The organism is Paenibacillus sp. 4624, assembly GCF_050435065.1.
Classification (GTDB): Bacteria; Bacillota; Bacilli; order Paenibacillales; family Paenibacillaceae; genus Paenibacillus; species Paenibacillus amylolyticus_D.
Window position 1 is genome coordinate 288,356 of sequence record NZ_JBNDJR010000007.1, and the last position, 57,671, is coordinate 346,026.

General features: G+C 43.6%; 46 protein-coding genes and 1 riboswitch (2 of these 47 running past the window's edge). Of the genes, 40 read left to right on the forward strand and 6 right to left on the reverse strand.

Annotated elements, in window-relative coordinates; genetic code table 11:
• From ABIE27_RS17780 to ABIE27_RS17795, 4 genes are all read left to right on the forward strand, one after another.
• Positions 1-4,396, forward strand: the 3' portion of a protein-coding gene (locus ABIE27_RS17780; protein WP_429351108.1) for a fibronectin type III domain-containing protein. Its footprint begins 809 nt before the window's first position; the window shows 4,396 of its 5,205 coding nt (coding positions 810-5,205); its start codon lies off the left edge, out of view; the stop codon is at positions 4,394-4,396.
• A 330-nt stretch (positions 4,397-4,726) separates the two neighbouring features.
• A complete protein-coding gene (locus tag ABIE27_RS17785; RefSeq protein WP_123063806.1) occupies positions 4,727-6,553 on the forward strand; it encodes an assimilatory sulfite reductase (NADPH) flavoprotein subunit in 1,827 nt (608 codons plus the stop codon).
• 53 nt (positions 6,554-6,606) lie between these two features.
• Entirely contained in the window at positions 6,607-8,328 is a 1,722-nt protein-coding gene (gene cysI / locus ABIE27_RS17790) for an assimilatory sulfite reductase (NADPH) hemoprotein subunit (protein ID WP_123063683.1), read from the forward strand.
• A 152-nt stretch (positions 8,329-8,480) separates the two neighbouring features.
• Complete coding sequence (locus ABIE27_RS17795; protein ID WP_429351109.1) at positions 8,481-9,197, forward strand: YebC/PmpR family DNA-binding transcriptional regulator; 717 nt, start codon at positions 8,481-8,483, stop codon at positions 9,195-9,197.
• A gap of 179 nt (positions 9,198-9,376) precedes the next feature.
• Here ABIE27_RS17795 and ABIE27_RS17800 read toward each other — a convergent pair whose 3' ends face one another.
• The 4 genes from ABIE27_RS17800 to ABIE27_RS17815 all read right to left on the reverse strand — a co-directional run bounded on the left by ABIE27_RS17800 (position 9,377) and on the right by ABIE27_RS17815 (position 12,149).
• Positions 9,377-9,871, reverse strand: a complete 495-nt coding sequence (locus ABIE27_RS17800; protein ID WP_123063805.1) for a DMT family transporter — start codon at positions 9,869-9,871, stop codon at positions 9,377-9,379.
• Between the two features lie 18 nt (positions 9,872-9,889).
• Positions 9,890-10,588 carry a Crp/Fnr family transcriptional regulator gene (locus ABIE27_RS17805; RefSeq protein ID WP_429351152.1) on the reverse strand — a complete coding sequence of 233 codons (699 nt, stop codon included), beginning with the start codon at positions 10,586-10,588 and terminating at the stop codon, positions 9,890-9,892.
• 31 nt (positions 10,589-10,619) lie between these two features.
• Positions 10,620-11,045 carry a DMT family transporter gene (locus ABIE27_RS17810; RefSeq protein WP_123063681.1) on the reverse strand — a complete coding sequence of 142 codons (426 nt, stop codon included), beginning with the start codon at positions 11,043-11,045 and terminating at the stop codon, positions 10,620-10,622.
• A 279-nt stretch (positions 11,046-11,324) separates the two neighbouring features.
• Positions 11,325-12,149 (reverse strand): Nif3-like dinuclear metal center hexameric protein, encoded by an 825-nt coding sequence (locus ABIE27_RS17815; RefSeq protein ID WP_240036715.1) that lies wholly within the window; start codon positions 12,147-12,149, stop codon positions 11,325-11,327.
• Between the two features lie 370 nt (positions 12,150-12,519).
• Here ABIE27_RS17815 and ABIE27_RS17820 point away from each other — a divergent pair, with 370 nt between their 5' ends.
• The 34 genes from ABIE27_RS17820 to ABIE27_RS17985 all read left to right on the forward strand — a co-directional run bounded on the left by ABIE27_RS17820 (position 12,520) and on the right by ABIE27_RS17985 (position 53,476).
• Complete coding sequence (locus ABIE27_RS17820) at positions 12,520-13,116, forward strand: biliverdin-producing heme oxygenase (protein ID WP_429351110.1); 597 nt, start codon at positions 12,520-12,522, stop codon at positions 13,114-13,116.
• A gap of 87 nt (positions 13,117-13,203) precedes the next feature.
• On the forward strand, positions 13,204-15,744 hold the full coding sequence (locus ABIE27_RS17825) for a diguanylate cyclase domain-containing protein (RefSeq protein WP_429351111.1): 2,541 nt from the start codon (positions 13,204-13,206) through the stop codon (positions 15,742-15,744).
• A 425-nt stretch (positions 15,745-16,169) separates the two neighbouring features.
• Positions 16,170-16,961, forward strand: a complete 792-nt coding sequence (locus ABIE27_RS17830) for an aminoglycoside phosphotransferase family protein (protein WP_123063678.1) — start codon at positions 16,170-16,172, stop codon at positions 16,959-16,961.
• Positions 16,942-18,114 carry a DegT/DnrJ/EryC1/StrS family aminotransferase gene (locus ABIE27_RS17835; RefSeq protein WP_123063677.1) on the forward strand — a complete coding sequence of 391 codons (1,173 nt, stop codon included), beginning with the start codon at positions 16,942-16,944 and terminating at the stop codon, positions 18,112-18,114. Before ABIE27_RS17830 ends, ABIE27_RS17835 begins: the two co-directional genes overlap by 20 nt.
• Entirely contained in the window at positions 18,115-18,807 is a 693-nt protein-coding gene (locus ABIE27_RS17840; RefSeq protein WP_123063676.1) for a PIG-L deacetylase family protein, read from the forward strand.
• On the forward strand, positions 18,800-19,579 hold the full coding sequence (locus ABIE27_RS17845; protein WP_123063675.1) for a hypothetical protein: 780 nt from the start codon (positions 18,800-18,802) through the stop codon (positions 19,577-19,579). The genes ABIE27_RS17840 and ABIE27_RS17845 overlap by 8 nt, the downstream gene beginning before the upstream one ends.
• A 14-nt stretch (positions 19,580-19,593) precedes the next feature.
• Positions 19,594-20,175 carry a hypothetical protein gene (locus ABIE27_RS17850; protein ID WP_429351112.1) on the forward strand — a complete coding sequence of 194 codons (582 nt, stop codon included), beginning with the start codon at positions 19,594-19,596 and terminating at the stop codon, positions 20,173-20,175.
• Positions 20,172-21,173 (forward strand): hypothetical protein, encoded by a 1,002-nt coding sequence (locus ABIE27_RS17855; RefSeq protein ID WP_123063673.1) that lies wholly within the window; start codon positions 20,172-20,174, stop codon positions 21,171-21,173. Before ABIE27_RS17850 ends, ABIE27_RS17855 begins: the two co-directional genes overlap by 4 nt.
• A 12-nt stretch (positions 21,174-21,185) precedes the next feature.
• Complete coding sequence (locus ABIE27_RS17860) at positions 21,186-21,800, forward strand: histidine phosphatase family protein (protein WP_123063672.1); 615 nt, start codon at positions 21,186-21,188, stop codon at positions 21,798-21,800.
• A gap of 16 nt (positions 21,801-21,816) precedes the next feature.
• Positions 21,817-22,377: a D-glycero-alpha-D-manno-heptose-1,7-bisphosphate 7-phosphatase gene (locus tag ABIE27_RS17865; protein WP_429351113.1), complete on the forward strand. Its 561-nt coding sequence runs from the start codon at positions 21,817-21,819 to the stop codon at positions 22,375-22,377.
• Between the two features lie 16 nt (positions 22,378-22,393).
• Positions 22,394-22,972, forward strand: a complete 579-nt coding sequence (locus ABIE27_RS17870; protein ID WP_161556884.1) for an SIS domain-containing protein — start codon at positions 22,394-22,396, stop codon at positions 22,970-22,972.
• A gap of 19 nt (positions 22,973-22,991) precedes the next feature.
• Complete coding sequence (locus tag ABIE27_RS17875; protein WP_123063669.1) at positions 22,992-24,488, forward strand: asparagine synthetase B family protein; 1,497 nt, start codon at positions 22,992-22,994, stop codon at positions 24,486-24,488.
• A gap of 2 nt (positions 24,489-24,490) precedes the next feature.
• Positions 24,491-25,780, forward strand: coding sequence for a hypothetical protein (locus ABIE27_RS17880; protein WP_429351114.1), 1,290 nt, complete (start codon positions 24,491-24,493; stop codon positions 25,778-25,780).
• Positions 25,781-25,784: 4 nt separating this feature from the next.
• Positions 25,785-26,744, forward strand: a complete 960-nt coding sequence (locus tag ABIE27_RS17885) for a GDP-mannose 4,6-dehydratase (RefSeq protein ID WP_429351115.1) — start codon at positions 25,785-25,787, stop codon at positions 26,742-26,744.
• Positions 26,728-27,414 (forward strand): HAD family hydrolase, encoded by a 687-nt coding sequence (locus ABIE27_RS17890; protein ID WP_161556883.1) that lies wholly within the window; start codon positions 26,728-26,730, stop codon positions 27,412-27,414. The genes ABIE27_RS17885 and ABIE27_RS17890 overlap by 17 nt, the downstream gene beginning before the upstream one ends.
• Before the next feature lie 36 nt (positions 27,415-27,450).
• Complete coding sequence (locus ABIE27_RS17895) at positions 27,451-28,395, forward strand: hypothetical protein (protein ID WP_429351116.1); 945 nt, start codon at positions 27,451-27,453, stop codon at positions 28,393-28,395.
• A 2-nt stretch (positions 28,396-28,397) separates the two neighbouring features.
• Entirely contained in the window at positions 28,398-29,177 is a 780-nt protein-coding gene (locus ABIE27_RS17900) for a sugar phosphate nucleotidyltransferase (RefSeq protein ID WP_429351117.1), read from the forward strand.
• Positions 29,174-30,328 carry a glycosyltransferase family 4 protein gene (locus tag ABIE27_RS17905; RefSeq protein ID WP_123063663.1) on the forward strand — a complete coding sequence of 385 codons (1,155 nt, stop codon included), beginning with the start codon at positions 29,174-29,176 and terminating at the stop codon, positions 30,326-30,328. Before ABIE27_RS17900 ends, ABIE27_RS17905 begins: the two co-directional genes overlap by 4 nt.
• Positions 30,309-31,475 carry a galactosyltransferase-related protein gene (locus tag ABIE27_RS17910; protein ID WP_429351118.1) on the forward strand — a complete coding sequence of 389 codons (1,167 nt, stop codon included), beginning with the start codon at positions 30,309-30,311 and terminating at the stop codon, positions 31,473-31,475. The genes ABIE27_RS17905 and ABIE27_RS17910 overlap by 20 nt, the downstream gene beginning before the upstream one ends.
• A 23-nt stretch (positions 31,476-31,498) precedes the next feature.
• Positions 31,499-32,878, forward strand: a complete 1,380-nt coding sequence (locus ABIE27_RS17915; protein ID WP_429351119.1) for an MATE family efflux transporter — start codon at positions 31,499-31,501, stop codon at positions 32,876-32,878.
• Positions 32,879-33,174: 296 nt separating this feature from the next.
• The gene (locus ABIE27_RS17920) at positions 33,175-34,755 is read left to right on the forward strand and encodes a TerB N-terminal domain-containing protein (protein WP_429351120.1); all 1,581 of its coding nucleotides are present in this window, start codon (positions 33,175-33,177) and stop codon (positions 34,753-34,755) included.
• A gap of 5 nt (positions 34,756-34,760) precedes the next feature.
• Complete coding sequence (locus tag ABIE27_RS17925) at positions 34,761-36,137, forward strand: ATP-binding protein (protein ID WP_123063659.1); 1,377 nt, start codon at positions 34,761-34,763, stop codon at positions 36,135-36,137.
• Positions 36,134-38,341, forward strand: coding sequence for a DEAD/DEAH box helicase (locus ABIE27_RS17930; RefSeq protein ID WP_429351121.1), 2,208 nt, complete (start codon positions 36,134-36,136; stop codon positions 38,339-38,341). Before ABIE27_RS17925 ends, ABIE27_RS17930 begins: the two co-directional genes overlap by 4 nt.
• Before the next feature lie 142 nt (positions 38,342-38,483).
• Positions 38,484-38,594: riboswitch (purine riboswitch) on the forward strand.
• A 106-nt stretch (positions 38,595-38,700) separates the two neighbouring features.
• On the forward strand, positions 38,701-39,669 hold the full coding sequence (locus ABIE27_RS17935; RefSeq protein WP_429351122.1) for an EamA family transporter: 969 nt from the start codon (positions 38,701-38,703) through the stop codon (positions 39,667-39,669).
• 102 nt (positions 39,670-39,771) lie between these two features.
• Positions 39,772-40,197, forward strand: a complete 426-nt coding sequence (locus ABIE27_RS17940; protein WP_429351123.1) for a cupredoxin domain-containing protein — start codon at positions 39,772-39,774, stop codon at positions 40,195-40,197.
• 147 nt (positions 40,198-40,344) lie between these two features.
• Positions 40,345-41,367, forward strand: a complete 1,023-nt coding sequence (locus ABIE27_RS17945) for an SDR family oxidoreductase (RefSeq protein ID WP_123063655.1) — start codon at positions 40,345-40,347, stop codon at positions 41,365-41,367.
• A gap of 176 nt (positions 41,368-41,543) precedes the next feature.
• On the forward strand, positions 41,544-41,876 hold the full coding sequence (locus tag ABIE27_RS17950) for a hypothetical protein (protein WP_429351124.1): 333 nt from the start codon (positions 41,544-41,546) through the stop codon (positions 41,874-41,876).
• A 177-nt stretch (positions 41,877-42,053) separates the two neighbouring features.
• On the forward strand, positions 42,054-42,764 hold the full coding sequence (gene treR / locus ABIE27_RS17955; RefSeq protein ID WP_123063653.1) for a trehalose operon repressor: 711 nt from the start codon (positions 42,054-42,056) through the stop codon (positions 42,762-42,764).
• Between the two features lie 407 nt (positions 42,765-43,171).
• On the forward strand, positions 43,172-45,241 hold the full coding sequence (locus tag ABIE27_RS17960) for a bifunctional aldolase/short-chain dehydrogenase (RefSeq protein WP_429351125.1): 2,070 nt from the start codon (positions 43,172-43,174) through the stop codon (positions 45,239-45,241).
• A gap of 13 nt (positions 45,242-45,254) precedes the next feature.
• Positions 45,255-46,514 (forward strand): L-rhamnose isomerase, encoded by a 1,260-nt coding sequence (rhaA, locus tag ABIE27_RS17965; protein WP_123063651.1) that lies wholly within the window; start codon positions 45,255-45,257, stop codon positions 46,512-46,514.
• A 159-nt stretch (positions 46,515-46,673) separates the two neighbouring features.
• Positions 46,674-48,347: a ribonuclease J gene (locus ABIE27_RS17970; protein WP_429351126.1), complete on the forward strand. Its 1,674-nt coding sequence runs from the start codon at positions 46,674-46,676 to the stop codon at positions 48,345-48,347.
• A gap of 468 nt (positions 48,348-48,815) precedes the next feature.
• Complete coding sequence (locus tag ABIE27_RS17975; RefSeq protein ID WP_429351127.1) at positions 48,816-49,799, forward strand: LacI family DNA-binding transcriptional regulator; 984 nt, start codon at positions 48,816-48,818, stop codon at positions 49,797-49,799.
• 174 nt (positions 49,800-49,973) lie between these two features.
• The gene (locus ABIE27_RS17980) at positions 49,974-51,464 is read left to right on the forward strand and encodes a glycoside hydrolase family 32 protein (protein ID WP_429351128.1); all 1,491 of its coding nucleotides are present in this window, start codon (positions 49,974-49,976) and stop codon (positions 51,462-51,464) included.
• A 26-nt stretch (positions 51,465-51,490) separates the two neighbouring features.
• On the forward strand, positions 51,491-53,476 hold the full coding sequence (locus ABIE27_RS17985) for a sucrose-specific PTS transporter subunit IIBC (protein ID WP_123063647.1): 1,986 nt from the start codon (positions 51,491-51,493) through the stop codon (positions 53,474-53,476).
• 165 nt (positions 53,477-53,641) lie between these two features.
• On the opposite strand, the gene ABIE27_RS17990 is transcribed toward ABIE27_RS17985, so the two are convergent.
• Both ABIE27_RS17990 and ABIE27_RS17995 read right to left on the reverse strand, forming a co-directional pair.
• Entirely contained in the window at positions 53,642-54,541 is a 900-nt protein-coding gene (locus ABIE27_RS17990; RefSeq protein ID WP_090924024.1) for a manganese catalase family protein, read from the reverse strand.
• A gap of 58 nt (positions 54,542-54,599) precedes the next feature.
• Positions 54,600-56,327, reverse strand: a complete 1,728-nt coding sequence (locus tag ABIE27_RS17995; RefSeq protein WP_429351129.1) for a cellulase family glycosylhydrolase — start codon at positions 56,325-56,327, stop codon at positions 54,600-54,602.
• A 213-nt stretch (positions 56,328-56,540) separates the two neighbouring features.
• Between ABIE27_RS17995 and ABIE27_RS18000 the strand changes: the two genes are divergently transcribed.
• Entirely contained in the window at positions 56,541-57,368 is an 828-nt protein-coding gene (locus ABIE27_RS18000) for an amidohydrolase family protein (protein WP_429351130.1), read from the forward strand.
• 291 nt (positions 57,369-57,659) lie between these two features.
• A protein-coding gene (locus ABIE27_RS18005) for a 6-phospho-beta-glucosidase (protein WP_429351131.1) crosses the window boundary here: on the forward strand, positions 57,660-57,671 show its start. 1,431 nt of this gene lie beyond the right edge of the window; only the first 12 of its 1,443 coding nucleotides appear in the window; it begins with the start codon at positions 57,660-57,662; its stop codon lies off the right edge, out of view.

The window sequence follows — 57,671 nt, forward strand, 5'->3', positions numbered from 1 at the left end:
TTATGTGGATGAAGGACTAAGCTCGGATACAGCCTATTATTACAGACTTGCGTATGACTACGGGGCATTAACCGAGTCACAGTGGTCTGCTCCGCTTGAAGCCAAAACGGCTGCCGAGGCTCCGCAACCACCGGGTGATCTGAAGGCGACAGCAATGACAGCGACAAGTGTCAAATTGACCTGGAATGCAGTAAATAAGGCAAGTGGTTATCGTGTCGTTCGCGCCGAGCAAGGAACAGAAGTATATGAACAGGTATACGACGGCAACCATTTGTCGTTTACGGATCAGGCACTTGAGCCTGGAAAGAGCTACAGCTATCGGGTGACGGCGTACAATGCTGCGGGTGAATCGACATTTAGTACAGCGGAAGCGCAGACGTACACGGTAGATTCTCCTTCAGGATTTGGTGTTACTGCTACAACGGATACATCCATTTCTTTAGGGTGGGATGCACTGCCCGGAGCAGAAGTCTCCTACACGGTGTCGAAGGCGACAAGCGCTTCAGGGACGTATCAGCAAGTCTACTCAGGGAAGGCGACTTCGTTAGACGACACAGGTTTGACGATGGGCACGGGTTACTTTTATACGATTCAGGCCAAAGTGGACGGAATGGACACTCCTGTATCTGCACCGCTTGGAGTATCCACGGTGCGCACAAGTATTACGCCAGGACAATTGTGGCCGGATCAAAACGGCAAACCGATTGATGCTCATGGCGCAGGTTTCTTTTACGATGAAAAAACAGAAAAATATTACTGGTATGGCGAATATCATACGGGCGGTTGGCCTGCTGCAGGGGTGCGTGCCTATTCTTCCAAAGACCTGATGAACTGGACAGACGAAGGCATGGCACTGACGATGCTTCAGTCGATGGACGATTTTGACACAAACCCGTTAATTAAGGAACTCTATGCGGGTCGCGAGGATCGTGTGGACATCTGGGCAGATATTCGCAAAGGACGGATTATCGAACGGCCAAAAGTCATTTACAATGATAAAACGAAAAAATATGTCATGTGGGCCCACATGGATGGAGACAAGGACCCTTACAACAATAATGCCAATTATGGTAAAGCGAAGGCCGGTTATGCAATAAGTGACTCACCTGCTGGACCTTTTATATATCAGAAGAGCTACCGTATGGACATGGCTCCTGAGGGCGAGAAGGACTATTTCCCAAGTGACAGAGGTATGGCCCGTGACATGACACTATTTAAGGATGATGACGGCACGGGTTACCTAATTTACTCCAGCGAAGAAAATCTGACTTTATACATTTCAAAGCTCACCGAGGATTACAGTGACGTCACGGGCTGGCATAAGCAAGGTCTTAAGGATGATAAAGGCAATCCTGTTCGCGATAGCGTGTATCAGGCGGAATACGGCGTAGACTATGTTCGGGTATTCCCTGGTGGACAACGTGAAGCACCGGCTATGTTCAAGTATCAGGGCAAATATTATATTTTAACATCAGGTGCAACAGGCTGGGCTCCTAACGAGAACAAAGTTACGGTCGCGGATCATATCTTCGGACCTTGGTCGGCGATGACAAATCCGTTTGTTCGCACACTGCCAAGTGATCCAGATCCCGGGAAGGCGTTTGGCACACAGACAACTTCGGTCATCCCGGTTGATCCGGAAAAAGGCAAATTTATTTACGTGGGAGATACTTGGAATGGAGGCAATTTCGCCAATGATGCAGCCAAATACGTGTTTTTGCCGATTGAATTCGGTATAGGCTCAGACATTGCGATCAAGTGGTATAACAGCTGGACACCTGATCTGTTAAATTCCATGGGTAAGGTGGAAATTGCAGATAAACTGCCAGAAGTGGTGAAACTTGGGGAAGTTCCTGTCCTGCCTTCCACCGTAAAGGTGCGTGATGGAAATCATCTCGTGTCAACGCCAGCCGTCTGGACAATTGATCATCGCGCGATGACAGCGGAGGATTTTGCCAAGCCTGGCCCGCTCACGCTCCAGATCACAACACCTGAGTATAACAACAAAACACAGGCGGTTCGCGTGTTTGTTATTCCCGAAAATACACTATACTTTGTGAACAGCGGTGGTTATGATACGGCAGATTACAAGCTGATGAGTAGTTATATGAAAGATACCCTCATGCATCCGGGAATTGTGGATCAGATGTATGCTCCGGCTGAAGGTCAATCCTGGGGATATGTTAGTGCCGATGCGCTGCCTTCCGGATCAAGCGGCGGTGATATATTCTCAACCGTACGTTACCTGAATGGTGGCAATGTCAGCAATTCTCCGAAAGGCAAAGATTTGACGTATAGCTTTGAGGTAGCCAACGGTAAATATGATGTGTATGCAGGATTCAATGACCCGTGGACGAATACTTCACGCCGGGCGGATTTTATTGTTAACGGTACAAACACCGGGGCGGTTGCCTATATACCTGCAAGTGTTCGTGCTCACCAGGGCATTGAGGTATCTAATGGTAAACTGGATGTCACGATACGCAATACGGCATCCCAGGACCCGCTAATCAGCTGGATTATGATTGTAAAACCTGAACCAACGTCTCCTGTATATGGAACCGGGGGCCTGCATTCGGTTTCTGCCACGAATGCAAGTGTAACGCTTGAGTGGGATACATTATCCGGAGCGTCAACTTATAGGCTTTATCGTTCGAATCAAGATCAAGGAACTTACGAGAGAATCTATTCCGGCGCACTTCCAGAGTATACGGATTCTGGGCTGAACGAAGACACGGTTTACTATTATAAAGTCGAGGCATTGGACGATTCAGGCCAATCCCTCAAAGGATTGTCTGATCCTTATCAAGTCACAACAACCCGGCGGACGGCTGCCGACGTAGCTTCAGGTATTACAACGCTTGAACAGCCAACGACAGCTTCTACAAAAATGAAACTGCCTTTGCTGCCTCAAGGGTTTACAGCTTCTATTCACTCAAGTACAGCTCCGTCTATAATCAAGCTGGACGGAACAATTATTTTACCAGCCCGTGAAACGACGGTCTGGATTGAACTTGAAATCACACGCGCATCCGATGGGAGCAAAGCCACAACGTCCCCTTTGGTCGTTGACGTACCTGCACGTACAACGTCTCCAGGCGGTAATGATGGGAATACTTCGAATCCGGGCAGCAACGGTGGTCAGGTTGGCAATAACAATAACACCTCAGGCACAGGACAATCCCAGTCGTCAACTCTACCTGTTATAGAAAAGGAGCGTGCTGTTCTTGAATTACAGGCCTTATTGGCTCCAGAAGGAAATGCACATTCTAAAGTCGATGCTTCTGCAATTGAAGCTGCGCTCAAAGCCGCACCTCTTACAGGAGCAGGTCAACGACTGGTTGAATTTCGGTTGAAGTCTGTTCCAGAAGCGACGGCATATGAGCTGGCACTGCCAGTGTCATCCCTGTTGAAGCAGAAGCCATCCGATGTTTTCCGTATCGTGTCTGCGTTTGCAACGGTGGAGTTGCCTGCTAATTTGCTGGCTAAAGAGGGAACCAGAGAGGGTATGGCAACTATTCGATTGATCCGCACACCGCTTCCGCAAGGGATAACGGATCGTTTGGGAGCAGTGCATGGTGTAAAGCTCGAATTTAGCCTTAATCATCAGACCTTCATGCCTGATAGCGGGATTTCAATGGAGTTACCGTACACCTCATCAAAAGATACCGTGGCCGACAACGTTGTTGCAGTGCAAATCGGGTCAAGCGGAGTAATAACTCCGCTTCCACAGAGTTATTACGATCCGGGACGCGGTGAGCTTGTATTTTCTGCAAAATCTTTATCATTGACCGGTGCATATGCTGCCCTATCTATGGAAGAGAACTTTTCGGATCTAGCCGGAGCGCCATGGGCACAAAAAGCGATGGAGGCACTTGCTGTTCGGGGCGTGGTAGATGCAACAGGTAGTGAGGACAGCAGACAGCTACATCCCAAACAGGAGATGACACGCGGGCAATATGTACAGTGGCTGGTAGCTTCGCTTGGTCTAAACGGGAGTTCTACTGAACCATTCAAGGATGTGAATGAACAATCTTCTTATTATAAGGCTGTTAACATAGCGCGATCACTCGGTATTACGGATGGGGCTGGAGATGGACGTTTCATGCCAGAGTCCACAATTACTCGTCAGGAGATGATGACCTTAACAGTAAGGGCGCTCGCTGCGGGTGGACTCATTGATGATGGAGCACAGAATTCTTCCGCAGCTGATCTTGCTCGTTTCCGGGATGCAGGCAAAATCAACGCGTATGCAAGAGAGAGTGTAGCTTCGCTTGTGAACCTGGGCATCGTGGGTGGTTACAACGGTGAAATAAAACCTTCGGCTGAAGCCAACCGGGCCGAATCTGCTGCACTAATCTATGCAATGATGAGCAAGCTGGTTTGGAAAAAGTGATGAATCATTCCTCTGTCACTTTCATATGAAAGCGGTTTGTTCTTCCTCCATTCATTTTAGTTTCTGGTGTATCTTATAAAAGACATTAAAGCTTGTTTTAACCTGAAGTCGGGTTAAAGCAAGCTTTTTTGCCGTTCATTGTCGATTGTTGCTGACGAAGTGCAAACCGAAGATTCGCACGTTTTGTTCCTTTATCAGGGAAACTGATAAATGGTATAAAATCATTGAAATTGACCCTAATCCCCCGGTGTGTTAGGTTCTAGAGAGAAGAAATTAATATGATCATTTTAGTAGGAATTAAAATCGAAGTAATGCGTGAGGTGGCAGATGGTGGAACTTCAAGTGACAAATAGTCCTTTTAATCAAGAGCAGGTAGAATTGCTCAATCGACTTATTCCTACATTAACGGACGGACAACGACTCTGGCTTGGTGGGTATATTGCAGCGTTTCAAGCAGGTGTGGTAACACCACAGACAGATCTGATTGGGCAGTCTGCGGTAGCAGCGCCAGTCAGTGCTCCGGCCGTTTCCCGCGAAGTTACAGTGCTGTACGGTTCCCAGACAGGAAATTCAATCGGACTGTCGAAAAAACTCGGAAAGAAGTTGGAAGAGCAAGGACTGCAAGTGACCTTGTCATCCATGGGGGATTTCAAACCGAACGGATTGAAAAAAATTGAGAATCTTCTCATTGTGGTCAGCACACATGGGGAAGGCGAACCGCCGGATAATGCGATTCCGTTTCATGAGTTCTTGAATAGCAAACGTGCTCCAAAGCTGGATGGACTTCGTTATTCAGTGCTGGCGCTCGGCGATACCTCTTATGAGTTCTTCTGTCAAACTGGTAAGGATTTTGATAAACGACTACAGGAACTGGGCGCCACAGCTTTGGTTCCACGAGTAGACTGTGATGTTGATTTTGATGAGCCAGCTGCATCGTGGATGAATGATGTACTTGCTTCGCTTAGCAGTACAACAGCTACTGCGGGTGCGGTAACCACTGAAGCAATCACAGCCGCGGTAAGCGGTGGAGAATCGGAATATAATCGTACAAACCCGTTCAAGGCAGAGGTGCTGGAAAATCTCAACTTGAATGGTCGAGGATCAGATCGTGAGACACGTCATATTGAGCTGTCTTTGGAAGGTTCCAATCTGGACTATGAGCCGGGCGACAGCCTGGGTGTGTTCCCTGAGAATCATCCGCGCCTCGTGGATGAATTGATTGCAGCTATGGGGTGGAACGCGGACGAGCGTGTTACAGTGAACAAAAGCGGCGATCAGGTATCGGTATACGAAGCACTGCTGCGTCATTACGAAATTACAGCAGTAACCAAACCGGTGGCAGAACAACTCGCCAAGTTGAGTCCAGGAAACGAATTAACAGCATTGCTTGCCAACGATTCCGAATTCCGTAACGTTATGAACAGCTGCGATCTGCTTGATGTGGTTCAGGATTATGCATTGAAGGGCATTCCAGCCGCACAGTTTCTAGCCGTTCTCCGGAAAATTCCGGCACGTCTGTACTCCATTGCGAGTAGCTCCAAGTCTTTCCCGGAGGAGGTTCATCTGACGGTTCGGACTGTGCGTTATGAAGCGCGTGGCAGACAACGTTATGGTGTATGCTCGGTGCATCTCGCTGAACGAATCGAAGCTGGTGACACCTTGCCAGTATATATTCAGCATAATCCCAACTTCAAATTACCCGAAAATCCGGATACACCAATCATTATGGTTGGACCTGGAACAGGGGTAGCCCCATTCCGATCTTTCCTTGGCGAAAGAGAAGAAACGGGTGCAGAAGGAAAAACATGGCTCTTCTACGGGGACCAGCACTTTGCTACAGACTTCCTTTACCAAACGGAGTGGCAACGCTGGCTCAAAGATGGCGTTCTGACGAAGATGGATGTTGCTTTCTCTCGTGATACGGAACAAAAAGTATATGTACAGCATCGCATGCTGGAACATAGCAAGGAATTGTACCAATGGCTTCAGGAAGGGGCAAGCGTGTATATCTGCGGCGATGAGAAAAAAATGGCTCATGATGTGCATGCGGCGCTGATTACCATTCTACAGCAGGAGGGCGGCTTGTCGCCTGAGCAGGCTGCGGATTACATGACACGGTTGCAACAGGAGAAACGTTATCAGCGGGATGTGTATTAATCCAAGGCTAAGCCGGAAGGTTATATTCCGCAGAAACGAGAGGAGAAAGCGGCATGGCTTATAATAACTTACTTAATCCGCAGCGTACCAACAGCGATGTGGAAGATATAAAGATCAAGAGCAATTACTTGCGTGGAAGTCTCACGGAGACACTGGCCGATCGCATTACTGGCTCAATTCCCGAAGATGATAACCGTCTGATGAAACATCATGGCAGTTACATGCAGGATGACCGTGACCTGCGTAATGAGCGCAATAAATCCAAGCTGGAGCCTGCATATCAGTTCATGCTACGTGTGCGTGCTTCCGGGGGAATCGTAACGCCGGAGCAGTGGTTGATGATGGATCGTGTTGCCCATAAATATGCAAATCAGACGATCCGCCTGACAACCCGCCAATCGTTTCAGCTACACGGGGTGTTGAAATGGGATCTCAAAAATACGATTCGAGAGGTCAACGACTCTTTGCTCAGTACACTCGCTGCATGTGGAGACGTTAACCGTAACGTGATGTGCAACCCGAATCCGAATCAGTCTGAAATTCATGCTGAAGTGTATGAATGGGCTTGTCAGGTGAGTAATCATCTGGACCCGCGTACTCGCGCATATCATGAACTGTGGCTCGATGGGGAGAAAGTCATTGACTCCCAGGATTCGGACGAAGAGGTTGAACCGATTTACGGCAAGGTGTACTTGCCGCGTAAGTTCAAAATTGGTATCGCGGTACCGCCATCCAATGATGTGGATGTATTTTCACAAGATCTTGGTTTTATTGCCATTGTAGAGAACGGCAAGCTGCAAGGATTCAACGTATCTGTTGGTGGAGGAATGGGCATGTCTCACGGAGATCCGAAGACATATCCTCAAGTATCCAAAGTCATTGGTTTCTGTACACCAGAGCAGATGATTGATGTTGCAGAGAAAACGGTCATGATTCAGCGTGACTACGGGGATCGTGCGGTTCGTAAACATGCGCGTTTCAAATATACAATCGATGACCACGGTCTGGAGTGGTTTGTTGGTGAGTTAACGAGCCGTCTTGGCTGGAGTCTGGAAGCGGCACGTGCATACCATTTTGACCATAATGGAGATCGTTATGGCTGGGTGAAGGGCAGTAATGGCAAGTGGCATTACACGTTGTTCATTCAGAATGGACGGGTAAAAGATGTAGAAGGCTATCCGCTCATGACGGGTTTGCGTGAAATTGCCAAAATACACACCGGGGATTTCCGTCTGACGGCGAACCAAAACCTGATTATTGGCAACATCAGCAGCCAGAAAAAGAAAAAGATTGAAGCATTAATGCAACAATACAATCTGACCGATGGAGCTCACTATTCAGCACTTCGCAGAAGTTCTATGGCTTGTGTTGCACTCCCGACCTGTGGTCTTGCCATGGCTGAGTCGGAGCGTTATCTACCATCCTTGATTGACAAACTGGAGCCTGTACTGGATGAAGCGGGTTTGAGGGATGAAGAGATTGTCATTCGTATGACAGGTTGCCCGAATGGATGTGCTAGACCGATGCTGGCAGAGATTGCTTTTATCGGAAAGGCACCAGGCAAGTACAATTTCTATCTCGGTGGTAGCTTTACAGGTCATCGTCTGAACAAATTGTATCGCGAAAACATCGGTGAAAATGAGATTCTGGAGATACTGACACCGATGATTAATCAATATGCAAAAGAGCGCAACGAAGGTGAGCATTTCGGAGATTTCGTGATTCGTGCGGGGTATGTCCCTGAAGTGTTGGACGGAAGACAGTTCCACGCGTAACTTGCTGCTTATTCAAAAAGCATTCCTTACGGAGTGCTTTTTGTTTCTTAGATGCAGAATCGTTTGGTGAGATGAACTTGTTGAACCAAGCGCAACACGATATAATGACAAAGTAGAAAGCAGATTACATGTTGAAAGTGAGCGGAAACGATATGGGTCGTAAGTGGAATAATATTAAGGAAAAGAAAGCGTCAAAAGACGCAAACACAAGCCGGGTCTACGCGAAATTCGGCGTTGAAATCTATGTAGCGGCGAAGAAGGGCGAACCGGACCCAGAAGCGAACCGGGCACTGAAGGTCGTTCTGGAGCGTGCCAAAACGTATAATGTACCTAAAGCAATCATAGACCGTGCGATGGAAAAAGCAAAAGGTAGCGGCGATGAGAACTATGAAGAGTTGCGTTACGAAGGCTTCGGGCCAAACGGTGCGATGGTCATCGTGGATGCGCTCACGAATAACGTAAACCGTACAGCACCTGAAGTGCGTTCTGCGTTTAACAAAAATGGGGGCAACATGGGTGTGAGTGGTTCCGTTGCTTACATGTTTGATCCTACAGTAGTCATCGGCGTTGAAGGTAAAAATGCTGAGGAAGTGCTGGAAATCATGTTGGAAGCAGATGTAGATGTGCGTGATATCGTGGATGAAGATGAAGCGGTTATCGTATACGCTGAACCAGACCAATTCCACGCCGTACAAGAAGCATTCAAAGCTGCGGGTGTGAACGAGTTCACCGTAGCCGAGCTGACGATGCTTGCGCAAAACCACATTGAATTGCCTGCGGATGCCCAAGTTCAATTCGAGAAGCTGATTGATGCGCTTGAAGATTTGGAAGATGTTCAACAGGTGTATCACAATGTGGAGTTTGTGTAAGCGAGCAAGGGATTAACTCAGTCTGATAGTTTTTGATTTATTCATATCGGGATTTCCCAGAGCAATCTACTTAACTTACTTACGTATGATCAAAATTTAAGTATGTTCTAAAATGTACGAATTAAAAAAGAGTGTCTATCCAATCCATTCCGATTGGGAGACACTCTTTTTGGCTATGTCTAAGATTTACTCGGCAAAGTGTGGGCTTGCTTATCCGATGAATCGGATGTTTCTTTTTTCAGTCCGCCAAACTTGAATAGTATAATGCCACCTACAATGACGAGGACTCCGAGGAGTTGGTTCCATGAGAACGGAATTTGCTCCAGACCAAGCCAACCCATAGAATCAAATAGTAAAGCGAAGCTTAACTGAGAGGTTAATACGATGGAGATTGCATAAGTTGGGCCGAGCAGCTTCATGCCTTGAACGAGACAGAAAACGACACCTACACCAATCGCACCACTCAGCCAGTACCACGACTGCATATGCTGAAAGCTAAATGTATTTTTACCTTCAACGAGGAGGGAGATTACAAAAGAAGCGATAAATCCGGTAAATAACACCATCGTAGTTGTTGACCATGAACCGGTGCGTTCATTGACTTTACTGTTAAATATCGTTTGCAGGCTTACCAGTGAACCGGCCAGCAGCGCAAGTAAAATACCTGTAATGATCATGCGTGTCCTAACTCCTTATTCATAAATGTTGTGTCCCGCAATGTGCCGAAGGCCTGCACGATTTTTAATGCGGATTAATCCTTGATCCCGTTGAATGTAACCGTCAGCACATAGCTTCTGAATCACCCGATTCAAATGGCGATAGCTGGTGCCGATCAGGTTGGCAATGTCGGTCAGATTAAATGCGTCGAGTTCCTCATGCATTACGGTTCCGCCTTCATCCGTCGAGATGGATAACAGATAACTGGCTAAACGAACATCCACCGGATACATCAGATTAAAGTTCGAAAAGTTCGAATCAATGTAAAACTTGTGTGAGATGATTTTTAGTAGAAATTGCAGTAATGGTGCGTAATCACTGGCAAGCTCAGTGAGCCAGCGGTAATGAATACGTAGCATCACAACAGGGGACACCGCCTGAACGGTGTTCACGATGTTACTCTCACGCACATATTCGATGTCTCCCACCACTTCAAGCGGTGTTTTGAAACAGAGCACGAGTGTTTTGTCTTGTGGAGAGGTAGTGAAAATTTTAATTTTTCCTTCTACCAAGACATATAAGTATTCGGAAGCTTCGCCTTCGCGGCAGATCAGCTCACATTTTTCGAATTGACATAGGGTCATATGAGGACGCAGGTGTTCGTGAAAAACCGCCTCCAATTGATACTGTTTCAAATGGTCTATGATTTGCTGCGATTCATGAATCTCTTCCATGGTTCTCACCTCTGCGTTAATTGTGTTGAAACTACAGCTTCATAATGATGACACCGGCGATCATTAGAGCAATACCTAGGAATTGCGGCAGTTTCATTTTTTGTTTGAGCACGCCGAACCATCCATTGCTGTCGATCAAAAAGGTTAGAAACAATTGGGCAATCAACAAAGCCGAGATCGTAAAAGTCACGCCAATTTGCTGAATCGCAGAGACTTCACTGAAAATAATAACTGCACCAAATGCGCCTCCGGCAAGATACATCGGTTTAACTTGTTTAATCCCCTGAAGATTGGCGTCTCGCACAAACATCAGGATGATCGCCGCGAGTATAAATCCCGTTAACTGGGTGATCGTGGCGGCCTGCCATGTCCCCATATCGGTGCTGATTCTGGTGTTAGCAACCCCTTGCAGCGTAATACAGGCTCCGCCCAGCAGGGCAAAAATAATTCCTCTCATCTTTCTTCGTACACTCCTTCAATGCATGACTTCGACTTCTATTAAATGATAAATGCCTCCAAATAGCCAAGGACAAATGTCCTGAGTCTGGAATGAATAGCATCTAGCGTACACTAAAGCTTTAGGATATTCCAGAAAAGCAAGGAAAGAGGTAGCAAAAGAAGGAAGGAGTAAGGAAGTGGACTAACGATCAGCAAAAGCACTATTTCACCAAACGAGTTCAAAACGCTGGATACGCGGCAAAATCACGCAAATAGGGTCCTCCAACACAGCCTAACGTTAAAACACCTTAAATACAGGCTGTTCCTTCACAAAAGTAACTTTGATCTCTGGAAAACACTCATTCAGTCTGTCCGCTAAAAGTTTCATTCCTGGTGCCTCACTTTCGGCATGTCCAACCATGATGAGTGCTTTGGATTTACCTTGTTGCGCAGCATCACGAATATACTCAGGCGTTTCCCATTCAAATCCTTCCCCTGCGATAATCAGGTCAACCTGTTCATTCCGAAAAAGAGGTATCGTAACATGTCCATTTCCACGAAATCCAACCAGAACGGCAACGTGTCTGCAAACGATTTCAGAATTACCCGCAATGCGAACATAGTCAATACTTAGCCGTTCCTTTAATTGTCGAGCAACTTCCTGAACGGTCATTCCTTCTGGAAATGCAACGATATCTGACTCTGCCGTTCGCCCGCTCAGATATGTAGTCCAGCCGAGCTGCTGGATGAGTCCATCTGTAATACCATCTGGCTCGAAGCGGTGAATAACATCATGGCAACGAAAAAGAGCAATGCCTGCTTGGTTGATCAAGTTTCTTTTATCTGCATAAACGGAATCGTTCTCAAGCCAATCGGTCGCACTGTGATGATTATAAAATGGGGATTCATGGGCAATAATCAGATTAGCTCCGCCCTGAATAGCCTGTTCAATGACATGTTGTGTAGGCATAAAAGTAACCACGATTCCTGTTACAAACTGATCTAGTGAACCTGTGATCAACTGATCAACCGTATTCTCTGGAAGTGTAATCCCCTCCGTGAGGTGGAGTATAATCTCTTGTACCGTGAAATTTTTTTGTTCTGTCATATCTTTAATTTCCATTAGCTTCATTCCTCCAAAATAAGGATATAGTGTTTAGTGTATCATCTTTATAGTTAAAAACCAGCTATACATACGATACTTCATTGCCCTGAAAATAAATGGTTTCCAGAGAGAATTTACAGTACTCTAGTAATGCTCAATTCATACTTGACCAGTGCTGACAGCACATCATGTAACTCAAAAGTTATCCTAACAACGTTAGTGGAAAACCAGCGCGCAAGCCAAGTGAATTCATGTAGTTTTCTTATACGAGAGAACGTATACTTACATAGAGTCTTTTTTGAATTGGGTAAAATTTACTATATTCGCAATGGATTCTTACGCCATTCATAGCCTAGATTTACATCACTATACGAAAGGGGATAACGACATGACGGCAGTTAGCATTATGGAACGTCTGAAGAGTGAGACGGCACATTATCATAGACAAGTAGAACAGAACCCCTATGCGAAAGGAATTATGGATTCGACCATAACGATTGAACAATATAGAGCGTATTTGGAGAAATTCTACGGATTCCTGAAACCACTGGAGGATCAAGCGATTAAGCAGTCTTTTTGGGCAGAAACAGGACTGGATATCGATGTAAGAGGCAAGGCTGGTTTATTAGAGCAAGATCTAAGGGATCTTGGCTTAAACGAGGAGCAGATCAAGCAAATTCCACAATGTAACGACAATGATGTACCCGACATTTCTACACCTGCAAGACTGTTCGGATATCTCTATGTCATTGAAGGCTCCACCAACGGTGGCCAGATTATGACCAAACGTTTGTCACAATTTTTGCCTATAGAAGCGGACCGTGGACTGCAATATTTCAACGCATACGGCACGCAGACACGCACGAGATGGAGCGAGTTCATGCAGTTGTTACAGCAATCGATTCAGACATCCGAGGATGAAGATATCGTTGTGTATACAGCCTCGGAGACATTCCGGCTACTGGATCAGTGGGTTAACACGTAAGAACTACGCCCGAAACACCCCATTAGCTACCCGACGTAAGTTCTGTTTTAAAGAAACAACACATGCTGAGAGGGGATATTTAAGTTCATGGCTGAACCTAGGTCGAGGCAAGAAATGAGTCTGCTTAACCGCACCTTACTCCCGCAAGGGACTTATACCAAGGATCCGATCGACCTAAATAATTGCGATAAGGAGCCTATTCATATTCCCGGCTTTATCCAGCCACATGGTGTACTTCTGGCTATCGATTCCAGGGGTACAGCAACCATCGTGCAGTCTAGCCAAAATACACATGACCATCTGGGCATCCATTACTCGGATATTTTAGGCATGCCTTTAAGCGACTTGATCGCTGAAGAAGATGTAAACAAGCTCCTGAACAACCGCTCAAGCGCAGCTGTGACGTCAGACTTGCATTATATGGATTTGATAATAGATGTATCAGGGGAAGAGAAGGTTTTTTCATCGGTCCTGCATGAGAGCGAAGGTCTGTTGATTCTTGAACTCGAGCCTTATTATGAAAAAGAAAACATCGAATCGAACGATTTTGAATGGATATCCCGTTTCTTCGGAAGAATCAAAAGCACGGACAGCCGCGTGGAGGCGAGTCAGATTGCGGCTGAACAGCTCAAAGAAATGCTTGGATATGACAGAGTCATGATCTACGAATTTGACGAGCAATGGAATGGTAAAGTGATTGCGGAAGCAAGCGAACCGGAACTCGAACCTTTTCTAGGGCATCACTATCCAGCCTCAGACATTCCCAAGCAAGCAAGGGAGCTGTATCTTCGTAACTGGCTACGTACCATTGTCAATGTGAATTACACGCCTGTTGAAATCGTACCTACGTTGCAGCCCCTTACGGGAAAATCTTTGAACTTAAGTTTATCTGTTTTGCGGAGTGTATCTCCGCTTCATATTGAATATTTGCAAAACATGGGCGTGGGTGCTACCGTGACCATTTCACTCATCCATGATAATCAACTCTGGGGACTTATTACGTGTCATCATTATTCTGCAAGATACGTCCCGCATCGTGTTCGTACTCTGTGTAACTTCCTGGGAGCCTTTTTCTCCAATGAGTTGTTCCAGCGTCAGCAGCTGGATGATTATCAGGCAGAGATTAAGTCCCGTGAGGCTGCTACGAGGATCGTTAACATTTTTATCGGCAATACAAGCCCGGCGCGTGTGGTGGAAGAGCTGCAAGGAGAGCAGGAAACCATTCTTCGGTTAATGAATGCATCCGGTGCGGCAATATGTTACCAGGACAAGCTACTGTTATTTGGTGAGACTCCGACAATTGGGCAAATTCGTGAACTGGCAGGATGGCTGGCTGGACAGGCAGAGGATCACAGCTATAACACGTCGAAGCTGAGTCTGGAATACGAGACAGCCAAACGATATCAAGATGTAGCCTCAGGGGTTATTTATGTTGCCATCTCACCGGGTCACCATAACTATATGTTATGGTTCCGTCCCGAGGTGGTTCAGGTGGTAGAATGGGCTGGTGATCCGGCAAAAGCCGTGCTGAAGACGGATGATGGTGTACGTTTGTCTCCGCGTAAATCGTTTGAAAAATGGAGGGAAGTTGTGCAATCGACCTCGTATCCATGGACAACGAGAGAGCTGAGCATATTACCTTTGCTAAAGTCTATTGTACGTCGCCAGACGGAAAATCAGCTGGCTCAAGCCGAGGAGCACGCCTTTCAGAATGCGCGTATTCTGAAGCGAAACGAGCAACGTTACTTACAATTGATGGACTTCTCGCCCGTTGCCTTTTTCACACTTACCGAAGGGCGGATTATTTACTGTAACATGATGGCTGCCGAACTGTTTGGATATGAAAATGCAGGCAGTCTAATCGGGAAGAGTTTCAACGATTTTTTGCCCGATAATACACGGGATATATTACGGCAAGACTTTGAAAAATTACAGCTCGATATCACAAGTTTGATGAACAATCAGTTATATTTTACAACAGCTTCTGGTATGTCTTTGCTCTTTGAGATTACAATGGCCTCCGTCGTTCATGCTGGCAAACCTTCAGTCATGTTGTTGCTTCGCAGCAGAACATCACAACAGGAGCAGGATGATTATAGCGAAACAACAAACCGATTGCGCAATTACCTGACCACCGATCCGTTAACCGATATGCCGGTTCAAACGGTGTTCAAGCAGCAACTTGAAGGGGATTGGGATGATTGCTTGCAGGAAAACTGCAGTCTGGGGCTGTTGATCATTGATATTGATGATTTCCGCTCTTACAATACTGCGTATGGCTTGCAAGGCGGCGACCTGTGTCTACAGTGGATCGGCGAGGTGCTAACGGTGGTTAGTGAACAGCATAACGCTCTCATTTCTCGCCAGCGCGGAGGTACATTTATGCTGAAATTAAAAGACACAACGTCGGCATATTTATCTGAACTGGCTGAGGAGATCAGGCAACATGTGCTGGCTCTGCAAATCCAGCGAGAGCTCACGGGTCAGAGTGGTGTGGTTACGGTCAGCGTTGGCGGGGCGGTTCTGCTTCCTGATGAACACACTATGGCAAGCGATTTAATCGAGCTGGCTACTCAAGCTCTGTCCCAAGCCAAGGATGAAGGCAAAAATCGTACGCGAGTTGTGTGATGAAACAGAGATAGTGACCCAAGACAAGTCAGGGAGCTAGAAGTAAAGAAATGAGCAGTCTATCGAAACGATGGGGTGCTCTTTTTTTATTCGAACTGCAAAAGTTGGCAGAATCACGAATCTAATAAATTTTTTTGTCACTTGCTATGTAAAGTATGATCGTATATAATCTAGAAAATGACAATATAATCCATTAAAATCCAATTAAATGGATTATACTATCTATATATTACATTTGATGAACAATTACCCTCAAAGTGTATACCCAAGAAATTTATGATCTACTGCAGTGGTCGTAAGGAATCAGAATCTGTCACGGACTAGTATTATCTTGGGTTCAATTATTTATAAACGTTCTTATACATGTAGTATTTTCATGCTAATCGATTCGAAATACAAATATTAATAGAGAGGTGATCAAGAGAATGATGGAAAATAAAGATGAGCTTGTCGGTGGAAGAGTGGGAAAGATTCATAAAGTGGACGAGACGGTAGTTCGTCCAGCCAATGTATGGACTCCGAATGTGCATAATTTTTTGGAATTTCTTCATAGTGAGGGAGCAAATTTCGTTCCAAAACCATTGGGCATAAGTGAAACTAACGAAGAAATATTAACATTCATGCCAGGAGAAGTATATAACTATCCGTTACCCGATGAGTTGCTAAGCGACAATATGATTGTTTCAGTAGCTCAGTTATTACTCCGTTTTCACAAAGTAAGTGAAAAATATGTATCCCATCTGAAGAACACGGAGCAATGGATGTTACCTTCAATTTCTCCGGTTGAAGTCATGTGTCATGGAGATTTTGCTCCTTATAATGTCACTATACAAAATAACAAAGCAATCGGAATCATTGATTTTGACACACTGCATCCCGGGAGTAAAATGTGGGATATTTCTTATGGCATATATCGTTGGGTTCCATTCGGAAATCCAGACAGTCCTGATTCCAGTGGAACGTTAGAAGAGCAAATTCGGAAGAGTAAATTATTTCTGGATACTTATGGAGTAGAAGGGTCTTCAAGAGAATCATTTGTCGATGTGTTGATTAACCGGCTGCAAAGTTTGGTAGACTACATGCGAAGTGAAGCATCAAAAGGAAATGAAGATTTTCAGTCCCATATTGATGAGGGCCACCTTAATTTATATTTGGACGACATTAAATATCTAACTACTAATAAAGAGGAAATTATCAATGGTATCCAATCGATATGAATTTGATTTCCCTCAATGGCCCGTATATGGCGATGAAGAGATGCAGTATTTATCCGAAGTTATAACTTCTGGCTTCTGGGCAGGGAGTCGTGCCAAATATAGCAAGGAAGTATCTAAAAATTTTTTGAATCTGCACAGCGGAACGTTTGGGTTTCCAGTCACGAATGGCACCACTACATTAGAAACAGCATTAAAAGTTCTAGGTGTTAAAGCGGGGGATGAAGTTATTCTCCCAGCCTTAACATTTTTCTCTACCGTGTCTGCTGTGCTTCGAACGAATGCGAATCCAGTCATCGTAGATATAGATCGGGAAACATTTTGTATCTCCACACCGGAAGTTAACCATGCACTGTCTGAGAAAACGAAAGCCATTATTCCTGTACATTTATCTGGTGCGATGTGTGATATGGATGAATTAATGAAAATAGCAGCGTCAAACCGTTTGAACGTCATTGAGGATTGTGCTCACGCGCATGGGAGTGAGTGGAATAACGCTGGTGCTGGAACAATAGGTGATTTTGGAAGTTTTTCCTTCCAACATTCTAAATTAATTTCTTGTGGAGAAGGTGGTTTCTTAATAGCAAACTCACAGGAGAATATTGATAAAGCATGGAATTTCTCCAATTGCGGAAGAAGTTCTAAACATTCAGTTTATGAACATTCTGTTATAGGTACCAATAATCGAATGTCAGACTTTCAAGCCGCTGTGCTCAATGCGCAAATTTTACGTTATGAATCACAACTTAAGATTAGGGAGAGAAATGCTTCCTTTTTAAGAGCAGAGTTAAGTCGTATAGAAGGTGTTTCAACACAAATATATGATAATAGAATGACACGAAGGGCTTACTACAATTTTATCATAGTCATTGATCCTTTTAGATATGGAAAACATTGTTGCAGGAAGATGCTAGACATATTTACCCAGGCTGGTGTGCCCACATCTTTGCCATACCCTCCACTTAATGAACTGGAAATTTTCAGAAATAAAAACAATCATGAGCTCTTAGGATACAATGTAAGATTGTTTGAAACCCCTAACGCGAAGTACATCTCGGAAAACTCTATCTGGTTGCACCATAGATTGCTTCTTTCGGACAAAGAAACCATTACTAAGTTTATATATTTATTCTCTGAATCTTTGGGAGTGGGTTAATTGGCCGTTATAGTCATTTCACCTCATTTTGATGATGCCGTTTTATCTGCATGGACATATCTTCAGAGTAAAGAAGTTTCTATTTTAACCATCTGTGCTGGTGTACCAAGTGCGGAAGTATGCGTGTCATCGGCTGACCTCAATTGTGGTTTCACATCAGGCAGAGAGGCAGCATTAGAACGTATTCATGAGGATGTTCGTGTTTGTAATGGACTGGGTATTGTTCCAATCCATTTGGATGAGTTAGATTATCCGTATTCCGGGGATAAAGATAAAACTAAACTTGGTAAGAAATTAAGTCCACATATTTACCCAGACAACACCATATTTGTACCGCTAGGCATCGGTAGACATCCAGACCATGTTGCAACTCGTGATTCAGTAATACAAATGTATAAAAATAATAACTCATTCCAACTCTTCTTTTATGCAGATTTCCCCTATGCTTCAATGCCAAGATACAAACGTGATAAGTATAATTGGCTTGCTATTGAAAAGGAAATAAGGAGCCAAGGTATACAACTATGCAAATTTCAGAAAGTATCGTTAGAGCAAGAATGGATTGAAAAAAAAATTGAATATCTGAAAAAATATAAATCACAAATTCGTATGTTACAAGTTAACTACCCAGACCTACTAAACGTGCCCGGAATATTAAAAAATGAATACTTTTGGGGTGCTACGTATGATTAAATATTTATGCTTTAGACCGATGACTATAGACGGTGAAAGCGCAACGGATCTCACACCTTTGAACTTTCAGGCACTTAATAAGGCTGGTCTTAAGAGAAGATGGAAGCTATATCTTGAACATCAGCTGGTCAGGGAACAAGAATTGAATCATGTACTGGAACAACTATGTGAAATGGAGGCCTTAAGTATTGTTTCAGTTGGAATTCACGTAAGTTTAAAATCCTTGCTTAATAAACCAAGACCATATGAGAATGATAAAATTAGTGTCTTTTATATATTAGATCATTCTGAGATGGCAGAAATACAATGTCAACGCGGCAAAGATGAGCTTATGTCAGACATACTTGCTCATGATAACGTATTCATTCCCCATAGATTTCCGTCCTACTATGATGATTTACATGAATTGAAACCTCAATTGCACAATGCTAAAAACATTCTGTTGGAATCTTTCTATGATCGAAATCTGGATGATTTTCAATTCGGGCAGAACGTATATCTGGATTATCGCAGATTAAAGGATCATTCTGATCCAGAGATAGATCTACGTCGGTATTTTATATCAACAAGTTATTCAGATGCTATAAACGATGATTCACTTGAGAATAATAAAGGTTGGGACTCCTTCAGAGAATATGGTTTATTTGAAATGATAGCATTCTTACGAGAACAAGGATTAACAGAACAGGACATACTTGATTGTATCCATGACAAGTTTTTAGACCTTTTCAAAAATTCTCCTCGCCAAGGAAAAGTGTTATGGAATCTATGATATTGACCCATACCTTGAAGGGGAAAATATGGTTCATGTGTCCGATTACCTTGATCTCCAAAACTACTAATTACATTGCATTTAGGATTAGTGTTGGATCTCCTGTATATCGTGCTGTTGCTTCTAATGGAAAAAATGCTAGTCTTGATGCGACGCACTGGTATCTAAAAAAAGGAGATTGGAAAAATAACAATCTTACCTATCTAGTACCCTATGATGAATATGTTGGTTATGGTGTCATAACAGATCGTCATAACAATATAGGCTACTATTATTTGAATTTTCAAGATCTTATACAAGTTTCGGAAAATGTAGTCAATACCTTGGATTTCGAGCTGGATTTTGTCATAACTGATTACGAAAAACAAAAATATTTTTGGAAAGATGCAGATCAGTTTCATGATCTGCGATCCAAACATATTTTTAACAGTGCAGCGATGGAGAACATAAAATTAGATGAGAGGGAATTGTTGGAATCGTTCGAGAAATATAAAGCGGATCTAGATACCTTTGGGACTATAAATATCGAATCGCCTAGTATTGAGGAGTTTCAAAAACATATTCCATTCGATCTTTATAAGGAGTTTATTGAATGAATAATGTCGTAGTAACGAAAGCCCCTTTTAGAATATCTTTGGCTGGTGGCGGTACGGATATAACTTCATATTGCAGCAGATTTGGCGGACAAGTGATCGGCTTCTCCATTGATAGGTATGTGGTGACTACGCTATTACCGAGAAATTTCTACGATGAAAACCATGTTATTAGTGGTGACAACGAGCTTCTTCCCAACTTCTCAACAGAGGCGAAAGATTATGTGCTTCATGCTTTATCAGAGACCAATCTTAAACATAAGTTCAAAGCAAGTATTTTAACGGATGCTCCTCCCAATACCGGTTTAGGCGGGTCAGCGGCATTTCTAAATTCATTTATCAGCGCAAGTAAAAACATAGTGAACACAAACCTAACGAAAAGTGAATTGGCTGAATTATCAAGTCGTGTAGAGATTGAAAAATTAAAACGCCCTGTGGGAAAGCAGGACCATTATTTATCAGCTCTTGGAGGTATGAACTTATTAACATTCGACAAATCTCTTACTGTGACCGCAAGCAAAATAACAGTTAAGGAACAATGCAAAAATTATTTAAATTCTAGATTACTACTTTTTTACACAAATATAAAACGTTCAGCGGGGGATGTGCTGAGTGACCAATCGAATCAAATTAGTAGATCCAATCTGGAAACAACAAATTTGATGCACGACATCAAGTCATTAGTCATGCCCATGCTGAGCGCATTGGAAAATGACAAACCAGACGAGATAGGATGTCTATTAGCTGAACACTGGCATAGAAAAAAATCATTAACCAAAAATAACGAAAAAGATGAAATATCCCAACTCATTTCCTTATGTTATAAGAGTGGGGCAGATGGATGCAAAATACTAGGGGCTGGGGGAGGGGGATTTATCCTGGTTAGCGCCAAGGAAGGGATGCAACAAAAAATAAGAGATGAATTAGCGAAATATAACATTATAGAATTCAAATTCAATATTGAATTTGATGGGACTTCATCAACAAAAATTCCGATCTGAGGTGGTCAACGTATGCATAGAAAAGTTTATTTCATGAGACATGGAGAAACAGAAGATAATGTTATTTCTAGATTGTCGACTAAACCGCCAGGTCCGAGCTTGACATCTTTAGGCCGAAAGCAGGCAGAGGATTTAAGAGTGCAAATTGTAGACAAAGACATTTCATTAATTTATTCAAGTCCGCTAACAAGGGCAATTGAAACGGCAGAAATCATGAATCAAAATTATAACGTAAATATAATCCAAGATCATCGTATCTCAGAGTTACTTGTGGGCGACAACGAGGGGCGAAATGATCAAGCCGTATTTGATGAACTAGATACGGTCTGGAAAGAGTGGTCTTTAAAAAATAATCTAGGCATGTTAGCCGGTCCCAATGGTGAAACGGCCGAACAAGTATTAAGTAGATGTAGATCATTTATTGAAGATTTAATTGCTAAAGATGACTCTGAGAGTGTGTTGGTCGTTGCTCATAGTGGAGTACTACAGCTACTACTCGGCCATTTATGTACAAATCTTGAACCTATTTTTTGTTATGATAATTGGCTGAGAAATTGCCAACTAGTCGAAACTGAAATACGGGATAATCAATTATATTGTACGAAATGGGGAGACACTTTATGCTGAAGAGATTATCGAGAAGATGATCATTATTGAACGTACTTTTCATTATCAGGAGTATGAAAACATCATTTTTTTAGACAGAGATGGTGTAATTAATGTTAACCGTGAACATTATGTAAAATCTTTATCAGATATTGAAATTCATAATTCGGCTTACAAAGCGTTGTCGAACTTCAGAGATCACAATATTGGTATCATCATTATCAGTAATCAACAGGCAGTTGGCAAGAAAATCATCTCGATCGAAAAAGCGATTGAGATTCACAATAAGATCATTAATCAATTTGAAAATCCTCCAATCATCGCATCCTTTATATGTCCTCATCTTGTATCTGACAAATGTGATTGCAGAAAACCGGGAATCAGAATGATCAGAACAGCCTCAGAAATCTACAATGTACAACTTCAAGGAAACTATTTGGTAGGAGATTCATACACAGATTTGCTTGCTGCGGAGAATGCAGGGCTACAACCTATTCTAATCAAGAAAAGCCATGAGAAGATGAAGACAATAAATAAAGCGATAACATTTGAAAATTTGTATGAAACTTCAAAGTATATTTCCTCCAAAATCACTTAGGACTAGGGGCGATATGATGAAAAACGATGTGGTATCCAATTGTGATCTATATTTATCTGAACTCGTGGATGAGATAAACAAAGCGCCAATGAAAGATATCGAGAAGGCTTGTGAAGTTATCTTTGATGCATTCAAATGTGGCAAGACGTTGTATATTGCAGGCAATGGCGGAAGCGCGGCTTCGGCAAATCATTTTTATGCTGATCTATCGAATGAGTTGCTTATCCATAATATCAACTCCAACGCAAGAGTAAATTCACTGTGTGATTCGATTGTAAGATTGACTGCGATTGCGAATGATTACGGCTATGAAAATGTATTTTCACAGCAATTGAGTCACGGTCAAGAGGGAGATATCCTACTGTTATTAAGCGTCAGCGGTGAGTCTAAAAATCTTATAAAAGCGGCTGATCTGGCGCAGTCGCGATCCATGAAAATAGTATCTGTTACTTCAATGACATCCACCTTAACCCATATTTCTCATATATCAATTATATTCGGTGATTGTGATTATGGGTTATCTGAAGATTTTCAATCGATCTTTCTTCACATGTTAAAACGAATGATAAACAATAACATTCCACATAAATGTTAAGGAAGGGGATCGATAATTTATGTGCGGTATTGCTGGAGTTGTAGGTCGTACTGTAAGAGAAGATGTATTGCGACAAATTTTAAGTCAGATTGAACATCGAGGACGCTCCGAAACTTTGAGTGAGTGCAAACATTATATGGATTATGGAACTTGCCTTGGTACGAATAGATTGCCGATCGTAAGACCGAACAATAATACACAACCTGCACTGTCAAAGAATAGACAGACTGCTCTTGTTATGAATGCTCAGATTTTTAATTATAAAGAGCTGGCTCATGAACATCATTTAGAATGGATAAACGAATCTGAATATGGTGATACTCAATTTTTGGTAGAGTTCATTGAATTGTATGGGATTGATTTTGTTATAAAACAAATTAATTGGGAAGGTTCTTTTATTTACCTGGATATGGCAGCTAGAGAAGTTGTTTTTGTTCGGGATCACCTTGGAATTAAGCCTTTATATTACTTAAGAAACATGGACTTACTCATGTTCTCAAGCGAGATAAAAGGTTTAACTGGTTTGCCGGGTGATGAAATAGTGTGTGTTCAGCCAGGGTCAATTAATCGCTATTCATTAGAAAATAATAGTATTACCACAACGATTTGGTGGGAACCGTATGCTGCTTTTAGAGACTGCAATCTGTTAGAACTGCTAAGTGATTCGGTTGGATTGAGAGTGCCCGAAGGACAATATGCAATTTTGTTATCTGGTGGATTGGATAGCTCGATTATTGTATCTTTGGCCAAAAAGTTTAATAGAAATGTTACGGCGTACACCTTGTTTACTGATACTTCACCTGATCTTCCATATGCCCGCTCATTATGTAGTAATTTGAATATCCCTTTAGTTGAGGTGAAAGGGGAAAACAGTGAGGTTTTAAAAGATAAGTTGCCGGACATTGTTCATATCGTAGAGACATGGCAGTGGCAAGTGATAAACCATTCTGCACCGATGGATGCACTATTTAAACGAATTCGAGATGATGGTCATAAAGTTGTACTAACAGGAGAAGGAGCTGATGAACTGTTTTTTGGTTACGAAGACTTCCAAAGTCCAAATCTCGCTCTTAAAGAAGAAGAGAGAGTTACAAGGATAAAGGATTTACATAAAACCAATTGTCGACGTCTGGATCGGATGGCAATGGCCTATGGCCTGGAATGCCGAGTTCCATTTTTAGATCGACGATTGGTATCTGCTGCATTGAATTATTCTTATCCTCAATGTGTATCAGATACTATAAATAAAATTCCCTTAAGGAAAATGGGCGATAAGCTGCTGCCGAAAGGGTTCAGCAATCGTAAAAAGCTGTCATTGTCTAAAGGTGCCGGATATAAGTATGGAGAGAACTTGGACATGAAAAATGTTTTTGGAAAAAATAACGATTTTGAAAGCGAAATGAAAAATACGTTGTATGAATATATGGCAAGGTACCCCATTGAGAGGTACTTGATTGATTTAGCGGTAGACGAGGGGTATTTCAAAGCTAAATATTTGCAAAAGGCAGGCTTATAACCATGAAGTTAAAGAAATCTAGGGAATTAAAAACAGATACATTTTATCTGCCTGGAGGAAAACATTCGTTTGCTCATTCGATTGCTTGTGGAGCTTTAGCAGAAGAGTGTTTATTTGAAAATGTCCCTAATATAAGAGACTCCAAAGTGATCCTAGAAGTATTAAAAAATATATTTAAAACGGTAGAATTCAACGAGCATACAAAAATAGCACATCTTAAAGATCCTATTTACGCTGATGAAATGGTGATAACTAATGATCTTCTGAATCAATCAAGAAATATCTTTTGTATCATTCCAGCTTTGTTAAACCGTGTAGAGAAAGTGACGATCATCGGTGTCCCAACAGGCTGTAATATTGGTGAAAGACCCTCTGAATGGTATTACTCTATTTTAAAACAATTCGGCGTTGAATATAAAGAAGAACTTAATACAGTTACATTATCATGGAAAATTAAAAAATCAGCTCACATTCATTTTGAATATCCTACAATGACTGGAACTGTCATTGCCTTAGCTTGTGCCTGCCTAGTTCCGGGAAGAACTGAATTAAGTAACTGCTCCGTTGAGCCTTCTTGTTCTGATCAAATGGAGTGCATGCAGAAGTTGGGTGTGTCCATGGTTGGGGAATTGCCTGATTTACAAATACTTCACTCAATGACTGCAAAGAAGGTTCAATATGAATGCTCTTCAGACAGAGTTTATGCAGTGACCCTACTAACCGCCGCAATTTTAGCTGAAAAGAATTTTGTTATCCAATCAAAGTCAGAGATCAACATACCTGAATTTGTGAAATTTATGAGAGATCTTAATATTGAAGTTCATGATGCTGGAACCTCCATAAAAATTCAATTTGAAAATGATACATCGTTGAAGAGCACATTGATCGAAGCAGGCTCAGAACCTAAATTCAGTAGTGACTGGGGACCATTTGCTTTGCTTATTCTGGCAACTAAAAGCACAGGTAGAAGTACCATCACAGATGATGTATTTCTTAAAAGATTTCAATTTATTAACTTTTATAAGGATAAAAGAAACTTTGTCAATGTGAATTTAAGTGAGTCCTATAAAAATGATAGAAAAATAGCTGTTGCCGAAATCCAGGGAGAGAAAGGACCCATATACGGTGGCAGCGTAGAAAATTGTCCAGACATCAGAGGTTCTGCCGCAATAATCTTGTCAGCTATTGTATCCGAAGAACCGATTGAAATTTATGATCAATTTCAAATTTCAAGAGGATATGAAGATTTAGTTGGTAATCTAGAAAACATGGGTTTCATAGAAAGGTGTTGAAGATATGAAAGTACTGATAACCGGAGGGGCAGGTTTCATTGGTTCTCATGTCGTTTCCGAATTGTTGAAAGAGAACTATGATGTTTTTGTTTTGGACAACTTCTCAACAGGAAGAATCAAAAATCTTGAAGATCAAACGGAGATCAAGCGGTTAATCTGTGCAGACATTAATGACAGTTCAGTGGTGAGTATAATCCAAGAAATAAATCCTGACTACATGATCCACCTCGCAGCACAACCTAGTGTGGCTGTATCTCAACAAAATCCTTTATTGGATGTTGAAACGAATATGTATGGATTAGTTAATGTGTTAGAGGCAGCTAGAAGAACGGATTGTAGAAAATTTGTTTTTGCTACGAGTGGTGGGACTATTTATGGGAATGTAGAAAACGAACAATTACCGCTAGTTGAGGATCTACCTTTGAAGGCATGTTCTTTCTATGGCCTGACCAAATTAACGGCTATCCATTATCTGGATTTGTATAAAGAGCATTTTGGATTAGATTATTGTGCATTAGCTCTCGGTAATATATATGGTCCTAGACAAGATCCGTATGGCGAATCCGGTGTAATTGCTATATTCACCAATAAAATTATTAATAATGAGGATTGCACTATAAATGGAGATGGTTCGGTTACAAGAGATTATTTGTATGTTAAAGATGCGGCAGTAGCGTTTGTTAAATCGTTAGAACAAGGGTCGGGACTACTTAATTTGGGAACAGGCATCGAAACATCTGTACTTGAGGTGTTTAACGTAATCTCAAGTGTAAGTGGCAAGGAAACGAGAGTGAAGTATCGCGCTGCTTCTCCTGGCGAAGTTCAAAGAGTCTCTCTCTGTATAGATAAGATTCAGGACCAGATGAATTGGTCTCCGCAAGTTAGGTTCCCAGAAGGAATTCGATTAACCTATGAATGGTTTTTTACAGCGACCAAGGAGGTTCAACATGTTAGATCAAATTGACGCAGTATTCCTTGACGCAGGAGGGGTGTTATTAAAGCCAGATTTTAGAAAAATTCAAAATTTGTTTGATGATCTGTCTTTGGAAGAAGAGATGATTGACAAGGCTCTTTATCCTGTTGGATGTAATGTTGGTGCAGGATTGGGCCCAGGAGATGATGATAATAAATTCGTATATGATTTTGCAATTTCATCAGGAATACCAGCAGAAAGAATACGTGGTAACGAGGAAAGGTTGCAGGAGATCATATTGTTCAGTGAATGGGTACCAAGAAATAGGAGTGAAATCAAGAGAGCGATACAATTTCTAAAAAGAAAAAACAAAAAAATTGTAATTGTAACGAATACGGAAAATGGTCTAGCGTCCAATTTGTTAAAAAAACTTGAAATTTGTTCAGAAGATGAAGAGGCTGAAACAATAGAGAAAGTGGATAAAATCATTGATTCCTGGGTCATCGGAATCCATAAACCTAACCCGGAAATTTATAAATATTCAGCAGATCAAATCAACGTTGAAATAACTCGATGTTTGCACATAGGAGATTCTGTTCGAAACGATTATGATTGCGCAAGGGAAGCGGGAGCTCAAGCGTTGTTATTCAGACCATACGAGCCAAAGCAAAATAATTCCATACAATCGCTATTAGATCTTATAACGGATGACAACGATTAGTCCTGTACAGTTGTTGTTAGAAAGGAACATACTCTTATGTTTAATTACGTCCTTGTGCTAGGTTTCGGAAGAATTGCCGAGGTTCTGTATATTCCCTGGCTGATTCAATTAAAAAGCAAAATCATTATCTGTGAAAAAGATGTTGGACGACATACTTATATAAAAAAAATAGTACCTAATGTGGAAGTGAGTGATTACATCCCAGTTGCCCCACAATCTTATCATGGAATTGCTTTGAATCTTACCCCGGTCTTTGCTCATGAATCTACAAACCGAGAACTTCTAGAGAAGGGATGGAACGTATTTTCAGAAAAGCTGGCAGCAAACAGTTCAACAGCATGGGCTGAATTGCTATCCATTGCGAAACAGAATAATTGTACCATCGTATCAGCTCCAGTTTCGGCCAATCAAACAGAAGAAGACAGAATGTTATTGGATATTAGAAATGAAAGTTTAGGTGAAATTGTAGAGGTGCATTGCCAATTTATTGGTGGTGGTCCTGCCAGAAGAGGCTTTATACAGGTGCAAAGAGAATGGATGCTAAAAAATGAGGATGCGCTAAGGGTGGACTTAGCACCCTATCTACTTACTCCTGTAGTAAAAGCGTTTGGGGCAATCAAAGAGGTAATCTGGATGTCAAACAGGTACTACCCTGATGTTGTTGTCGAGAATACGGATCGTATTATTAAACCGGAGTATGGATCATCAGAAGTTGGGATTGGAGTAATAAACCATAGCATCGCTACCTTTTTAGTATCGTACAGACCTAACGTTAAAGACGTTACCACCAAAATAGAGATTATCGGTACCAAAAAAGGGAGTTGTTATGATTTATCTGAAAAAGTATCTGAGGGAGTGCATTCCTTTAATAGGGTTCAAGCTGCACTGGAGTTATTAAAGGAGTGTATTGAGGAAGAAAGAGTATACCAGAATCATCAACAAGTCGTCAGCAATGTAATCTCATGTATTAAAGGAGAATAGACATGAAAGCTATAATTCCTGCTTCAGGCAAAGGTACACGAATGAAGGAAATAACCAACTCAATGCCCAAGGAACTATTGTACGTTGGAGGCAAACCTCTTATTGATCATGCAGTAACAGAATGCATTGATGCTGGAATTAAAGAAATCATTGTGAGTATTACTCAAGAAAAATTAGCTATTAAAGATTACTTCTTAAGATCATTCAAAGAGAATAGCCCTCTATCTGAAAAAATGAAGGAAAGTTCAGTCTCTATTCAATTTGTTATTCAAGATGTTCCTGATGGGACAGGCGGGGCAATCATAGCCTCCCAACATATAATTGGAAGCGATGGTTTTCTTGTCGTATTTCCTGATGTACTGGTTTCCTATAGAACCAATACGTTAAAAGAGATGATAGAACTGCAAAAAGAGTATGATTGTCCAATCGTGATGGTGGATTCAATTACAAAAGATGAGTTTGACAGGTACGGAGTAACGTTTAACTTTAATGGTGATCCTGGTCCTTATTTCATCGATGAATTATACGAGAAACCTGGCTCTATAGATAACTTCTCCCTGCAATTTCATGGAATTGTCGGTCGATACGTATTTCCCAATGATTTCATACAGAAGCTTGAATATGTTGAAATGAATAAGAAAAATGAAATCGATCTGACAGATGCTTTGGTTGGCATTCCTAGAAAAATGGCCCAACCTTTAGACGGAAGGCATTTCGATTGCGGCTCAATAGGCCCTTATAAAAGGAATTTGTCTCTAATGGAAAAGGAACTGCAGTTATGAAAACGGTTCTTGTTCTTGCCCCCAATATTTCTCCGTATCCTGGAGGAGCAGAAGTTTATATTAGTGATTTAATGAAAGAATTAATTGCTTTCGGCTGGAAAGTTATATGTGTAACTGAAAATCCTCCAGAATATAACACCTCTCCAATTGAATATCTGCAAGCATCCGCAAACATAGAAAAAATAACATCATCCAAAACGGTTACGTGGCGTGAAATGATCTTTTCATTACTGGACTGTATGGAAGAAATTGAATCGAAAAAGATAGATATTATTCATGCTAATAGTATCGAAGCAAGTCTATTGGGGAAAATAATTTCAGAACATTGTAATATTCCCCTAGTTGCTACCATACATGAGCATAAGCCTGAGGAAAAATCGTTCGGAATGGGTAGAGTAAAGCTGTTGTTTGAGAGGCTTCAATTGGATGCAATCATAGCTCCAAGTTCTTTCTACTACAACAGAGCTTTAAAACATAACATGAAAGCCTCGAACGTGTATAAGGTTGTTCACGGCATTGATATTGATCGAATGTCTTCCTTCACAAACCAAAGCAACCATGTTCCAAGCGGTACTCTTAAAATTCTCTTTGTTGGTCGTGTATATTCGCCAAAAGGGTTACACATCTTGATCGAGGCTTTGGGCAAACTTAAATTTAGTTTTCATTTCACGCTCTCTGTTGTAGGTCCTCTTACAGATGTAATGTATAAAAATCAATTGGATAACATCATTTCTTTTTACGGTATGCAAGATTACATTACATTCCATGGCCCTGTATCTTCCCAAAGTGTAAAGGATTTTATGCTTACATCGGACGTTATGGTTGTTCCAAGCCTTGAAGAAGGTTTTGGACTTTCAATAGTGGAAGCAAATATGTTGCGTTTGCCCGTAATTGCATCAAAAGCTGGAGGAATTAATGACATTATCGAACACAATAAAAATGGGCTGCTCTTTGAAGTAGGTGATGTGCAAGATCTTACGGAGAAACTTCATTGTTTTATAGAGAACCAAGCGGATATTTCTACTTATGTGGAGAATGCATATATTCGTGCAAAACGTGATTTTTCATCCATCAGGATGGCAAAGGAGACCATTGAGGTTTATGAACATATTTTAGAAGGAGCTGGGAAACATGAACGATATAATCATTAAGCAGGCTTTGCTCTGTGCCCGGACTTATTTTGATGAGAGTTCTAAAATTAGCCCTTCCATGGCCAATAGAGTACACATTGTTTTTGAAGAGATTTTCAATATTTTACTTAGAGTAAGTGGCATTAGCGATTTAGAGCAGAAGTTAAAACATTTGAATGAGCATATGCAGGATGTTGAATTCAAAGAAAATTTAACCAAGCAACTCATTAGCAATATAACAGATATGAAAGAGATTGCTCTATTAAATCAACATCTAAAATATTTAGCAGAATTCGGGCGAATCCTGCCTTTCGAAGGTCCTTCTTACTATGAACTTTCTGAACCGAATAAAATAGATGATCAAATCCATTTTCTGAAAGAAAGCTTGATAAAGCATAAATTAGTGAAAAAGAGTACGACCGCTCCGATCGCAATAATCCTTCCTTTTCGTATTGCCAATAAGTTCAGATTACGAAATTTACTATCTTCATTACTTGGAATTCATAATAGTTTCATTGATAAAAGTAAGTACAGCATTATTGCAGTGAATCAAGATGCCGAGGATTGTTATGAAGATGTCATAAGTGATTATGTAGACCACTACATTTTCGCTAAAAATGAAACAGCATATAATGTCTCATGGGCTAGAAATATAGGTGCTGTGTGTGGCCGGGAATCCGAAATATTACTATTTTGGGATATTGATATCGTGGCTCCTCGGGAATTGATTAATAAAATCTATGAATCTTTTGATGACAGCATCGGGTGTGTAGTTCCTTACACAAGTGGAATAAATTTAAACGAAAGATCCACTTCTTATTTTATAGAACATATCCCCTCAACGATTGCTTATAACAGCTTAATGGACAATTTGAACGGTCAAGTGATGCACGAAGTATACGGTTTTATGATTGCCGTAAGATCTAATGAATATTTTAAAATTGGTGGTTTCGATGAAAGGTATGAGGGCTGGGGGGATGAAGATAATGATTTTTATTCCAGGATCTATGCTTCCACAAAAATAAGAAGACTGAATTTACCCATTTATCATCTGGATCATCCAAGACCATTAATGAGAATAGAAGGCGAAAAATTAAATCGGAATTTAATAAACGATCCCATTAGTGAGCAGGACAATATAGGAGTTCTTAATAAATATTCGTCTTAACTGAAGGAAAGAGGGATATATTGGTGATTGAATCTCAACAGCCTAGCGAATATAAACTTTGGAAACTATCATGGCCGATATGTATACAACTATTAATGGTACATTTAATTTTGGTAACCGATTCATTTTTTTTGAGCCAAATCTCAGAAAATTATGCGGCGAGTGTCGGAGCTTTATTCCCCTTATACGGGATATTTTATACTTTATTCGAACAAATGGGGTACGCTGGCTGTAGTGTTGCTTCTCAATACCTTGGCGCAAAAAAGAATGAGTTCGTCAATGTGACTTATGTTATATCGATCATATTAATGTTTTGCTTGGGTTTGGTTGTGAGCTTGTGCATGTTTTTCGGATCTGATGTAATTGGGACATGGTTAGGATTATCTGGTGAAAATAAAAACATTGCCAGTTTATATTTAAGTATAACGGGAACATCCTTGATTCTTGAGTGTATGCGAGCGACTTATAACGGTATTCTTACGGCTAAAGGTAAAACCTGGGTTACCATGGTAGGGGCAATTTTATACAATATCGTTAATATCGTTTTAAATTATATTTGTTTAGTAGGTGCTTTTGGTATTCCGAAGCTAGGATTAGTGGGGATTGCATTTTCTACAGTATTCGCCCAGGTTGTGGGTCTTGTTTTCTTAGTGATCTTCGTTCACTGGAGGGAGCATGTGACGTGCAAGCTTGAGGATCTTAAGAGACATTTCAAAACCATTGTCAGACACATACTTAATATTGGTGTCCCATCCACAATAGAACCTATGTCCGTGCAGCTAGTTAGCGTAGTCATGACTTATTTGATCTTATTGTTCGGGATAAGCTCAATGGCAGCGAAAACGTATACATTTAATGTATTACTTTTGTTGACTTCGTGGTCTGTAGCAATAGGTGTGGGCACATCTATACTCATTGCCCGAAATGTTGGAGCAAAAAGTTTTGACGGTGCAAACAGACAACTTCACAGAAGTCTTTTATTAAGTATGTCGGTTAATTTCATCGTTGTATTCCTATTTTATCTATCCTCGAACTATATTTTTGGATTATTCACGAATGATCCGGAGATTTTGAAAATGTGCAAAAATTTATTGTTAATTAGTATGTTTTGGGAACCTGTTAGAGCCTTGAATATTATCGTAGCTTATTCACTAGCTTCGGCAGGAGATGCAAAATTTTCAGCTGTAGTTGGTTGTATCGTGATGTGGGTTTTGGGACTTCCGTTATGTTATTTGTTCGGTTATGTTTTTGGTTTAGGTTTACTCGGAATTTGGTTAGGATTATTCATTGATGAGGTGCTCAGAGGGCTAGTATACTATCTACGATGGAGAGTAAGAAAATGGGAGAAAACCGGTGTCGTGGATTATGACTACAGTTCAAACAGTAGAGAAGTGACAAATTGAGTCATGTGCAAGTGAGTAAGCAAAATGTCCCTTTAAAACATTGAATTATAAATAAAGATCTGTCTATTGTATAACAGAAATCGAAATTGTAAATGCCTCTTATAGGATGAATGAGGAGAAATCTCATTTAACCATAAGAGGCATCTTGTCGTTTTATATTTGATTCATAAAAATACAGTGCTTATGTACTAAAAGAAAGTATGGTTTTGCCGCCCATAGAAGCCGGACAAGTGTTATAATGATGCGTATGGATACACGTGTTCGTATTTTGACCTGAAAGAGGTGGATTCAATTCCATGAGAGATCATTCGGAACAGCTGGAATTCATGGAGATTGATCTAAGTGAAGATACAGAGACAACCTCGATTCGTATACCTGATCGTTCATCTTTGGAGAAGCAGAGTCGCCAACCACACAAGTCGCAGGGAGCCGTATTGTCTTCGGAGAAACGATTTGTGGAGGAGGCTAGACGCCTTGCAGAAGTTACGGGAGAAGAAACTTCACCTGTTCCGTTTATGAGCTACTGGCCGACGTATGGGGTGATGAATGATGCGCAGCTGAAATGGTATTTGTACTGGAGAACGGAGGTGCGCCAGGAAAGATACCTGGATGTCGACCTCTCGTATCTGTTTGTTCATGTTTACGAGTTGATTAACGGGATCGGCTGGTTGCATCCGGAGGATGGTTATCTCCAATTAAAACGATTATGGTTGAATTACCGAGAGCGGCTTCCTCAGCTTCATGTTTATATGCAGGAGTGGGTGGTCGATTACATTCTAGTTCACGATCTTCATGCATTATTTGGTGAAGTGATGAAGATTTCGGGTGATTATTTGCCAGCATCATTGTTGGACAAGGAATTACAACAGGTGTTACAGGAGAATGTCGCTGAGGTAACGCTGGATATGCTGAAATGGTATTATGACTATGATGTTACGATGAACACCTTTTACCGTGATGGCGGCAAAGAATGGATGGAACGATATGTGCCCAAAGTGATGGCTGTAATGGATTCGTATTTGAAGCGGACGCAACAAAGAGGGCTCTTGCCTGAACTCCAACCGAAAGCCGAGCAGACAGTGAAACGCACGCTATTTCATAAAGCGGTGTATGACGAGTCCATTTACGGCAGATTTGTTACGTTCACTCATTTTCCTTTCATATCGGATCAACAATTTGTGCAGAGGTTAACCCGGATTTACCGCTGTACGGAAAATAAGCTGCGTGAACTGTTAGGCTTCCGAGGTCGTTTGCGCGGTAAAACGCTGGAGCCTGAGCTTGCCAGTGTGATTGAGCGTTATCTGGAAAGAGCTTTTGCCATGGAACAAGCTGAGGCCGTAACTGCGCCAGCCATTCAGATCGATACGGCCAAATTGGCATCTTTGCAGGAGGATAGCGAATATGTGCGTAAGGCGCTGAGCATTGAAGATAATGCACATTCCGAATCGGATGAGTCTGCATCTGGCCTTGAAGAAAACGCAGACGGGAATGAAAGACACGGAATGGATGAGTTGCTCTGCCAAGAACAGCAAGACAGTTCACTACCGATTTTAGAGAACAGGGTCCAACCATCGGGGAGCTCCGATCGGTGGAATGAAGTTCTTATGTGGGACGAAGCGGCGGAAGCCCATGTATCAGAGGAGTGGCGGGAATTCGCCGAGAGGTTGGACTCCCGGCATGTAAGAGCCATCCACGCTTTGCTTGGTGAGCATCCGGATGGCGATTTGATGCGTCTTGCCGAAGAAACGGGAACGATGCCTGCACTTTTACTGGATGAAATGAATGATATCGCAATGGAAACCATCGGAGACCTGCTGGTTGATGGTGACCGAATCGTTGCTGATTATATCGATGTATTTGAACATGTGAAGAGGTGATTGACATGACGGAGCATAGAGTGAATGAACATCAACCAAACCAGCTTAAGATTCCAAAACGCTTGACCACCGCACTGGTGAATTCATTAACGGCAGGTGTCGTGCCGCGGATTGGTCTGGAACAAATTGCTGTAGGACGAAAGCCGGAAGTAGAGGCAATCCTGCGAGATTTAGATAACATCGCTGAAGGCGGTGCGGCATTTAAATTGATTACTGGCCGTTATGGCAGCGGTAAAAGCTTTCTTTTGCAAATGATTCGTAACTACGCGATGGATCGTGAATTTGTGGTTGCGGATGCGGATCTCTCCCCAGAGCGTAGACTTGTTGGCGCGAAAGGACAAGGTCTGGCGACTTATCGTGAGCTGATGACACGATTGTCTACACGAACACGCCCGGATGGTGGGGCATTGGAGCCTATTTTGCAAAAATGGATTGCAGGCTTGCAGCAAACAGCGATGACCCAGTTGAATATACGTCCAGATGATCCTGCGTTACCACTGGAGGTAGAGAAACAGATTTACCTGGTGACAGGTGAGATGCAGAATCTGGTTCACGGTTTTGATTTTGCCAAAGTGCTTGCTTCTTACTGGAATGGTTACAAACTTGCCGATGATGACCTGAAACAGTCTGCACTCCGCTGGCTTCGGGGCGAATTCGCAACCAAAACGGAGGCCAAGAAAGAGCTCTCCGTGGGTGTAATTATCGATGATGACAACTGGTATGACTATTTCAAATTATGGTCTGAATTTACGGCGCGCATCGGTTACAAAGGGCTGTTGCTCTTTATCGACGAAGCAGTGAATCTGTATAAAATTACAAACAGCGTTTCGCGTCAAAGTAACTACGAGAAGCTGCTGACGATGTTTAATGATACAATGCAGGGGAAAGCCGAGCACCTGGGCATTTTTGTGGGGGGGACTCCTCAGTTTGTAGAAGATGAACGCCGTGGTTTATTCAGCTATGAAGCGCTTCGTTCCAGACTTATTGACGGTCGTTATGCCGCAAGTGCATATGCGAATTATACGGGTCCCATTATCAAACTTGCGATGTTATCGCATGAAGAAATTTTGATTTTGTTACAAAAGTTACGCCAGATTCATGCCCTTCATTTTGCGTATACGGCGAGTTTGAGCGATGAACAATTAGTTGATTTTATGCAAATGGCTGTGAATCGTTTGGGTGCGGATGAGCTTTTGACAACACGAGAAGTGGTGCGGGACTTTATGGATGTGTTACATACGCTGCAACAGAATCCTGATGTCACATATGAGCAGCTACTCGGTGAGCGTGCAGTACAGGCGAACAGTTCGGGTCGTGGAACGTCTGGTTCAACACAGGAGCCGGATGAGCTGGATGATTTTCTGGCGGAGTTCGAACTATGAGTGACAATCCAAATCCATTTTATAGACTGGCCCCGTTTGTGCAGGAATTTATATATAAAAAAAGATGGGAATCGCTGCGTCCTGCGCAGATTGAAGCGTGCAACATTTGTTTTCATTCCTCTCACCACATGCTGATTGCGGCGGGGACGGCTTCCGGCAAGACGGAGGCCGCTTTTTTTCCCGCGTTGACTGAACTATATGATGAGCCTTCCAAGTCGGTGGGAATTCTGTATATTGGCCCTTTAAAAGCACTGATTAACGACCAGTTCGAACGACTCAAAGACTTGCTCACGGAAGGGAATATTCCTGTCTGGCATTGGCATGGGGATGTGCCGCAGTCTGAGAAAACCAAGCTGATGAAAAATCCGTCAGGTGTGCTGCAGATTACGCCCGAATCGCTGGAAGGGCTCTTGATGAATCGTCCGAATGCGATTCCAGCGCTTTTTCATGATCTGCGTTATGTCATTATCGATGAGGTACATGCGTTTATGGGAGCAGATCGGGGCATTCAAGTGTTGAGTCAACTAGCTCGAATCGAACGTATGGCGGGCTGTTCCCCTAGAAGAGTTGGACTATCCGCTACACTTAGCGATTATGATGCAGCGACAGCTTGGCTTGCAGCAGGGACGCGGCAAGGCGTCGATGTAGTATCCTCCCCGGGCGGACGCAAGCTGCGGCTGCGGGTGGAGCATTTTTCATTCCCGGATGCACAGAACGAAGAGCAGGCTGAGCACCTTCATCATGCGCGTAAAGCCTATTACGACTTTATTTACGAGAGCACCTATCGCAAAAAAGCACTGATTTTCACCAACAGCCGCACGGATGCGGAAGTCACCATTCTGGAGATGCGCCGTGTTGCAGCGCGCAGAGAAGAGCGGGATGTGTTCCATGTGCATCATGGAAGTATATCGGCCATGCTGAGAGAAGAAACCGAAGCGGCTTTGCGGACAGGTGCAGGTCCTGCTGTCGCTGCGGCGACGGTTACGCTGGAACTCGGCATTGATCTGGGAGAATTGGAGCGTGTCGTTCAGCTTGGGGCACCTTATAGTGCTTCGAGTTTCGTTCAGCGGCTAGGTCGCTCGGGTAGGCGTGATGATATGGCATCGGAGATGCTTTTTGTATGCCCGGAGGAAGAAGACGAGGAAGCGCAGTTGCCCGCTCGTATGCCATGGACATTAATGCGTGCAATAGCTGTGATTGAGCTGTATGTTAAAACCAAATGGGTAGAGCCACTTGAAGCTCGGAAAATGCCCATTGGCGTTCTCTATCACCAGACGATGAGCATGTTGAAAAGTATGGGGGAGGCTGAGCCAAGAGAGCTTGCGGCCGCGATCCTCTCCCTGGCGCCGTTTTCAGAGATTACACCGGATCAATATCAAACGTTCCTGAATTACCTGATTGCGACAGATCATCTGCAATGGACGGAGGAACAGACGCTGATTATCGGACTCACGGGTGAAAAGATCGTAAACAACTATCGCTTCTATGCCGTGTTCAAGGACGATGAAGAGCATAAAGTGCTGAACGGATCGGAAGAGATCGGGTCGATCACGACCGTGCCGCCGCCAGGCTATTGTTTCTCGCTCGCTGGCAAGCTGTGGAAGGTGGAAGAGGTGGATCACAAGCACAAGGCTGTGTACGTGAAGTCCGCGAAGGGCAAAGTCGATACACTGTGGCTTGGTGCAGGTGGAGATATTCACACCGCGGTCGTACAAAAAATGCGCGAAGTGCTGTCCGAATCCGTGATATACCCGTATCTGTCTCCACAAGCGGTGAACCGTTTGGAGCGTGCACGTCGCCTGGCTCGCGAGAGCGGATTGCTCAAACAGGTCGTCATTCCCGCAGGCGGTGATTCCATGTATGTGTTGCCGTGGGTAGGAAGCAAATCGTTTCGCACGCTGGAGCGGTTGATGAAACATAATTTGTCTGAAAGGCTCGCTTTGCGTTCCGTTGTGCCGATGGAACCATACTATTTTGTGTTATCAGGCAAAGTGGATGAACGAACCTTGTTAGCCGAGATGATGAGTGAGTGTCGAACGGCTCAGGATGCATCTGATCTGCTTGCTGAGGATGAAGCACCGTATCTTGGCAAATATGATGAATTTATAGCACCACCTTTGATTCGTGAAGCTTTCGCGGTGGATGGGCTAGACCTCGAAGGATTGAAATCAGGATTGCAAAAGACGTTAGAGTGGGAAAGTTAGAGCGGCGCTAGAGTGAACAAATGAGATTGGCCGTTTAAAGTTTACAATTTTAAAAATTTGTAAGTTCGAAATTAAAAAGAAATGGGTTGACACCACCTGACCTCCCATGTAATATATGAAAAGTCGTCACACATGAGCGATAGTTAAATTGCATACTTCATTTCGTATAACCTCGCAGGCCGAAAGTGTACACAGGGCGAGGGTCTCTACGGGAAGCCTATACTTCCTAACTACGATGCAAAGGAATCAATATATTCCTTGCTCGGAGTTAGGATTTTTTTGCATTTAATACGTGGTTGTGACCTTACATGAACCCGGACACAGGGCGCATTATTGAATCATCAGGAGGTTAATTACACATGAAATATTATTTGTCAGTCCTTGCAGGCGCGATGAGTTATGGTATTCTGTCCACCATTGTTGTACTGGCGTATGGCCAGGGATATCAACTTGGTGAGGTTGTGGGAACACAACTGATTACCGGCTTCATCTTGTCATGGATGCTGGCTCTATACACACGTTTTAGAGCTAAACGCAAAGCACAGGCTGCTGGTGGCCAGGCTAAGGTTGCATCGGCTAGCCCTACACAGGTCTTCACACGTCTAACTTGGAAACAACGTTTGATGCTAATGGCCGCCGGGACACCAACCGTAATTACGGGACTCGTATATTACCAATCGTTGCGTTACATTCCGGCATCACTTGCGATCATCCTGCTCTTCCAATTTACGTGGATTAGCGTGCTGATTCAGGCGATTAGCAAACGTCAGCGTCCAGACAAAATTACGTTCCTGACCCTCTTTATTCTGTTTGGGGGAACCTTGCTGGCAGCAGGTTTTCTGGAACAGGGCATTAGTAAACTCAGTGGTTTAGGGATTGCGCTCGGATTAATGGCTGCTGTTAGTTACTCCTTGTTTGTATTATTCAGCGGTAAAGCGGTTCCTTCTGGACACCCTGCATTTCGCAGTGCATGGATGGTTACAGGCGGATTGATTCTGCTGTGCATCTTGTTCCCGCCGACTTTCCTCTTTAACGGTCTAATCTGGAGTCAACTGCTTATATTTGGATTATTGCTTGGGTTTTTTGGTGCTTTTATCCCTCCAGTGCTGTTCGCCATCGGCGTACCTCATATTGGTGGAGATATGGCAGGTATTCTGGGGGCAGTTGAACTTCCGGTTGCGGTGCTTTTATCCTCCATCGTACTGCATGAGCATGTTAGCGCTCTACAGTGGTTTGGTGTCGTGATCGTACTGATTGGTGTGGCTCTGCCAGAATTGTACAAAATGAGAGCACGGCGAAGTCGGAGCACACCTGTATATTCCGGATAGCCCAGAGGGGTCATTTTCATTAAGTTAAGAATGGGGTATGCTTGTATAGTACATCCATCCACTTAAAAATGAAGATGGGACAACGGGATAAGGAGTGTGTATATGAATAACTGGTTTAAAAAGACATGGCCGATCTTAACCTTGGGTGTGGCTGTGATTGCTCTGCTTAGTGGATTTTTTGTATACTTCATGGGCAAAGACGTATCCCCGGGATCGGGCAATGCAGTAACGGCCAAGGTCGAAACACCGGAGGATTTGAAGGGATATGAGGTCATTAATGTGAACGTGAGCAACGAAGGATTTGAGCCGAATGTCATTGAGGTGAAATCTGGAGTGCCTACGAAAATTAATTTCATCCTGACCCGAAGCGTGACACACGTCAAATCTGTCGCTGCAGAGAAGTTAGGCATGGATCTTTATATGCAAAAGGGAGATAACTACTACACCGTTAATCAGAACGTCGCCCCAGGAGAATATGAGCTTCACTGCGGGATGTACATGATCTACGGAACGATTAAGGTTATTTAGAGAGTCAGCGTAACGGATAGGGAATGTTCTCCAGAGATCTTTAGTTCAACTCATATAGAGGAGCAGAGTTCGGGCAACCGGACTTTGCTCCTTTTTTGCCTGCATGATATCATGAACGAGGAACATAATCGATCTGGAGGTGCAGCAATGAAAGCGCTATTTATCGGAGGGACAGGCACTATAAGTACAGCTATTACCGAGATGCTTGCGAAGCAAGGCTGTGAATTGTATTTGATTAATCGCGGCAATCATAACGATGATTTGCCTGCAGAAGTCAAGGTTCTTCAAGCCGACATTAATGACGAAAAACGGGTGGCCGAGCTGATCGCCGATTTACAATTTGATGTAGTTGCTGATTTTATTGCTTTTGTGCCCGCTCAGCTGGAGAGAGATTATCGGTTGTTTCAAGGCAAGACCAAGCAGTTCATTTTTATAAGTTCCGCATCGGCTTACCAGACACCGCTGTCCGATTACAGAATCACCGAAGGAACGCCATTATCGAATCCATTCTGGGAATACTCCCGTAACAAAATTGCGTGTGAAGACTACCTTATGAAATTATATCGGGATGAAGGTTTTCCTGTGACCATTGTTCGTCCAAGCCATACCTATGGCAATAAGTCCGTACCGCTTGGTGTGCATGGTGCGAAGGGAAGCTGGCAGGTTCTGAAGCGTATGCTTGAAAATAAACCAGTGATCATCCACGGTGATGGCACTTCGTTATGGACGATTACACACAACACCGATTTTGCCAAAGGTTTTATCGGCTTAATGGGCAACATCCACGCTATCGGTGAGGCTGTACATATCACCTCGGATGAGTCTGTCACATGGAACCAGATTCATGAAATCATTGCTGATGTGCTTGGGGTCAAGTTGCATGCAGTTCATGTGCCATCGGATTTTTTGGCGGCTAGCAGTGATTTGGATTTCCGGGGTGGTTTGCTTGGAGATAAAGCCAACACGGTTGTTTTTGATAACAGCAAACTGAAACGGCTGGTTCCTGATTTTGTTGCAACGACAAGGGCGGATCAAGGCATACGCAGTACGATTGTGCATATTCTGAAGCACCCCGAATTACAAATGGAGGATTCTGAATTCGATCAGTGGTGTGATCGGGTTGTCAGCACATTGGACGAGGCGTTGCTTAAAATCAGAGATGGAAAATAAGACTCGAAAGAGAAGGACATTTTATACACATTCCCATTCCAGGTATTTACATTCGATTTTCGAATCGTTATAATCAATAAAAAAATAACACTTTAGGGGAGGCACCCCAACTCAGGACATTGTTCCTTGGTTGGGGTGCCTCCTTTTTTTGTGTGCACAAAAAGGGGGGCAAGGTATTGAAAAACTCAAGAAAACGGTTAAAAAAGCAAGCGGAGCAGATGTCTAAAGTAATGCTGGCGTTTGCATTACTGTCGCCTCATACATTGATGCCTGAATGGAGCCAAGCGAGCACAGCAATGGCAGCAACGGTAGAGAATATTGGGGTAGTATCCGATACATCCTCATTGAAGGCGGTACAATCCTCCAAAGTGAAAGTGGAGATGAACAGCGATGGAAAATACCGAATCGTATTACTGCCAAGTACGAACGTTTTTTACGGAGGTGACACGGGTAACGTATCGACGATTATTGACCACCACGGCACAGCAATCAATTTCAAATCTGAATAAACTGATGCAGGTTATTGCAAGCAACACAGTTTCCCTTTGAATTGGTTTTAATGTTATTATTGGTGTAATGATACTGTATATACTTTGGACTATTAATTTACACATAAATATCTTTAGTTCAGTTTATATAAGTTGCTAATATGACATAAAAAGGGTAATGAACTATGGTGATGAAAAATGAATAATAAATTTATCCGGATATACGAAGATATTGCTGGACGTATTCGGAATGGAGACATCGAAGCGGGCACACTGCTTCAATCAGAACTGGATTTATCAGAACGGTATCAAACATCAAGGGAAACGATCCGTAAAGCACTGAAAATGCTATATGAAGAAGGTTACATCCAAAAGATTCAAGGTAAAGGTTCCATTGTACTCGACATCCGTAAAATTGATTTCCCCGTGTCAGGCCTCGTTAGCTTTAAGGAGCTCGCACAAAAGATGGGACACCGCGCACAAACGGTGGTAAAGCTGTTTGAGGAACAAACGGTGGATCAGGCGCTCAGCCAAAAGACGAGCTTTGGTCTGAATGAACAAGTGTGGCAGATCAATCGTGTTCGCATTGTAGATGGAGAACATGTCATTCTGGACAAAGACTATATCAGCCAGCGGTTAATTCCAGGGCTGAACCAGGAAATCTGTAATGACTCCATCTATGAGTATATCGAACAGAAACTTGGGCTATCGATATCTTATGCCAAGAAAGAAATATTGGTAGAGGAGCCTACGGCTGAAGATCGCGAGTTACTTGATCTTGAAGGTTTTCACAATGTTGTTGTCGTGAGAAGTCAGGTGTATCTTGAAGATACTAGCCAGTTCCAGTATACGGAATCACGTCATCGACCGGACAAGTTCACATTTGTGGACTTTGCCAGACGCAAGTAATTGGAGTAGAAAGTTAAGAAAATAAGCTATACGTACTCGGTAATTAAATACGTTACCTAATGTCGACAAGCAAAGAGTATCAGGTCACTGTAATCAGATGTGATCGGGTACTCTTTTTGTCATGCAAGATTAAAAACGCTTCATCCATAGGAGGGGGAGAAGCATACAGAAGAAGTTATAGAGTTGTTGAAATGAAGCTGCACGGTAAGTGACAGGACAAAGCATGATATAGGGTTGATGTGCTGTTTGTTTTTCACATCTCAAATAATAAAACGAAATAAAAGTTGCTTTCTATAGGTATTCTTTGTATTTTTCTGTTTTCTCTCATAAAATATTTGTTTTCAAAACAAAACAAAGATGATAAACTCGGATTTAGGAAGAAAACAAACATTATCGGAGGGGAACAAATGGTACAGAGTTTATGGAATGCAGCGAAGGCATCAGAGAAAACAACAGGGCTTGAACAATTAGTTTACCGCTCTAATCTGATCGGAACAGATCGTCGGGTTTGCAATATTTATGGGGGTAACACATCTACTAAAACAACAGTAAAGGATTTCCGCGGTCGTGATGTCGAAGTGATGTATGTGAAGGGGAGCGGCTCGGATCTCGGTTCCATGGAAGCAAAGCATTTTACCGGACTGGCGCTTGAAGATATCGGCCCGCTCATGGAACGTGACTCGATGTCAGATGAAGAGATGGTTGAATATCTCGGGCATTGCATGATTGATGCGAAACATCCGCGAGCTTCTATTGAAACGCTGCTGCATGCGTTTCTCCCGTTCAAACATGTGGATCATACTCACCCGGATGCGATTATCAGTCTCTGCTGTGCAGATAACGGGAAAGAGCTGGCACGTGAAATATATGGAGAGCGTTTTGTGTGGGTTCCTTATGTGCGCCCAGGTTTTACACTCTCCAAAATGATTGCTGAAAGCGTATCCGCAAATCCGAATGCAGAGCTAGTTCTCATGGAGAAGCACGGTCTAGTGACTTGGGGAGAAAACTCTGAGGAATGTTACGCACAGACGATCAAGATCATTAATGAAGCAGAAGCATTCATCGAGGCACGTGTTAATGAAGCTAATCTCTTTGGCGGAGTAAAACACCAAGCACTTCCTGCTGAAGTTCGTCGTCAGATTGCTGCTCGTGTGATGCCTGTCATTCGCGGGGCCGTGTCGGACAGCAAAAAAATGATTTTGTCCTTTGACGATCAGGAGGATGTACTTGCTTTTGCAGGTGGAGCAGATTCTCCGCAGTTGTCTCAGGTTGGCGCGGCTTGTCCAGATCATCTGGTACATACCAAAGTGGTGCCGCTGTTTATTGACTGGACGCCGAATGCGGATGATATTGATGGATTAAAAGCAAAGCTTGCGGAAGGCATCGCCGCGTACAAAGAACAATATAAGCAATATTTTGAAGGCAACAAAAATGAAGGCGATGTGATGTTCGAAGCGGCTCCTCGCGTTATTCTCATTCCTGGCGTAGGTATGATCAATACAGGCAAAAGCTGGGCGTTGTCCCAAGTCAGCGGTGCGTTGTATCATCGGGCGATTGCAGTTATGCGCGGGGCAACAAGCCTCGGTAAATTCGTTTCGCTCAGTGCGAACGAATCTTACAATGTGGAATACTGGCCGCTGGAGCTATATAAGTTGTCGCTGGCCCCTGCAGAAACAGAGTTTTCTCGCAAAGTTGCCTTTATTACGGGCGGTGCAGGCGGTATCGGTAGTGAAACAGCACGTAAACTCGTTTCGGAAGGCGCACATGTTGTGCTTGCAGATTTGAATCTGGAAGGCGCACAGAAGGTAGCACAGGAAATTAACGATCAATACGGTGCCAATCGTGCATTTGCACTCAAGATGGACGTGACAGACGAAGAAGCGGTACAGGCAGCTTATGCAGAAACGGCTCTGCAATACGGTGGTGTGGATATCATCGTTAACAATGCCGGTCTGGCTACATCCAGTCCATTTGACGAAACTTCATTGAAGGAATGGAATCTGAATATGAGCGTGCTGGGCACGGGTTATTTCCTGGTTGCTCGCGAAGCATTCAAATTGATGAAAGAGCAGGGGATCGGTGGAAGCATGGTCTTCATCGGATCGAAAAACTCGGTATATGCAGGTAAAAGTGCTTCTGCTTACAGCTCGGCCAAGGCACTCGAAGCCCATCTGGCTCGCTGCATTGCGGCGGAAGGCGGCGAATATGGCATTCGTGTCAATACCATATTACCGGATGCGATCCTGCAAGGTTCTGCGATCTGGAACGGATCTTGGAGGAACGAACGTGCCGCCGCATACGGCATTGAACCGGATCAGTTGGAAGAATATTATCGCAAACGCACAACGCTGCTCGTTAACATCTATCCGAGGGATATCGCGGAAGGCATTGCCTTCTTCGCTTCATCGAAATCGGAGAAAACGACAGGTTGTATGCTGACTATTGATGGTGGTGTACCCGCAGCATTTACACGTTAAGGAGGTTAAATCGATGCAAAATCAGGTGGAACAAGCGTACCAAGCTGCGAAGTCTTTATATGCTCAACATGGCATCAATACAGATGATGTATTAAATAAGCTGGCAGATATCAAAGTATCCGTACACTGCTGGCAAGGAGATGATGTCAAAGGTTTTCTCAACCAGGAAGGTGAACTGACGGGTGGCATATCGGTTACGGGAAACTATCCGGGCGCAGCAACAACCCCTGCGGAGCTTCGTGCAGACCTGGAGAAAGCTTTTGCTCTCATTCCCGGTAAACATAAAGTCAATCTGCATGCGATCTATGCCGATACAGACGAACAGGTGGAGCTGGATCAGATTGAGCCAAGACATTACGAAAACTGGGTAAAATGGGCGAAAGAGCACGGCCTTGGACTGGACTTCAACCCAACGTGTTTCTCACATGAAAAATCAAGCGACGGCTTCACACTCAGTCATCCTGACCCCGAGATTCGCAAATTCTGGATTGATCATTGCAAAGCTTCTCGGCGAATTGGTGCGTATTTCGGCGAACAACTGGGCCAAACCTGTGTGACCAATGTATGGGTACCGGATGGTTTCAAGGACAACCCTGTTGACCGGATGTCTCCCCGCAAACGTCTGAAGGACTCATTGGACGAAGTATTTGCCGAACCGCTGAATCCGAAGCACAATCTGGATGCGGTTGAAAGCAAGCTGTTTGGTCTTGGTTCAGAAGCTTATGTTGTCGGTTCACATGAGTTTTATATGGGATACGGGTTGCAAAATGATACGTTAATCTGCCTGGATGCCGGTCATTTTCATCCAACAGAAGTGATATCAAACAAGCTGTCCTCTCTGGCATTATTCACGAGCGGTATTCTGCTTCACGTTAGCCGTCCGATGCGCTGGGACAGCGATCATGTTGTTATTATGGACGACGAATTGCTTGAAATTGCCCGTGAATTGGTGCGTCATGAGCTTCTCGGCACAACACATATCGGACTGGACTTCTTTGACGCCAGTATTAACCGCGTAGCTGCATGGGTTGTCGGTACGCGCAACACCATTAAAGCTTTGCTGCGAGCTATGCTGGAACCGGTAGAAGCTTTAAAACAGGCGGAGCTGGATGGAGATTACACGACACGCCTGGCCTTGACGGAGGAGTTCAAATCCTATCCATTTGGCGCAGTATGGGACTACTATTGTGCTCAGCAAGGTGTGCCTGTACGTGAACAGTGGATTAAAGAAGTTAAATCCTACGAGCAGGACGTTCTTTTGCAAAGAACATAATTGTTATATGATGGAATCTCATAGACCACGTCGGAACGAACGTTCCGTACGTGGTTTTTCGCGTATATCCGCTGTTATGCATAACCAAGGCGATTCCTTCCATACTAGGAATACATAAGAAGAAATTAAGGATGAGATCCAGAGGAGGGTGAAAGCATTTTGAAGTTTGCTCATAACAAACTATATATAGCTGCACTTGGCGGCGTGAATGAAATCGGGAAAAACATGTATTTGATTCAGTATGATCAAGACATCATTGTGATTGACTGTGGTTCGAAGTTCCCGGATGAAACGATGCCAGGCATTGATCTCATCGTGCCGGATGTTACGTATTTGCTCGAAAATCAGGATAAAGTAAAGGCCCTTGTAGTCACGCATGGACATGAGGATCATATTGGTGGAATTCCGTATCTTCTAAAACAAATCAATATCCCCGTTTACGCTTCCAGGCTAACACGAGGTCTAATTGAGTTGAAATTGAGAGAGCATAACCTGCTGCGCCAATCCGATCTGCACACCATTGACGCAAACTCTCAGCTCAAGCTGGGCAGTATCGATGTTTCTTTTTTTGCAACGAGTCACAGCATCCCGGACTGTCTGGGTATTTTCTTTCAAACGCCGGCAGGCAATGTGGTGCACACGGGAGACTTCAAATTTGATATGTCCCCTGTAAACGGTCCTTTCCCGGATTTACACCGCATGGCTGAGATCGGGAAACAAGGGGTGCATGTGCTGCTTTCCGAGAGCACCAATGCCGAAAGACCGGGATTCACTCCTTCAGAACGTGTTGTCGGGGACCATATTCTGGATGCATTTATTCGTGCGAAGCAAAAGGTGTTTATCTCTACCTTCGCATCCAATATCAGCAGAGTTCAACAGATCGTGAATGCTGCGTTTCAGACTGGCCGCAAGCTGGCATTGCTTGGACGAAGCATGATTAACGTCGTGAATGTTGCAAGTGAACTCGGTTATCTCGACGTTCCCGACGGACTATTGATTGAAGCCGCTGATTCAGGACAGTTTCCGCGGGAGCAGGTGGTTGTGCTATGTACGGGAAGCCAGGGAGAGGCGATGGCTGCCTTGTCCAGGCTGGCTGCGGGCAAACATCCTCAAGTTAGCATTGAATCTGGAGATACGGTTATCATTGCAGCAGGAGCCATACCTGGCAACGAAAGGAACCTTGCCCATGTCATCGACAACCTGTATGTTCTGGGTGCTCGTGTGATTTATGGCTCCAGCGGAGCGGCGGGAATGCACGTATCCGGTCATGGCAGTCAGGAAGAGCTGAAACTGATGCTTACGCTGATGAAGCCGGATTATTTGGTACCGATTCACGGTGAATTCCGGATGTTGTATCAGCACAGATTGCTTGCGGAATCTGTAGGGATTGAGCAAAGTCATGTGTTTATCGTCAATAATGGAGATATGGTGGAATACAGAGACGGAACGGCTTCATTAGGTCCGAAGATTGCCTCAGGTAACAGCTTGGTTGACGGGCTTATTATCGGTGACGTCGGCAATATTGTGCTTCGGGATCGCAGGCAGCTATCATCGGATGGGATGCTGGTCATTGTAACCACGCTTAGTAAAACAGAAAAACAAATGGTTGCCTCCCCGGAGATCATCTCCAGAGGTTTTGTTTTTGTGAAGGACTCGGAACAATTCATGAAGGAGATTCATGAACGGGTCGTTAACCGGATGGATGAATTAACGGGTGCCGGGGTCAATCAGTGGAATGTGATCAAACGGAAGCTGAAAGATGAGATCGGCCATTACATTTATGCGCAAACCAAGCGCAGACCTATGATTTTGCCGATTATTATTGAGGTATGATTGAACTAAATGATGTTTGCAGGCAGAACGGAAGACCATCCGTGCCTGATGTCTTAGAGTTTGTGTCTTCAAAATGACTTTGCCAAGCTCGGTTCGATTCGTATGTAGCACACGACGCTGTGAGCTTCTGCGTGAATCGGGCTTTTTTGCTATGTCATCCTGCTCATATTCGATGAGCTTCGCGATTTAAGTTATAATACATAAATGAATGATCTTATAAATAATTTAGACTCATTATTTACACAGAAACGGAGAGGACAGAAAAAACCTGGAAAAGCGGAGCGGCCGCCTAAAAACTTTCTGAAAGAAAGCTGCCTCGGAAGCATACGCTTATCACCGGATTTTCTCCTTATAGAAAAGGGAATTCATAAAATCTGGGGATAACAGCGGTTGGAAGGTTATTCTGACATCGAAGTGAACGTGTAAATCATATTTCGTGCAATTCATTTAGATCAAAAGGAGTTTCTTATGAATAAAACGATTTCAGATATCGCTCAGATGGCAGGTGTGGCGAAGAGTACCGTATCTCGTTTCCTGAACGGCGGCTCGGTCAGCGAAGATACCCGTCAGAAGATTGAGCGTATTATTAAACAATATAATTATGTTCCGAACACTTTTGCACAGAGTCTCAAAGCAAAAAAGACCAGCATTATCGGTACAGTGGTTCCGCGACTGGATTCCTATGCGACATCACAGACGCTGATCGGCATCGATGAGGAGCTAAGAGGACTGCAATATCAGATGCTCATTGCCAACACGAGTCAGGATATGCAACGAGAGATTGATGCGATTTATGATTTTGCCAGACAAAAAGTATCCGGGATCATTCTACTTGCTGCTGAAATTACAGATGCACACCTGAAGGCCATTGAAGACATCCAGATTCCCGTGTTACTGGTAGGACAGCAGCATGAGTTACTGCATAGTCTTATTCACAACGACGAACAAGCTGGATATCTCATGGGGGAATATGTTGTGGAACAGGGGCACCGAGAGATTGTGTACCTGGGAGTAAGCGAGAAAGATCAGGCCGTAGGTATTCATCGTAAACAAGGGTTTAAACAGGCGATTGATGAGTGCAGTGATTGTACGGTAAGGTATTATGAAACGAGCTTCAAAATGTCAGAAGCAGTGATTACGGCAGCGGAGATTCTGGAAAAAAATAGACCCTCTCTTATCGTTGCAGCGACAGATAATATTGCGATGGGCGTTATGAAAACAGCGTCCTTTCAAAAAATTAGCATCCCCCAGCAATTGTCAGTAGCCGGGTTCGGCGGATACGATATCACTGAAATGATTCATCCGACGCTGACAACCGTAAAATATCATTATTTACAGGCTGGAAAACTCGCGGCGAACCATATCAGCAAGCTCGTTAAAGGGGAGAGTGTGAGTCAGCACACTGTTATGGATGTCGAATTAATTCTCCGAGAAAGCGTTGACAAAATATAAATTGATCCATTATGATAATTCCATCGAACCGGTTCCACTCAAGTTTTAGTGTGAGAATGATGACACCGGGGAGCAACAATGTTGTATGGGATTATTTTTTTATCCACATTGGAACCGGTTCCTTTGAAAAAGGGACTTCTGATTTTGCAATATGATTGGAGATTGATATGACGTATGAAAATGACAAGAGAGCAGCTCTATCGGCGAATTGAGCAAGCTGAACCGGGAGAGATTGCTACACTGGAAGCTAAGATCGCCACATGTTCCTGGAGACAGAGTTATCATATTCAGCCCGTAACCGGTCTGCTTAACGATCCTAACGGATTTTCCTTCTATGAAGGTTACTACCATCTGTTCTATCAATGGTTCCCTCTTGGAACGGAGCACGGCATGAAATATTGGTATCATACTCGCTCAAGCAATTTGGTGGACTGGGAGAATGTTGGCATTGCGATTGAACCCGGAACTCCTTATGACTCGCATGGAGCATATTCCGGAAGTGCGATTGAAAAAGATGGCAAGTTAAACCTGATCTACACAGGCAATACGCGGGATGAGAACTGGATTCGACATCCGTTTCAGTGTTTGGCGTTCATGGATGAACAGAACGTGGTGACGAAATTCGAGCATCCTGTCATTTCTGACGTACCGCCTGGATATACCGAGCATTTCCGAGATCCAAAGGTTTGGCTGCACGAAGATGTCTATTATGGTGTCATTGGAGCCCAGCGTACGGATGAGACAGGATGCACGGTTCTTTATCGGTCGGCAGACTTGAAACATTGGCAGTTTCTTGGGGAGATCATCACAACATTACCTGCCTACGGATACATGTGGGAATGCCCCGACTATCTGGAATTGGAAGGTCACGGCGTACTCATTTTCTCACCACAGGGCATTCCGGCCAAATCAGACCGATACCAGAACATTTATCAATCGGGATATCTGATTGGTGAACCTCTGAACCTGGAGACGAGAGAATTCATACATGGGAAGTTTGACGAACTGGATCGTGGATTTGATTTTTATGCGCCCCAGACCATGCAATCACCGGACGGAAGACGAATCCTGGTTGCATGGATGGGACTTCCTGATCTGGCGTATCCCACAGACGAGAGTGGCTGGGCCCATTGTTTAACGATTCCACGGCAATTATCGATCCGAGGTGGCAAGCTTATTCAGCAACCCGTTCCTGAAATGGCCCAGTTGCGCAAGGATCAGCAAGGTATTATGGCTCAGGACTCACTTCGCAATGGAAGCCGATCCTTTACAGGCTTAAATGGTATCGCTTACGAACTCCAATGTGAGATTAGCGACAATGATGCAGACCTTGTGGGCATTGAGTTTAGGGCGAGTGATACGGAGAAAACAGTCATTCAGTATGATCGCCTGCAGCGCAAACTTATGTTGGATCGCAGTCAGTCAGGTGCACCGCTCCCCGAAGCCAATGGTGTCATTCGCACCTGTGCTTTAAATGAAGGTATGGATGCAGATGCTCTAATTAAGCTGCATCTGTTCGTGGATTCGTCCTCGGTTGAGATATTTGTCAACGATGGACAGGAAGTCTTCACGAGCCGAATCTTCCCAAGCCGGGACAGTACAGATATTCGTTTTTTTGCACACGGAGGCAAGGCAGGTTTCAAAGCGGTTATGTGGAAGGTTTAGATTGAATGAGAGAGGGATGAGACAACATGTCGGATAATGGGCGCATTGCCAAAGAGGTCATCCAGGCCGTCGGGGGAAAAGACAATATCGCCTCCTTTGCACATTGTGCAACACGGCTTCGCATCATGGTGAAGGATAAAGAGCAGATTGATCAGAAACAAGTTGAGAACATCGACAAGGTGAAGGGTGCCTTTTTCAACTCGGGACAATATCAAATTATTTTCGGCACAGGTACGGTCAACCGAATTTTTGAAGAGGTGGAGAAGCAGGGGATCGAAGGGACATCGAAAGAAGATGTGAAGAGTCAGGGAAAAAAGGAAGGCAATGCATTTCAGCGGGCTATTCGCACATTTGGTGACGTCTTTGTTCCGATTATTCCTGTACTTGTGGCAACAGGGTTGTTCATGGGTCTGCGCGGTCTGCTTACGCAAAATGAAATTCTGGCATGGTTCGGTGCGACGCCTGATGATATATCCCCAAACTTTCTGCTGTTCACGCAGATTCTAACGGATACAGCTTTTGCGTTCCTGCCTGCGCTTGTCGCCTGGTCCGCATTCCGCGTATTCGGCGGGAGTCCGGTTCTCGGGATTGTACTTGGCCTAATGCTCGTGAATCCAGCGCTGCCGAATGCTTATGCTGTAGCTGATGGTTCGGCGCAACCCTTGCATATGTTCGGCTTTATTCCCGTCGTAGGATATCAGGGCTCGGTACTGCCTGCCTTTTTTGTAGGTTTGCTTGGTGCGAAGTTTGAAAAAGTATTGCGTAGACGTGTGCCTGAGGCACTGGATTTGATTTTAACTCCATTTATTACGCTAACGGTAATGATCACGCTGGGACTATTCGCCATTGGCCCTGTATTTCACTCACTTGAAGAGTGGGTGCTGCACGGCACAACGGCTGTACTCGATCTGCCTTACGGAATCGCTGGTATTATAATTGGCTTCTTCCATCAGATTATCGTGGTTACGGGTGTACATCATATCTTTAACTTTCTGGAGATTCAATTGCTTGAGAAAACGGGTTTCAATCCGTTTAACGCGATTATTACATGTGCGATGGCTGCACAGGGGGCGGCATGTCTTGCCGTGGGTTTGAAAACCAAAAATATGAAGCTCAAAGCACTCGCGCTTCCTTCATCGTTATCGGCATTCCTTGGTATCACTGAACCAGCAATCTTTGGTGTGAATCTGCGTTATATGAAACCGTTTGTGATGGGATTGATCGGGGGAGCAGTAGGTGGCTTCATCGCTTCGCTCTTCCATCTGCAAGGTACGGGTATGGCCGTGACGGTAATTCCCGGAACACTTCTGTATCTGAATAGTCAATTGCCTTTGTATATCTTGTCCAACGTAACGGCAATGGCGATTGCTTTTGCACTGACATGGTTCTTCGGTTATAAAGATCAATCTGTAGAGACAGCTTCCGGTAACGGTTTGTCTGTGGAATCGACGATTGTTTCATCTGCATCGGGCGTAGCTTCATCTACTTCTACATCGGTAACGGAATCGGTCAACGCAGCATCTCGTCCCAAAGTGAAACAGCTGGAGATCGCATCCCCGATCCATGGTACAATCGTTGAACTGGAGCAGGTGCCTGATCCGGCATTTGCGGAAAAACATATGGGAGAGGGCATCGCCATTGAGCCATCCGAAGGCAAAGTATATGCTCCGTTTGATGGCGTTGTTGCCCATGTCATGGATAAGAGTAAACATGCAGTTATTTTAGAACATGAGACAGGAGTTCAACTGCTGGTTCACATCGGCATCAATACCGTCGGTTTGAAAGGAAAAGGCTTTGTTACTCATGTGAAAAGCGGAGATACCGTGCTTGCGGGGCAACTTCTCATTGAATTTGATATGGAAATCATCGAGGAGGCTGGGCTTCCGTTGATTACACCCGTGTTAATTCCAAGCGGGAACGACGCCATTGCTTCTGTGACAGCGATATCAAATGGCATTGTGCAAGCGAACGGAAGAAAAGTGCTGACGATAGAGTTTACGGAGCCGCAATAAGTGAATGCCACGTAAAACAACGTAAACCGTTACAGAGCCCTATGAACTTTCTTAAATCTTAAATCATTGCTTTAAAAAGGGTACATCAGGTTACGATAAAAATTACAAAAATCAAGGGAAACCGTGTGGAGACATCCTCCGCAGGTTTCCCTTTTTCTGATGCTATTACAGTCCGGCATTCCGTTTAAGTCGTTCTGCAATCTGAAGAAAGTCTTCTGGGGATATACCAGGAGCGAATTCTTCTGGCAAGTCGGGAAGTTCAGGAATTGGCCCTCCATATCCCGGTAAACCTGCAAAGGCTTCCAGTTTACCCCCGTCGGTAGGATGCACACCTTTCCATATCTGGGCAATCTGCTGATAATCCTTGTCACTGAACGTGTACAATCGGCGTTGCTCACCCATGGCTTCCCATTTGCGGGTAGTCTCAAACGCTTTGTTGTCTAGAGAGGGGATCGGAATCAGCTTGGTCACGTCGACCCCGGTCGCAATCTCCAGTGCTTTGGCGTATGCCAGAATGTGTACACCGCCTCGGACAAGCAGATAACCCGTCATCTCACGAGCCGTATTGTTGTCGGTCATTTCGTACACTCTCATTTTGTGTGTTCTTGCACCACATTCCAAAAAGAAATTATGAAGCAGATCCAGAATCAGATTACCGCTACTGAAGACATACGAGCCATTCCAGGGTCTTCCCATGGAATCATAGGGCAGCGCTGTCTGCGCGGATTCAATAAAATGTGAAGTCATACGTAAATCCTTGGCTATGCGAAGCGGTGTGGAGTCTGGTTCGCCAGGTGACGTTGAGCCTTCGAGCATCAAATTAATCGTGTTGGCGACAAGTTCGACATGACCGAATTCTTCCGCCGTAATACTGGCGACAATGTCATAGAAAGGACGCAGCTTGGATCTGCCTCTGAAGTTAAACGACTGATACATGTAATTGTTCAGCGTCGACATCTCGCCATATTTTCCACCTAGCAATTCCTGAACTGCACTAGCTCCGTTGGGATCCGGATTATTCGAAATAGGCAATTCAATGGCAAGACGATCTACACGTTTAAACATGTCAACTCCTCCTCAATCCTCATTACAATCAAGGTATGAAGGTTGACTTGTACGTTATTCAATCTATTGTTGTGCCCTTAACGCTTGTGCCATTTTTCGTAAGGGTATATTCAATCACAGCACCACTCCAGAAATGGAACTTGAGCTGGATTTCGCCATTTTTGGTTTCGTTAAAAAAGTTGGGTTTCAGTTCAATGACGTTGCGATCATAATCCGGGCTAAACGTATAGGCAAATTCCTTAAATGATGTCCAGTTCTGAGGGCCAGCATTTTCTCCATTGGCATAGGTCGCTTCCATCGTTGCGAGCTGATCGCCACCAAATGTGACAGGAATAGCGAAAGCACTGGTTGTACCCTGTGCGTCACTTAACACAGGTGTGTTGTATTGAATAATATGCAGCGTCCAGTCTGCACCTTCACTAAAACCGGCTGTCAGTGTAGCATTTACACCTAGTTTGCCTTCAGTTGTTAATCGGGAGAGTAGATCTGATGTTAAAGTGAGCACACCGTTTCGAATCGTGTAATCTTTACCTCGTAGAAGCGGAGCTGTACCATTTTTCAGAGAAAAGAAGCGGTTTCCATTCAAATGGAGAGTAATTTTTACATTCTGGATGGGTTCATGTTGTTTCAGATAAACTTGATCGGTCTCTGCTGTGGATGAACGTCCGTTCCAGCTAGCCCGGATCATATCAAACAGTTGTTGATCTGACCAAGTATAGCTAGTGCGTCCAAAATGTTGTCCATTGTCCCAAAGCATGGTGGTCATCTGTTTTCGACGTGAGTAATGTCCAACGAATTCAAAAAACTTCAATTTCTCACCTTGTTCAATCACACCTGTATGCTGGTCAAACCCGAGTAAACCGTACTCACCGATGATGACTGGAATGCCTTTGGCTGTAAAGGCATCGTGAACGCGGTCAAACGTATCGGTAACGTCCTTTTGTACTTCGTCGTTGAATTTGGTGAATCCCGCAATGTTCACGCTGAAAGGCCAGAACCCGTAATAATGTACGGTAGCGATGAGATTAGGATCATCCAGCTTTTGAATCGTCTGATTCAGCGCATCCAGATCAGGCTGAGCCGATGAAGTATGCATGGTAGGCAGTACAAGTGGACGGGTGTCATTGTTACCGCCGGACGATCTTACGATATGATGAAAAGACGTGTTTAACGTATCCAGCATGCGGTATCCCGTGTCTGCATTCGTAGTGCCACCTTCGGTGAAGCGGGGTTCATTGACACTTTCGAACATCAGTTTCTCGGGTGCATCTTTGAATTTGTTTGCAATCTGTGTCCAAATGGCATTGTAGCGCGCAAGAACGTGATCATAGTCTTTCTCCATGGTGCTAATCCAGCGCCAGGAATCATGATGCAGATTGATCATCACATAGAGGTTAGCATCAAGCGCCCAGCCTACGATCTCCTGAACCCGATTTATGTAAGCAACGTCAATGTTGTAATCCGGTTCGTCACCAATGTGAGCTTCCCAGGTAACGGGGATACGTATGCTTTTGTACCCTTGATCGGCAATCGATTGTATGAGTTCTTTCGTAATGCGTGGGTTGCCCCAAGCTGTCTCATCATCCCCCACAGCATCCAGCGAGTTACCCAGATTCCAGCCTGGTTCCATCGCGTTAACATAGGTTTGCATTTTACTTACGGGGGCTGGTTTGCTGGTGGGTTCGAGGTTGTCTGTAGCTGCAGAAGTCATCGCCGTCGAGAACAAGGACAGAAACAAGGCGGCAGCCACGGAGATCGAGAGGATGGACTTTCGTTTTTTTGGCATCAATAACATCTCCTTTTCAAAACAAGATGATGAAGCTAAAATACTGAAAGCGTTTTCTGAACAGTAAATATATCACAGTTGACAGGAAGGAAATACCATCACAATTGGAATAAAATTCATTCGGATATTAGTGCTTATCTGCTGCATTTGATTTATATTTAAATGAAAGGCAGTACACTGAACTAACGTGGACAACACAGGAGGACACATATCATGAAACTCGATGCACATCAACATTTTTGGAATTATAACATCCGTGACTATGGATGGATCGGTGAAGAGATGAGTGTGATTCAGCGTTCATTTCTGCCGGAAGACCTAGAGCCAATCCTTACGGATTCTGGCGTCTCGGGCTGTGTAGCTGTGCAGGCAAGGCAAAGTCTTGAAGAAACCGAGTGGCTGCTCGAACTCGCGGATAAGCATGATTTCATTAAAGGTGTTGTGGGATGGGTAGATCTCTGCTCTGAGGAAGTCTCATCTCAACTAGAAAAGTTTGCGGCTAACCCTTGGTTGAAGGGTGTTCGTCATGTCATCCAGGACGAGCCTGATGTAAAGTTTGTGCTGCGTGAGGATTTTCAACGAGGGATTGCCCTACTGGAACAGCACAATCTAGCCTACGATTTGCTCGTATCGAAGGAACAACTGCCGTATGCCGTGGAATTGGTTCAAAAGTTCCCACAGCAGCGCTTTGTCATTGACCATCTGGCTAAACCGGACATTAAGGCGGGAATCGGTTCGCCTTGGAAGGAAACCATCGAAGCGATTGCCACGTATCCAAATGTCTATTGCAAATTATCTGGTATGGTCACCGAGGCAGATTGGAATAAGTGGACCCAGGAAGACTTTGCCCCCTATCTGGATACTGTGCTTCAAGCCTTTGGACCTAAGCGAGTGATGTATGGATCGGACTGGCCGGTATGTACCGTAGCAGGAACATATGCGCAGGTTTTCGATCTGCTGAAAATGCATGTTCACAGCTTGTCAGAGGCAGAGCAACAAATGATTTTTGGTGATAACTGTGCCGCGTTTTACAAATTATAAGCAACTGAGAAATAGCGATGGCATAGAGAAAAATGACCTTTAACTGAGCCAATAGGTATGTTTAATTAAATTGCGTGCGTTGACATATTTCCTGTTTCTTGGTAATGTTTTATCTAATCCGCATAATGTTTTCTGGGAATGTTACCGAATACGGGCATAACCTGAGCTGGCTTGTGATACACGTCATAGTGTATACAGGCTGGTTCGGGTCTTTTCTATTTTCCAAGTGGCAGATCTGGAGGACAGAAAAGGGGCGGATCATGGAGTTACATATTTGAAAGGAGAATACGAATGACAACATTT

Bases quoted from the DNA above. Each gene is read 5' to 3' on its own strand.
- ABIE27_RS17925 (WP_123063659.1), top strand. From the start codon at position 34,761: ATGACGGAGCATAGAGTGAATGAACATCAACCAAACCAGCTTAAGATT.
- treR (WP_123063653.1), top strand. From the start codon at position 42,054: ATGAATAATAAATTTATCCGGATATACGAAGATATTGCTGGACGTATT.
- ABIE27_RS17865 (WP_429351113.1), top strand. From the start codon at position 21,817: ATGATCATTATTGAACGTACTTTTCATTATCAGGAGTATGAAAACATC.
- ABIE27_RS17895 (WP_429351116.1), top strand. From the start codon at position 27,451: ATGTTTAATTACGTCCTTGTGCTAGGTTTCGGAAGAATTGCCGAGGTT.
- ABIE27_RS17885 (WP_429351115.1), top strand. From the start codon at position 25,785: ATGAAAGTACTGATAACCGGAGGGGCAGGTTTCATTGGTTCTCATGTC.
- ABIE27_RS17870 (WP_161556884.1), top strand. From the start codon at position 22,394: ATGAAAAACGATGTGGTATCCAATTGTGATCTATATTTATCTGAACTC.
- ABIE27_RS17945 (WP_123063655.1), top strand. From the start codon at position 40,345: ATGAAAGCGCTATTTATCGGAGGGACAGGCACTATAAGTACAGCTATT.
- rhaA (WP_123063651.1), top strand. From the start codon at position 45,255: ATGCAAAATCAGGTGGAACAAGCGTACCAAGCTGCGAAGTCTTTATAT.
- ABIE27_RS17910 (WP_429351118.1), top strand. From the start codon at position 30,309: ATGAACGATATAATCATTAAGCAGGCTTTGCTCTGTGCCCGGACTTAT.
- ABIE27_RS17930 (WP_429351121.1), top strand. From the start codon at position 36,134: ATGAGTGACAATCCAAATCCATTTTATAGACTGGCCCCGTTTGTGCAG.
- ABIE27_RS17880 (WP_429351114.1), top strand. From the start codon at position 24,491: ATGAAGTTAAAGAAATCTAGGGAATTAAAAACAGATACATTTTATCTG.
- ABIE27_RS17975 (WP_429351127.1), top strand. From the start codon at position 48,816: ATGAATAAAACGATTTCAGATATCGCTCAGATGGCAGGTGTGGCGAAG.
- ABIE27_RS17980 (WP_429351128.1), top strand. From the start codon at position 49,974: ATGAAAATGACAAGAGAGCAGCTCTATCGGCGAATTGAGCAAGCTGAA.
- ABIE27_RS17940 (WP_429351123.1), top strand. From the start codon at position 39,772: ATGAATAACTGGTTTAAAAAGACATGGCCGATCTTAACCTTGGGTGTG.
- ABIE27_RS17990 (WP_090924024.1), bottom strand. From the start codon at position 54,541: ATGTTTAAACGTGTAGATCGTCTTGCCATTGAATTGCCTATTTCGAAT.
- ABIE27_RS17795 (WP_429351109.1), top strand. From the start codon at position 8,481: ATGGGTCGTAAGTGGAATAATATTAAGGAAAAGAAAGCGTCAAAAGAC.
- ABIE27_RS18000 (WP_429351130.1), top strand. From the start codon at position 56,541: ATGAAACTCGATGCACATCAACATTTTTGGAATTATAACATCCGTGAC.
- ABIE27_RS17905 (WP_123063663.1), top strand. From the start codon at position 29,174: ATGAAAACGGTTCTTGTTCTTGCCCCCAATATTTCTCCGTATCCTGGA.
- ABIE27_RS17805 (WP_429351152.1), bottom strand. From the start codon at position 10,588: ATGGAAGAGATTCATGAATCGCAGCAAATCATAGACCATTTGAAACAG.
- ABIE27_RS17985 (WP_123063647.1), top strand. From the start codon at position 51,491: ATGTCGGATAATGGGCGCATTGCCAAAGAGGTCATCCAGGCCGTCGGG.
- ABIE27_RS17820 (WP_429351110.1), top strand. From the start codon at position 12,520: ATGACGGCAGTTAGCATTATGGAACGTCTGAAGAGTGAGACGGCACAT.
- ABIE27_RS17825 (WP_429351111.1), top strand. From the start codon at position 13,204: ATGGCTGAACCTAGGTCGAGGCAAGAAATGAGTCTGCTTAACCGCACC.
- ABIE27_RS17960 (WP_429351125.1), top strand. From the start codon at position 43,172: ATGGTACAGAGTTTATGGAATGCAGCGAAGGCATCAGAGAAAACAACA.
- ABIE27_RS17995 (WP_429351129.1), bottom strand. From the start codon at position 56,327: ATGCCAAAAAAACGAAAGTCCATCCTCTCGATCTCCGTGGCTGCCGCC.
- ABIE27_RS17920 (WP_429351120.1), top strand. From the start codon at position 33,175: ATGAGAGATCATTCGGAACAGCTGGAATTCATGGAGATTGATCTAAGT.
- ABIE27_RS17815 (WP_240036715.1), bottom strand. From the start codon at position 12,149: ATGGAAATTAAAGATATGACAGAACAAAAAAATTTCACGGTACAAGAG.
- ABIE27_RS17845 (WP_123063675.1), top strand. From the start codon at position 18,800: ATGATTAAATATTTATGCTTTAGACCGATGACTATAGACGGTGAAAGC.
- cysI (WP_123063683.1), top strand. From the start codon at position 6,607: ATGGCTTATAATAACTTACTTAATCCGCAGCGTACCAACAGCGATGTG.
- ABIE27_RS17875 (WP_123063669.1), top strand. From the start codon at position 22,992: ATGTGCGGTATTGCTGGAGTTGTAGGTCGTACTGTAAGAGAAGATGTA.
- ABIE27_RS17810 (WP_123063681.1), bottom strand. From the start codon at position 11,045: ATGAGAGGAATTATTTTTGCCCTGCTGGGCGGAGCCTGTATTACGCTG.
- ABIE27_RS17830 (WP_123063678.1), top strand. From the start codon at position 16,170: ATGATGGAAAATAAAGATGAGCTTGTCGGTGGAAGAGTGGGAAAGATT.
- ABIE27_RS17890 (WP_161556883.1), top strand. From the start codon at position 26,728: ATGTTAGATCAAATTGACGCAGTATTCCTTGACGCAGGAGGGGTGTTA.
- ABIE27_RS17935 (WP_429351122.1), top strand. From the start codon at position 38,701: ATGAAATATTATTTGTCAGTCCTTGCAGGCGCGATGAGTTATGGTATT.
- ABIE27_RS17835 (WP_123063677.1), top strand. From the start codon at position 16,942: ATGGTATCCAATCGATATGAATTTGATTTCCCTCAATGGCCCGTATAT.
- ABIE27_RS17855 (WP_123063673.1), top strand. From the start codon at position 20,172: ATGAATAATGTCGTAGTAACGAAAGCCCCTTTTAGAATATCTTTGGCT.
- ABIE27_RS17860 (WP_123063672.1), top strand. From the start codon at position 21,186: ATGCATAGAAAAGTTTATTTCATGAGACATGGAGAAACAGAAGATAAT.
- ABIE27_RS17900 (WP_429351117.1), top strand. From the start codon at position 28,398: ATGAAAGCTATAATTCCTGCTTCAGGCAAAGGTACACGAATGAAGGAA.